The organism is Vibrio splendidus 12E03, assembly GCF_000272105.2.
GTDB lineage: Bacteria > Pseudomonadota > Gammaproteobacteria > Enterobacterales > Vibrionaceae > Vibrio > Vibrio splendidus_I.
In genome coordinates this window covers 1-53,837 of the sequence record NZ_AJZD02000278.1, presented here as the reverse complement: position 1 = coordinate 53,837, position 53,837 = coordinate 1, and the positions used below count along the sequence as shown (strand labels likewise).

At 44.1% G+C, this 53,837-nt stretch carries 49 protein-coding genes and 1 pseudogene; 32 read left to right on the top strand and 18 right to left on the bottom strand.

From position 1 onward, the window contains the following. Together A142_RS17405 and A142_RS17400 are read left to right on the top strand one after the other, a co-directional pair. Positions 1-877 (top strand): PTS ascorbate transporter subunit IIC (locus A142_RS17405; RefSeq protein WP_019824692.1); only part of this gene is annotated, 877 nt, incomplete at its 5' end. Beyond that, complete coding sequence (locus tag A142_RS17400) at positions 874-1,323, top strand: PTS sugar transporter subunit IIA (RefSeq protein ID WP_029405610.1); 450 nt, start codon at positions 874-876, stop codon at positions 1,321-1,323. The genes A142_RS17405 and A142_RS17400, both read left to right, overlap by 4 nt. 133 nt (positions 1,324-1,456) lie before the next feature. Here A142_RS17400 and A142_RS17395 read toward each other — a convergent pair whose 3' ends face one another. Beyond that, complete coding sequence (locus A142_RS17395) at positions 1,457-2,722, bottom strand: HD-GYP domain-containing protein (protein ID WP_019824690.1); 1,266 nt, start codon at positions 2,720-2,722, stop codon at positions 1,457-1,459. 227 nt (positions 2,723-2,949) lie between these two features. Between A142_RS17395 and A142_RS17390 the strand changes: the two genes are divergently transcribed. Then, positions 2,950-3,486 carry a GNAT family N-acetyltransferase gene (locus A142_RS17390; protein WP_019824689.1) on the top strand — a complete coding sequence of 179 codons (537 nt, stop codon included), beginning with the start codon at positions 2,950-2,952 and terminating at the stop codon, positions 3,484-3,486. A gap of 117 nt (positions 3,487-3,603) precedes the next feature. On the opposite strand, the gene A142_RS17385 is transcribed toward A142_RS17390, so the two are convergent. Next, entirely contained in the window at positions 3,604-4,953 is a 1,350-nt protein-coding gene (locus tag A142_RS17385) for a sensor histidine kinase (RefSeq protein WP_019824688.1), read from the bottom strand. Next, positions 4,946-5,635 (bottom strand): response regulator transcription factor, encoded by a 690-nt coding sequence (locus tag A142_RS17380; protein ID WP_029405609.1) that lies wholly within the window; start codon positions 5,633-5,635, stop codon positions 4,946-4,948. Before A142_RS17380 ends, A142_RS17385 begins: the two co-directional genes overlap by 8 nt. Before the next feature lie 692 nt (positions 5,636-6,327). On the opposite strand from A142_RS17380, the pseudogene A142_RS17375 reads away from it, so the two are divergent. The 9 genes and pseudogenes from A142_RS17375 to A142_RS17335 all read left to right on the top strand — a co-directional run bounded on the left by A142_RS17375 (position 6,328) and on the right by A142_RS17335 (position 16,353). Further along, positions 6,328-8,282 (top strand): annotated as a pseudogene (locus A142_RS17375) (putative bifunctional diguanylate cyclase/phosphodiesterase). 250 nt (positions 8,283-8,532) lie between these two features. Further along, complete coding sequence (locus tag A142_RS17370; RefSeq protein ID WP_019824686.1) at positions 8,533-9,012, top strand: type II secretion system protein; 480 nt, start codon at positions 8,533-8,535, stop codon at positions 9,010-9,012. Positions 9,013-9,847: 835 nt separating this feature from the next. After that, entirely contained in the window at positions 9,848-11,593 is a 1,746-nt protein-coding gene (locus A142_RS17365; protein WP_019824685.1) for an EAL domain-containing protein, read from the top strand. Between the two features lie 223 nt (positions 11,594-11,816). Then, positions 11,817-12,188, top strand: coding sequence for a GntR family transcriptional regulator (locus tag A142_RS17360; RefSeq protein ID WP_019824684.1), 372 nt, complete (start codon positions 11,817-11,819; stop codon positions 12,186-12,188). Then, entirely contained in the window at positions 12,185-13,039 is an 855-nt protein-coding gene (locus A142_RS17355; protein ID WP_019824683.1) for an ABC transporter ATP-binding protein, read from the top strand. Before A142_RS17360 ends, A142_RS17355 begins: the two co-directional genes overlap by 4 nt. Further along, positions 13,039-13,896: a hypothetical protein gene (locus A142_RS17350; RefSeq protein ID WP_017083226.1), complete on the top strand. Its 858-nt coding sequence runs from the start codon at positions 13,039-13,041 to the stop codon at positions 13,894-13,896. Before A142_RS17355 ends, A142_RS17350 begins: the two co-directional genes overlap by 1 nt. Before the next feature lie 975 nt (positions 13,897-14,871). Continuing rightward, entirely contained in the window at positions 14,872-15,159 is a 288-nt protein-coding gene (locus tag A142_RS17345; RefSeq protein WP_019824682.1) for a putative quinol monooxygenase, read from the top strand. Further along, positions 15,159-15,713: a nucleotidyltransferase family protein gene (locus A142_RS17340; RefSeq protein ID WP_029405608.1), complete on the top strand. Its 555-nt coding sequence runs from the start codon at positions 15,159-15,161 to the stop codon at positions 15,711-15,713. The genes A142_RS17345 and A142_RS17340 overlap by 1 nt, the downstream gene beginning before the upstream one ends. 202 nt (positions 15,714-15,915) lie before the next feature. Then, positions 15,916-16,353 (top strand): bifunctional diaminohydroxyphosphoribosylaminopyrimidine deaminase/5-amino-6-(5-phosphoribosylamino)uracil reductase RibD, encoded by a 438-nt coding sequence (locus A142_RS17335; RefSeq protein WP_019824680.1) that lies wholly within the window; start codon positions 15,916-15,918, stop codon positions 16,351-16,353. Positions 16,354-16,370: 17 nt separating this feature from the next. Here the strand turns inward: A142_RS17335 and A142_RS17330 are convergent, their stop codons facing one another. Next, positions 16,371-16,823, bottom strand: coding sequence for an NUDIX hydrolase (locus A142_RS17330; RefSeq protein WP_029405607.1), 453 nt, complete (start codon positions 16,821-16,823; stop codon positions 16,371-16,373). A 291-nt stretch (positions 16,824-17,114) separates the two neighbouring features. Here A142_RS17330 and A142_RS17325 point away from each other — a divergent pair, with 291 nt between their 5' ends. From A142_RS17325 to A142_RS17310, 4 genes are all read left to right on the top strand, one after another. Continuing rightward, a complete protein-coding gene (locus tag A142_RS17325) occupies positions 17,115-18,827 on the top strand; it encodes an RluA family pseudouridine synthase (RefSeq protein WP_019824679.1) in 1,713 nt (570 codons plus the stop codon). A 155-nt stretch (positions 18,828-18,982) separates the two neighbouring features. Next, the gene (locus tag A142_RS17320; protein WP_019824678.1) at positions 18,983-19,363 is read left to right on the top strand and encodes a hypothetical protein; all 381 of its coding nucleotides are present in this window, start codon (positions 18,983-18,985) and stop codon (positions 19,361-19,363) included. 310 nt (positions 19,364-19,673) lie between these two features. Beyond that, positions 19,674-20,834 (top strand): multidrug effflux MFS transporter, encoded by a 1,161-nt coding sequence (locus A142_RS17315; protein ID WP_019824677.1) that lies wholly within the window; start codon positions 19,674-19,676, stop codon positions 20,832-20,834. Between the two features lie 124 nt (positions 20,835-20,958). After that, positions 20,959-21,972, top strand: a complete 1,014-nt coding sequence (locus A142_RS17310) for an alpha/beta hydrolase family protein (protein WP_019824676.1) — start codon at positions 20,959-20,961, stop codon at positions 21,970-21,972. Between the two features lie 20 nt (positions 21,973-21,992). On the opposite strand, the gene A142_RS17305 is transcribed toward A142_RS17310, so the two are convergent. The 5 genes from A142_RS17305 to A142_RS17285 form a co-directional block, all read right to left on the bottom strand. After that, the gene (locus A142_RS17305; protein WP_029405606.1) at positions 21,993-23,057 is read right to left on the bottom strand and encodes a helix-turn-helix domain-containing protein; all 1,065 of its coding nucleotides are present in this window, start codon (positions 23,055-23,057) and stop codon (positions 21,993-21,995) included. A 156-nt stretch (positions 23,058-23,213) separates the two neighbouring features. Further along, on the bottom strand, positions 23,214-24,572 hold the full coding sequence (locus A142_RS17300; RefSeq protein WP_019824674.1) for a Na+/H+ antiporter NhaC family protein: 1,359 nt from the start codon (positions 24,570-24,572) through the stop codon (positions 23,214-23,216). A 222-nt stretch (positions 24,573-24,794) separates the two neighbouring features. Further along, a complete protein-coding gene (locus tag A142_RS17295; protein WP_019824673.1) occupies positions 24,795-25,559 on the bottom strand; it encodes a hydratase in 765 nt (254 codons plus the stop codon). Positions 25,560-25,766: 207 nt separating this feature from the next. After that, positions 25,767-26,072: a DUF3861 domain-containing protein gene (locus tag A142_RS17290; RefSeq protein WP_010428476.1), complete on the bottom strand. Its 306-nt coding sequence runs from the start codon at positions 26,070-26,072 to the stop codon at positions 25,767-25,769. 34 nt (positions 26,073-26,106) lie between these two features. Next, entirely contained in the window at positions 26,107-26,601 is a 495-nt protein-coding gene (locus tag A142_RS17285) for a DUF2798 domain-containing protein (RefSeq protein ID WP_019824672.1), read from the bottom strand. Between the two features lie 98 nt (positions 26,602-26,699). Here A142_RS17285 and A142_RS17280 point away from each other — a divergent pair, with 98 nt between their 5' ends. Further along, on the top strand, positions 26,700-27,125 hold the full coding sequence (locus A142_RS17280; RefSeq protein WP_016769096.1) for a MarR family winged helix-turn-helix transcriptional regulator: 426 nt from the start codon (positions 26,700-26,702) through the stop codon (positions 27,123-27,125). Positions 27,126-27,287: 162 nt separating this feature from the next. Here the strand turns inward: A142_RS17280 and A142_RS17275 are convergent, their stop codons facing one another. Both A142_RS17275 and A142_RS17270 read right to left on the bottom strand, forming a co-directional pair. Further along, positions 27,288-28,349: an MBL fold metallo-hydrolase gene (locus A142_RS17275; protein ID WP_029405605.1), complete on the bottom strand. Its 1,062-nt coding sequence runs from the start codon at positions 28,347-28,349 to the stop codon at positions 27,288-27,290. A 187-nt stretch (positions 28,350-28,536) separates the two neighbouring features. Further along, a complete protein-coding gene (locus tag A142_RS17270; protein ID WP_019824670.1) occupies positions 28,537-30,321 on the bottom strand; it encodes an SgrR family transcriptional regulator in 1,785 nt (594 codons plus the stop codon). Positions 30,322-30,923: 602 nt separating this feature from the next. Between A142_RS17270 and rimK the strand changes: the two genes are divergently transcribed. Both rimK and A142_RS17260 read left to right on the top strand, forming a co-directional pair. Next, a complete protein-coding gene (gene rimK / locus A142_RS17265; protein ID WP_019824669.1) occupies positions 30,924-31,829 on the top strand; it encodes a 30S ribosomal protein S6--L-glutamate ligase in 906 nt (301 codons plus the stop codon). A 32-nt stretch (positions 31,830-31,861) separates the two neighbouring features. Next, on the top strand, positions 31,862-32,290 hold the full coding sequence (locus A142_RS17260) for an ATP-dependent zinc protease family protein (protein ID WP_019824668.1): 429 nt from the start codon (positions 31,862-31,864) through the stop codon (positions 32,288-32,290). Positions 32,291-32,420: 130 nt separating this feature from the next. Here A142_RS17260 and A142_RS17255 read toward each other — a convergent pair whose 3' ends face one another. Beyond that, complete coding sequence (locus A142_RS17255; RefSeq protein WP_019824667.1) at positions 32,421-33,209, bottom strand: MBL fold metallo-hydrolase; 789 nt, start codon at positions 33,207-33,209, stop codon at positions 32,421-32,423. 386 nt (positions 33,210-33,595) lie between these two features. Here A142_RS17255 and A142_RS17250 point away from each other — a divergent pair, with 386 nt between their 5' ends. The 3 genes from A142_RS17250 (at position 33,596) to A142_RS17240 (ending at position 36,026) form a co-directional block, all read left to right on the top strand. Continuing rightward, positions 33,596-34,198, top strand: a complete 603-nt coding sequence (locus A142_RS17250; protein ID WP_019824666.1) for a 2OG-Fe(II) oxygenase — start codon at positions 33,596-33,598, stop codon at positions 34,196-34,198. 211 nt (positions 34,199-34,409) lie between these two features. Next, complete coding sequence (locus A142_RS17245; protein ID WP_019824665.1) at positions 34,410-35,129, top strand: glycerophosphodiester phosphodiesterase family protein; 720 nt, start codon at positions 34,410-34,412, stop codon at positions 35,127-35,129. 159 nt (positions 35,130-35,288) lie between these two features. Next, positions 35,289-36,026, top strand: a complete 738-nt coding sequence (locus A142_RS17240; RefSeq protein ID WP_019824664.1) for a sulfite exporter TauE/SafE family protein — start codon at positions 35,289-35,291, stop codon at positions 36,024-36,026. Positions 36,027-36,068: 42 nt separating this feature from the next. Here the strand turns inward: A142_RS17240 and A142_RS17235 are convergent, their stop codons facing one another. Continuing rightward, a complete protein-coding gene (locus tag A142_RS17235) occupies positions 36,069-36,842 on the bottom strand; it encodes a L,D-transpeptidase family protein (protein ID WP_019824663.1) in 774 nt (257 codons plus the stop codon). Positions 36,843-36,844: 2 nt separating this feature from the next. Beyond that, positions 36,845-37,327, bottom strand: a complete 483-nt coding sequence (locus A142_RS17230; RefSeq protein WP_017064907.1) for a GNAT family N-acetyltransferase — start codon at positions 37,325-37,327, stop codon at positions 36,845-36,847. 209 nt (positions 37,328-37,536) lie between these two features. Here A142_RS17230 and A142_RS17225 point away from each other — a divergent pair, with 209 nt between their 5' ends. The 3 genes from A142_RS17225 (at position 37,537) to grxB (ending at position 39,771) form a co-directional block, all read left to right on the top strand. After that, positions 37,537-38,517 carry a Gfo/Idh/MocA family protein gene (locus A142_RS17225; protein ID WP_019824662.1) on the top strand — a complete coding sequence of 327 codons (981 nt, stop codon included), beginning with the start codon at positions 37,537-37,539 and terminating at the stop codon, positions 38,515-38,517. Positions 38,518-38,680: 163 nt separating this feature from the next. Continuing rightward, positions 38,681-38,842 (top strand): hypothetical protein, encoded by a 162-nt coding sequence (locus A142_RS24820; RefSeq protein WP_009846296.1) that lies wholly within the window; start codon positions 38,681-38,683, stop codon positions 38,840-38,842. 296 nt (positions 38,843-39,138) lie between these two features. After that, positions 39,139-39,771 carry a glutaredoxin 2 gene (gene grxB / locus A142_RS17220; RefSeq protein WP_019824661.1) on the top strand — a complete coding sequence of 211 codons (633 nt, stop codon included), beginning with the start codon at positions 39,139-39,141 and terminating at the stop codon, positions 39,769-39,771. Between the two features lie 162 nt (positions 39,772-39,933). On the opposite strand, the gene ppsR is transcribed toward grxB, so the two are convergent. Beyond that, positions 39,934-40,767 (bottom strand): posphoenolpyruvate synthetase regulatory kinase/phosphorylase PpsR, encoded by an 834-nt coding sequence (ppsR, locus tag A142_RS17215; protein WP_019824660.1) that lies wholly within the window; start codon positions 40,765-40,767, stop codon positions 39,934-39,936. A gap of 178 nt (positions 40,768-40,945) precedes the next feature. On the opposite strand from ppsR, the gene ppsA reads away from it, so the two are divergent. After that, positions 40,946-43,318, top strand: a complete 2,373-nt coding sequence (ppsA, locus tag A142_RS17210; RefSeq protein WP_019824659.1) for a phosphoenolpyruvate synthase — start codon at positions 40,946-40,948, stop codon at positions 43,316-43,318. Between the two features lie 95 nt (positions 43,319-43,413). On the opposite strand, the gene A142_RS17205 is transcribed toward ppsA, so the two are convergent. Continuing rightward, positions 43,414-44,199 (bottom strand): hypothetical protein, encoded by a 786-nt coding sequence (locus A142_RS17205; protein ID WP_019824658.1) that lies wholly within the window; start codon positions 44,197-44,199, stop codon positions 43,414-43,416. Positions 44,200-44,265: 66 nt separating this feature from the next. Next, the gene (locus A142_RS17200) at positions 44,266-45,621 is read right to left on the bottom strand and encodes a serine hydrolase domain-containing protein (RefSeq protein ID WP_019824657.1); all 1,356 of its coding nucleotides are present in this window, start codon (positions 45,619-45,621) and stop codon (positions 44,266-44,268) included. 92 nt (positions 45,622-45,713) lie between these two features. On the opposite strand from A142_RS17200, the gene A142_RS17195 reads away from it, so the two are divergent. The 6 genes from A142_RS17195 to A142_RS17170 all read left to right on the top strand — a co-directional run bounded on the left by A142_RS17195 (position 45,714) and on the right by A142_RS17170 (position 52,702). Further along, positions 45,714-46,688: a helix-turn-helix domain-containing protein gene (locus tag A142_RS17195; protein ID WP_019824656.1), complete on the top strand. Its 975-nt coding sequence runs from the start codon at positions 45,714-45,716 to the stop codon at positions 46,686-46,688. A 261-nt stretch (positions 46,689-46,949) separates the two neighbouring features. After that, a complete protein-coding gene (locus tag A142_RS17190) occupies positions 46,950-48,284 on the top strand; it encodes an MATE family efflux transporter (RefSeq protein ID WP_019824655.1) in 1,335 nt (444 codons plus the stop codon). A 500-nt stretch (positions 48,285-48,784) separates the two neighbouring features. Beyond that, entirely contained in the window at positions 48,785-49,450 is a 666-nt protein-coding gene (locus A142_RS17185) for a helix-turn-helix transcriptional regulator (protein WP_019824654.1), read from the top strand. A 24-nt stretch (positions 49,451-49,474) separates the two neighbouring features. Then, positions 49,475-49,858, top strand: a complete 384-nt coding sequence (locus A142_RS17180) for a RidA family protein (RefSeq protein WP_019824653.1) — start codon at positions 49,475-49,477, stop codon at positions 49,856-49,858. Positions 49,859-49,895: 37 nt separating this feature from the next. After that, positions 49,896-51,302: a cation:dicarboxylate symporter family transporter gene (locus A142_RS17175; RefSeq protein ID WP_019824652.1), complete on the top strand. Its 1,407-nt coding sequence runs from the start codon at positions 49,896-49,898 to the stop codon at positions 51,300-51,302. Between the two features lie 77 nt (positions 51,303-51,379). Beyond that, entirely contained in the window at positions 51,380-52,702 is a 1,323-nt protein-coding gene (locus tag A142_RS17170; RefSeq protein ID WP_019824651.1) for a CoA-disulfide reductase, read from the top strand. Positions 52,703-52,789: 87 nt separating this feature from the next. Here A142_RS17170 and A142_RS17165 read toward each other — a convergent pair whose 3' ends face one another. Continuing rightward, the gene (locus A142_RS17165) at positions 52,790-53,644 is read right to left on the bottom strand and encodes a glycerophosphodiester phosphodiesterase family protein (RefSeq protein ID WP_029405604.1); all 855 of its coding nucleotides are present in this window, start codon (positions 53,642-53,644) and stop codon (positions 52,790-52,792) included. Between the last annotated feature and the right edge of the window lie 193 nt (positions 53,645-53,837).

Here is a 53,837-nt window from a genome sequence, read left to right as displayed (position 1 = left end):
TTTAGTTCCATTGAATTACGCAACAAAGCCCCTGTCTACAGCTAACGTCGAAGGCACTGCTCTAGTCGCAATCGGCTCGATCATTGTAGGTTCACTGATGGTTATCATGCCTGCACTTGCTCAGAAATACACAGAGAAAGTGATGGGTACCGATCAGCTGGCGATGGGTCACTTCTCAACGTTCTCATACTTAGTATCGGGTTACATTGGTAGCAAGTTTGGTGACACTTCAAAATCAACAGAAGACATCAACGTACCTAAGAGCCTAATGTTCCTGCGTGATACGCCCGTTGCTGTAGCAACAACAATGGCCATCTTCTTTATGTTTGCTTCAATTGTTGCTGGCGGTGACTTTGTTGAAACAGTATCAGGCGGTCAAAACTGGGTAGTATTCACCTTCATGCAGTCTCTTGTATTTGCCGGTGGTGTTTACATCGTACTGCAAGGTGTGAAGATGCTGATAGCTGAAATCGTTCCTGCATTCAAAGGTATCTCTGACAAACTCGTACCGGGCGCAAAACCTGCTCTAGACTGCCCTATGGTATTCCCTGTAGCACCAAACGCGGTACTTATCGGTTTCCTTTGTTCTTTCGCTGCTGGTCTACTAGCAATGGCAGTTCAAGGCGCGCTTGGCTGGACAATCATTGTAGCTGGCGTCGTTCCACACTTCTTCGTAGGTGGTGCAGCAGGCGTTTACGGTAATGCGACAGGCGGTCTACGCGGTGCAGTTCTTGGTTCATTCACGCAAGGTCTGTGTATCTCTTTCCTACCAATGCTACTGCTTCCAGTACTGGGTGGCCTTGGTCTTGAAGCGACAACGTTTGCTGACTTCGACTTCGGTGTTGTTGGTCTTATCCTAGGGTGGATTGTTTCATGAGCTTATTCGATTTAATTGGTAACCAAGGCGTTATCATCAACTCTGAAGAAAACCTAACGGTTGATGCGGCAATTGATGTGACTTGTTCAACACTGCTAGCGAACAACAAAATTGAAGCAAGCTATGTTGAAGCTATCAAGCAAAAGCATAAGGACATTGGCGCGTACTATGTTCTAGCACCAAAGATTGCGATGCCTCATGCTCGCCCTGAAGATGGTGTGAACGAAGCATCACTGCAAGTAACGGTATTCAAGAAGGGTGTTGATTTAGAGTCAGAAGACAACGGTGACGTTTACCTTTCGATTACTCTGGCAGCGATGGACTCAGATAGCCACATCCATACGATTATGGCGCTATCAGAGTTGTTCCAGAATGATGATGACATTGATGCCATAATCGCAGCGGAAACTGAGCAAGCGATCATCGAGATCTTAAAGCGATACTAATCTCGATCTAAAGATCCTGATAAGCCCCCATGAAAAAAGCGATAGCCTCGGCTATCGCTTTTCTGTTTCTGGTGCTTCGTCATTTCGACCGAGTATGAATTTAGGCATCACACCTCGAAAACATTTAATGGCGTTAAAACGCGTACATTCGTTTATCTGTTGATAATTCAAAGCAATATTGCGCGTGTTTATTAAGGCACTCAAACACTTCTCGATCCAACTTAAAGTTATCAACGTGGTCCGTCAAAATAGCGAGTGTTTCTTCTAATGTCATACCTGCACGATAAGGGCGAGACTGAGTTAGCGCTTGAAACACATCCACTACAGCAACAATTCGACTGGGTTGATCCAACTCTTCAGCCGTTTTGCCCATTGGGTAACCCGAACCATCTAACCTTTCATGGTGATTAGATGCCCACTGACAAACCTGAGGTGAACTGAACAACTCCTGCAATGCGAATCGAGTGTCCGTTGCATGGCGTTTAATACAGCAATACTCTTCTTCAGTAAGTAAATCCGGCTTATGCAGAATGTCATTAGGGGTTTGCAGTTTACCGATATCATGAACCAACCCAGCCAGATAGAGTTTACGCTGAGTGGTGTATGAATAACCCAGCTGTTTGGCGAGGTATTCTGAAAGCTGCCCAACCTTCAAAGAGTGCTTAAAGGTAAACGAACTTTTGGTATCAACGACGTTGGCAATAAATTCGGCAAAGGCCACTGTTTCATCCAACGACATCTGTTGAGAGAAGAATGGCACAGGCTCAAAATTATCCCTCATGTTCTCGATGTATGGGATCTCCATAGAAAACCAGAAATCATCTAGGTCGACCAACTCACACATGTGTTGAACAAGGTTGGTTTCGAACATCTCATCGGCTTCTTCAGTCAAACGTTCAATGATGCTCGCTTTGCCATCGGGTGTTAGGTTTCCATAACGATCAGAAGAAGTTATGCCGTATAGATAATCCACTCTATCAGCAAGCATCACGATAGCTGCTAACTCTTTTTCTAACTCGCTGATATGAATAGCCTTTAGCTCAGACCACGGAGTATGGTGATAAAGAACCGGCTTAGCGAATATAGAAAGAACTGGGCACTCTTTTAATATTTGGTAGCCCTTTTGACAATGGTGATAGCTTGAGTCAGGTACAAACCCAGACGTTAAACTGAGCTGTTCATCAATTTGCGAGACACCACAGTCGTGAATCAAGCCTAACGAAAATGCGAGCTGCGCTTGCTCTTCTTCCCACCCCACACTCAGAGCACATCGATACGCGATGTAGCCCACTCTCTGTCCATGATTTTTACTTTCGAAACCGACGTTATCAAGCGCCTTAGCAATACCGAATAGAGCCTTCCTTAGGTCTACGGTCACGTCCTGGCAATGTTGATTCATTATTTAAGCCTAGCATTTTTATAGTTTTTATATATTTAGGCCGCTAATACTAATGCATAGCTAATGATTATATACACAACTATTGTAAGGTTTAATGAGTTTCGTGATAGATCTAACGTATCACGAAAAATCCGTGCTACAAGTGGTTGCATATTAAAAATCATGCGACATTATAGCCTGCCGACTAAGATTCGCTTAAATTAAGCAACCATAAGAAAAGGAAAGACATGTTTAAAACGGTTATCGACAACGAACTCTCCATCGCATTGGTTGAAGAGAGCTTCGCTTCTCACTACGCGGAAATCTCACAAAGCCAGAGTGAGTACCTAAGCCAATGGCTCGTGTGGCCGCCACATTGTAAAACCGAGCAAGACTTTAGGATCTTCATCCAACGCTCGCTACACGATTATGCGGAAGGGAAGAGCATGACTTGTGCAATCGTGTATCAAGACAAGGTCGTCGGTAACTGCAGTTTCAATACCATTGATCATGATAAGCAAAAGGTGACCATAGGTTATTGGTTATCTGAGACATACCAAGGAAAGGGGATTGTGACGCGCGTTGTCCAGAAGCTGATTGATATTGCTTTCAATGAGTTAGATATGGAAAAGGTCGAGATATCAGCCGCAACTGGTAACCAAAGCAGCCGTAAGGTTTGTGAGCGCTTACATTTCACGTTAGAAGGTATCATCACGCGTAACGAGAACTTGAATGGTCGCATCGTTGACCACGCTATTTATGGCCTTCATCGCTCTAAATTCTAAGCTCTAAGCAGTAGTAACTAAGAAGTCACTCGCTTGTGAATCGGAATATGAAAAAGCCACGGCATAAGTCCGTGGCTTTGTTATTTGACGAGCCTGAAAAGCTCTTAAAGCTCCAGCTTATGCGATCTTAGGAATCACGATACTGAACTTGGCACCACCATGGTTGCTGTCGTCGATTTTAATATCCCAAGAAAGCTTTTTAGCCGCCGATAGAGCAATCGCGAGGCCTAACCCCAATCCACCGGTGGTCGACGTTCTGCTTGAGTCTAGTCGAGAGAACGGAAGGAATACCTCATCACGCCTATTCTCTGGTATTCCAGAACCATTGTCTTCAATCACCACCAGCCAGTTTTCTGAGTTCTCATCCAGCGTCATCCACACTTGGTCTTGTGTGTAATTACCCGCATTCTTGAGAACGTTATCGAACACCAAGCGTGCCATTGAGCAATCACACTTAATCTTGCACTCTAGCTGTACCTTAGATTCAAAGGTGGCATTGTCTAGTTTCGAGTAACGAATTCGGTCTAGGCAATACTCACGAAGATCGGAGGTCACTTTAACGAGCTCAAAGAAAGAGTTATCCATGACATTCAACTTCGACAGCATGATAATTTCGGATGTGAGGTCGTTGATATCCTCAATGTAGGTATCAATATCGTCAAAAAGCGCTTGATGGTGTTCTGGTGCTCCCCTTCTTAAAATATCGGTCGCCAACTGAATACGACTCAACGGCGTACGCACTTCATGAGGGATAGCTTGAGCGAAGATATGACTTTGTTTTACTTTGCTTTCAATCTCTTCAGCCATGAAGTTAAAGCTGCTAGCCAAATCAGAAATAGGGTGGATATCATCCATGTCAGATCGAGTACTGAGCTTTCCCTTACCAAACTGCTTCTGCTTCTCAACGAGTAACTCTATTCTTTCTTGAAAACGCCTAACAGGTAAGTAAACACTTGCTCCAATCGCCACAATCACAGCCAGCAACAGCCCTAACAAAAAGTGGCGTTCTGAATCCTCATACCATTCAATGTCTGGCGAGAAGAAATCCCCTACCTCACTGAATGCAAAGCTAAATCGAGAATTAGGCAACTGAAAGACTGCCGAATAAAGATTGTTGTCACTCAGATAAATCGGCACACCATTCAAGGTGGTGTATAGCTCACATCGTTGGCAAGGCGCTTCGCCCGACCAATTTTCCAACAGGCGTAAATTGAAGATATAAAATTGTTGGTAGCCTGTTCTATCAAGCTCTTTATAGAGTGAGTTTTCTTGGTTGTGTTGGCGAGTGTACTGCTCAGCAAAATAGATACCGTCGTTAAGGAAGGTTTCAATCTCGGTTCTTCGCATGTACCCTTCACCAAGGTTCACAAATAAAAATATCGTTGCCGACATCCCAGTCACAATCCCAAGGTATAAACGAGCAAACATCGAAACCGAGCGAAGTTTCGCAGTAATGAATTTACGCAACCAGCATGTACCCCTTGTTGCGAACCGTGCGAATCAACTGTTTGTCTTTGGCGTGAATACGTAGCTTTCGGCGCAAACCAGACACTCGCATATCAATCGAGCGGTCGTTGAACGCGTAATCTATCCCTCTAAATAACTGACAGCACTGATCTCGAGTCACGACCTGACAGATGTTATTAACGAGAAGGTTTAAGATTTCAAATTCAGCAGAAGTAAGCTTAAGGTTTTGGCCGTAGAGCGTGGCACTTTGAGCAGAGCTGTTGATTACAATATCGCACTGTTTTTCAGCCGTAGTTTCTTGCGCAGTTGTTACGGGAGTCGCTCGACGCAATAACGCTTCAATTCGCGCTAACAAGGCATGGCCACGAATCGGTTTGGCAACGTAATCGTCCGCACCAAATTTAAACAAGCTGACCTCGCTCATTTCATCGGCGGAAGCCGTTAGCACTAAAATCATTCCATTGTAAAACTCACGGGCTTGACGGCAAATTTGCGCGCCGCTCATCCCTGGAAGCATCAAGTCCAACAGCACTAAATCAGGTTCAATACTGCGGATCGCTTCAAGTGCCAAGTTCCCTTCATGAACAACGCTAACATTGTAACCTTCAGCTTCGAGGTAAAGCGTCGTTAGACGAGCTATCTCTTGGTCATCTTCAACAATGAGCACTTTGGTTTTCGACATTCCTATCACCAGTATTTATTAAAAGCGAAGGCAGTATATATACTGGTCATAGATCATCAATGTTGGAATCAGAGCCCTACATTTACCGTACGCAAAACATAGTAATCACTTTTGTACATACACGTTTACAGAATAGAGAACCAACAACCGGTGCGCCTTGGTTTATCAAGGTTTCCTCCTTCAGAGCACATTATTTGCTGTGTTTTAATCGCCTACCACCCGCTTACATTTGCTTTATTTTCTTACGCGCACTTACATTTGATGCGTTTACAAAACCCAATCAAACCAACTATCCATACACCAATGATATAACAGTTAATAATACTGAAAAATCTCAATTTACTGGATAGAAAATTCAATATGATAGACTTACAAGCAAAGGTAATCGATCACCTAATCCTACGCTCAGAGCTTTCCATTTTTCATCGTGAGGTGGACTCTGTTAAGCAATACCTTATTAAAGTAACATTCACCCCATTAATAAATAGATTCAATATTACGCAATAATTACTTCCACAGGGCCTATTTTAAGATGAATAAAACGCTTTCACTGTTATTGACCACCACCGCTTTAATTTCAATATCGTCTTCTACTGACGGTTAGAAACCAGAATCCAATTTGATGCGCGACAACCGAACACACGATTTCGGTGATCGCTGTTCGACCAAAATATCAGTTCACCGAGTTCAATATGATGACAAGTTATCAACCTTTCGAGCATCTCCAGTGTCCAATTTGGATATATGACATTGATAATAAGAGAATAACTTGGGCAAACAGCAGCGCCCTTCCTCTATGGGAGTCTGAAACTCTATTTGAGCTGACATCACGTGACTTTAGTGTCGAGATGTCAAAAGCAATCGAAGCGACATTGGAAGAGTACCAAAGGCAATTTCTACGCAACGAAAGCATCAAGACATGGTGGAACTTCACTCCCAACTACATTTCGAAGCTGCATTATGTCTGTTTTCTGGGATCCCATTGCACGATGGTCGAACGGGTATGTTGGTACAAGTCGTCGCTGAAGAAGGCAGTTTAAGGCACGACCTCGCTTGCTCTGATGGTTCAAACCTCTCCCTTCTATTTGATAAGTCGGGAAGCGTAGTAAGTGCTAACTCCGCGTTTTTTCACAACTACGGCTCACCGTTTAGCACCCTATCCGACTTCGTTTCAAGTGAAGAGACAGCAGCACAATGGCTGTTTACCGTGCGCAAAGGCCGAGAGATATTAGAAGAAGTCAGCTGCGAAATAGATGGCAAGACACACCATTTTGATGTGCAAGGAAAGTGGCTCTTTGATAAGAGTGAACTGCTGTTAAACCTAACCTGTACAACAAAGCAAAAAGAGAAACTGATAAAAGCCAGATACAACGCAGAACACGACTGTTTAACGGAGCTTTATAATCGCCGTGGGATCAGCAACCTTCTAGAAACCAGCATTGCCTATCGCTCACCGTTTGAATTGATGTTTGTCGACCTTGATGGCTTCAAATTAGTTAATGACACTTATGGGCACACTGTCGGAGACCAACTACTCAAACAGGTTGGTGAACGCCTTAAACAGTTGGTTGATGAGAAATGCATGATAGGGCGATTTGGTGGCGACGAATTCATTGTGATTGCCCACACCTACCGAAATCAAAATATCCCACTACTTTGCTCTCGCATCATTGATGCCTTAAACCGAAGTTTCCATATCAGAGGCATCGGCAGTTTATCTGTCGGTTGCAGCATAGGTACCGCGCATTTCCCTGATAACGCGGTTGACCAAGAAACATTGCTAAAGCAAGCGGGTATGGCGATGCATCTTGCAAAAGCGAATGGTCGAAACCGCTTCCAAACGTTTACCCCAGACTTAGCACAAACCCTGCATCGCAAAGTGGAGATCCGCCACCGACTGGCACGCGCCATCGAAAACGACGATCTCAACCTTCACTACCAACCGATCATGAACACCAACAGCGACAAGGTAAAAGGGTTTGAAGCCTTACTTCGATGGTCGGACAAAGAGCTAGGTAACATCGGCCCTGATGAGTTTATTAGCTTAGCGGAGGAGACAGGGCAGATTGTACCGCTCGGCAAATGGGTTCTTAACTCTGCACTCAAACAGCTATCGATATGGCAACGTGAGTTTGATAGTGAGTTGATGATGAGTATCAATATTTCGAGTATTCAGATGCACGCCACCTTTGCCGAGCAGCTATTAGCAATGTTGAACTTCTATAATATCCAACCTCAAAGCATCGCCCTTGAGATCACCGAATCTTCGATGATTTTCAAGCACGGTGAAGTCAGGCAAGCATTAAGCGATATTTCTAAATTAGGTGTTGAACTTCACCTTGATGACTTTGGCACAGGCTACTCGTCACTATCGATGTTGCATGACTTACCGATTAGCACCGTAAAACTCGATAAAAGCTTTGTCCACGGTTCACACAAAGGGAGCAAAGCGATTGTCCAAGCCACCCATGCTATCTGTGAAAAATTGGGGCTAAAAGTGGTTGCTGAAGGTGTCGAAACCGAAACGCAAAAAGCGTTCTTAATCGATTGTGGATACCAGTATCTTCAGGGATTTTTATTTAGTAAACCAATTCCCTCAAATGAAGTCGAAAGTCAGTTTTTGAGTGGTCGACAAATCTACAATTAAAGACTTATTTATCAATAAATTAAGTCGTTTGAATGCTTCCTAAACAATCGGCTGCTGTGGGTGTGCACGCTTACGTATGCTTACATAGCGTTTAACAGTAAGTAAAAACAATTAAATTATTGTTTATAAATAAAATTACTTAGAAACTCAAACAATAAAACACCAAACTATTATACCCACTAACTGTAATGACTTTGATATTTAGATTACCCTCATTCCGTCCCTTTAGCAGAGCAAATAATCGGTAACCATGAACAGACAAAACGGCTTCACTCTTTTAGAACTCATCATCTCTGTATTAATTTTATCGGTCGTTTTGGCGACAGCTATGGTCAAGTTCTTAGACGTTCAAGGAAGTGCTCGTGCGAGTAAAATACACGATGTGGCTGGTAACCTTCGCACGGGTATCGATATGATCTACGCGAAGTCAGCGATTGCTGGCGTTGAGGATGAATGCAACTATGTTGAAAAGACGGAGATTGAGACCTACTACGTCTGCCACGGCTATCCAATCGCCTATGTTGACTCACTAAGAAGACTACTCAATATCGACGCAACAGAGCTTCATGTCATCAACAAAGAAGTAGACTCTGGCAGCAATGCAGAAAGAGTAGCTGCCATCTCTTTCGACACCAAAAACTACACCTATTCGCCAGAAGGAGACTTTTGTCAGGTGCTTTACCAGCCAGAAAAAGAACCGCAAATCGTGGTGCTTGATGGTGCATGTTAAATACTCAACGATTGCACGCTTTCATAGTTAACACAAAGCCACCGCAACAGATCTTTGAATATCATGTGGTTACGCTAACATTTGCTCAAAAATAACACGAATTGATCTAACTTGTTGCTACTTACACTTTTAGGCAGTGCTCATGGTATAACACCAACCTCATTCATATCTTATTTTCATCACTAGCCGATGAATATTTACATGCACACATATTTGATACATATGTCAATGATAATCCCATTAAAATCCTTTAATCAACACCTCATGATAAACATCACCCTTTCCCTATTTTAAATATCCCATCTTAAAGTTTCATTATTTAAACTTCGTAATAGAATAAATTAAAGTCAATTATTCAACAAATATAATTAATTCTATCATTGATTACTTTAATTAAATCACAAAAACAATAAGCCGTTTAAATTATATTAATATCACATAAACTGACATAATTTAATTTTATCCTGAAAAATTCTGATAAATCTGACACATCGATAATCTGAATGAATACCATCAGAAGCTACATTAGAAACCTCTAAATCCAGTCGCTAAACCTACCGCGTAGAAGCTGTGAAATGGATAAATACCAAAACAAATGGATAAATCCCCTTTACCCCTTGTAAATCATTGGCTTTCATTTATAAATTCAACTTTTGGGTGAACATCTCCATAACCTTTCGTTAAAGCCCAAATTCTGCGATTAGTATCAACATCTTAAGAGAAAATGGTGACATTTTGGTTATATTATTTAGATCGAACTCTTGTGTTGAATGACAATCCCAGCCATCACATATCCATCACACAAATATAATAACTATCGCTTAGGAGTTGAGCTATGCACTGTTCTTTCAATATAAATAACAATAATGAGAGCTTGCAACTGATCTACAATGAAGAAAAGATATACATAAAAAGAGACAGCAATAAGATATCAGAGGAAACTCTTAATAATAAAGAGAGTTTTGTTTTCAAATACCTTATTGAACACTCGTCAATATCAAACCCTCAATCTGCACGAGATGTTGAAGAGTCTTTTAAATTACACTTTGATGAAGAGTTTAGTTTATACGCGTTAAAAAACATTATTGCTTCTATAAGAAAGAAATATCGAATCTTATGTAAAAAAGCGAAGGTAGATAATAATAGCGAACTTATCTCTAACCTTTATAAGGTAGGTTACTTTATCGATCTCGATAAAAGCTCAACCAACCGTATCGCACCTAAGTACGACATCAACCAGTTCAAGCCCAGCCAGTTCGAGATGTTGAAACTGATGTTCAACACCTATCATCGAGAGCTGATCAAGGCTCTGATAGCCGTGTTCACCATCTCTTCATTTTTCCTCTTCGTTGCCTACTTTTTCCAAATCCTTTATACGACGAAGATTGCAGATGAATACAGCGAAAACACCAAACATATTGTTGAAGAAATCATGCTCTATGGTTGCGATAACCAAGGGGCTGTGCACTCATTAAGGCATTCGCTCAACCTGGATTCTGTCATCATGACTACGTCTTATGGTTCATGTTATATCTCCAAAACACGATCGAAAATGGTAGACCTTGATCAAGTTGATGACTTTTACGATAGTGCCGATTTCGCTTATTCACGCTTCGCAGACACTAAGCATGACATTGACCTTACGGTGCGTATTTCTACACGCTCTATTGAAGCTCGATACAAAAACTCACTATTGCCTCTGTTAGTCGACTCGGTCTCGATCCAGAAGAATGGTTATTACATTCTGAACCTTGGTGAAGAAAGTAAAGCTATCTATCAAACACCACTGCCAACCGGCGCAACCATTACCTTTTACAGTGACGATATTGTCGTACTGTGGACTGCGCTTTCTCTGATTCTCGCCACACTGCTTTATCGCTCCTATATTCTGGGTTTTATGATCTACCTGTTTCGTTGGAAACACATCTCCTTTGAAGAAGAGCCCATCATCAACACCGAAGACAACAGCGTCCTGTATTACGAGTTGTTATCTCGAGTTCGTAACGTTGGCGTTTTAAGCTTCATCAACACCATGAGACGCACCAATTTACTCACCTTTCACACTATCTTGCTCATCGAGACGGTCAGAAAAGCCAAATTACACAACAGCCATGAGATCTATGGTGTCAACGTGTGTCCGAGCGCTTTGGTGGGGTCGAACTTCGCAAGGCTCAGAGAGCATTTGGCCGCGATGGAAGCGAATGAATTTGTCGTCGAGATTACTGAATATTCGAACATTGGCTATGGATGCGAGGTTATCGATAACATTAAGGATATCAAAAAGCTTGGTATCACTATCGCTCTGGATGACTTTGGTACAGGCAATAACAACATCGAAATCATCAATGTTATCTCTCCGGCCTATCTAAAACTGGATCGTTGTTTTGTTAAGGATATCGAGTCAGGAGAGCATCATCAGGGTGTATTGCTTAATATCTCTGAGATTGGACGCTTATCAAATATCACGATGATTTATGAAGGTGTCGAGACGCGCAGGCAGCAATACATCTTGTGTCAGCTAGGCTACAACTTACATCAAGGCTACCTATATAGCCGGCCCAATGACTTAGAGGAGCAATAGGCTCTGCCTAATAAAAATCTTGATGAGCAACCATTGCCTATTCAAATAATCATCGCTCATACAGCTGCTTGAAAGCCCACAAGGACGTAGGCTTCAAGTACCCTCCCCGCCAAACATGCTTTATCCAAAAATAAAGATATCCGATCCATTTTCATAAAACCCTTGCCAATTCGTATAAAAAGGTTAGTGTTATACACATGTATATCACCATGCAGTTTTAATTATGACCGAATGGAAAGACGACCAACCGATCTTTAGGCAACTTGCCACAAAGATCAGTGACCAAATTCTTCAAGGTGTTTGGTTAGAGCAACAAGCATTACCCTCTGTGCGTGCGGTTGCTGCCGATCTCAAGATCAACCACCTTACTGTCATGAAAAGCTATCAGTTACTGGTAGATGAAGACTTGGTAGAGAAAAAACGCGGCCAAGGTATGTATGTGGCCGAAGGGGCACTTCAAAAATTGAAAGAGTCTGCACACCAATCATTCATCAACACACAGATCCCAGCCATCGCTGAGACGCTAAGCATCATTGATATGAGTGTCGAAGAACTCGTGGAACAGCTAGCACAACATATAAAGGACAAGTCATGAGTACTTTACTTTCCGTGAAAAACGTAACCAAAACCTATTCAAATCAAGTGGGTGTCGAGAACATCAACTTCGAGTTAAAGCCAGGGCAAGTACTTGGGCTTCTGGGCCACAATGGCGCGGGCAAATCGACACTGATCAAATCACTGCTTGGTGGCCACAACTATCAAGGTGAGATTGAAGTAAACGGCTACCACCCTATCCACCAGCACGCAGAGCTCATGCAGCATTTATCGTATATTTCAGATGTTAACGTGTTACCAGAGTGGATGACCGTTAAACAACTGCTTCGATACACACAAGGTGTTCACCCTAGCTTCAACAAACAAAAAGCAGAGCAGACGCTAAGCAGCACCAACATTAAGCTCTCTTCTAAGATCAAGCAGCTTTCTAAAGGGATGAAAGTACAACTTCACCTTGCGATCATCATCGCGACTGACACCCAAGTGTTGATCTTAGATGAGCCTACACTTGGTCTAGATTTACTGTACCGCGATACTTTTTACCGCCATCTACTTGAGTGGTTCCACGACGGCGAACGCGCCATGATCATTGCAAGCCATGAGGTTTCAGAGATTGAACACTTATTAACGGATGTTCTGATTTTAAAACAAGGCCATTGTGTGCTGCAAAAGAGCATGGAAGACATCGAAAACGACTATTTCATTATCGAAGTCGCAAATAACCATTCAAGTGAGATACAGAAACTCAAACCACTGACCTCGCAATCAGGCCTCGGCACCACTAAGTGGTTGTTGGAAGGTCAATACAAAGCGCAGGTTGAATCACTAGGTAACATCTATAACGTTGGTCTAGCAGACCTATTCCTTGCAACACAGACGGAGAAGGCATAATGCATCCAAGTTTTTACATGCTAGAAAAAGAACTCATCGAGCACAAAGTTAACACTCGATTGCCTCTGTTTGTCGCATTATGTGGTTTCTTACTGTTCGTTGGTCTGTTCTTTAATGGCGCAGCGCAACATGAGTTTTTCTTTGAAATGCAAGTGAATGGTGACGTGAGCGACATCCACAGAGAGTTCGCACAAGATCTCAACTCAGTGATCTACTTTGGCGCGGGCCTTATTTCACTGATCCTGTCGACGCTTTATATCCCTAAAACGCTGCGTAAAGAGCGCCAAGAAGGCAGTTCGATGTTTTGGAGAAGTATGCCAGTATCTAACGCTATGACTCACGGCGTGAAACTCGGCTTCGGTTTAGTGGTGATTCCAGCAATCTGTGCGTTGCTCGTGCTGTTCGCAGATTTTCTATTCTGGATATTGAACGTCTCAAGTGAGCAACAACTCGCGCTATTGGTTGAGCAGCAATCTCTGTTTTATGTGCTGAGCAACTGGGTCGTGTTTTTTGGACGAATGATGTTAGTTGCACTGGTTTTATTACCACTGGCAACCGTCACTCTAGCGATTTCGCAGCTGGTGAACTCTCCATTGCTTGTCATTTTCATCTCAAGCTATGCGATTAAGTTCCTCTCTGTCGCCGTGTTTGGGTTCTATGGCATCAATGACTTCCTATCTCTCATCGCGTCATTACCAATGAATGTGCTCATAGCAAGCAACCCATTAAGTGCGATTGCAGAAGCGCCGATTTTATCTCTAGGTATTTACGCACTGATCGGTGTTGGTGGCTATCTTCTGAGCCTAAAGCTGAACCGAACCGATGATGTCAGTTTGAAGACGCTCTTCCAACGTTAACGCATTAGCTCCTGACGTTGGTGTTATCTCTCCCGAGCAGGTAACACATCAGATATCAAAATCTAAATCAAAGCTTCTGAGAAATCGGGAGCTTTTTTATTATCAGGACTTTAACGAATACAGGGGTGCGAAACCAAGGAACAAGAAACAAGAAACAAGAAACAAGAAACAAGAAACAAACAGTTTTAGTTTAGGGGAATAGATTTAACAAACGAAGATAAACTTAGAGGAGGTATTAATGAGCTGACATTGAATTGCATTGTTGTTGATGCCTGCCAGCTCTTTGGGGATGATTTCGTTAGTCGCCGACCAGATGAAGGTCCTTGAGAGTGCTAATGAAATCAGTTTGTTGCGTTTTACATTTGATTAAGCTTTTCAGCTTTTAAAGCTTTACGATTTAAAGCTTATTTCTTTGATGCTTCTTTAGACGTGTCTTTCCAGTATTGGATACGAACGCGATGAAGCTGTGCTCTTCTCATTTTTTTCATAAGGGATATTTCCTTTTCTTTAACTGCTCTTCATGAGCTATTTTTATTGCCAACCATTCGAATCTAACGGTGTTTGATGCCCAGATCAATGATACAAATCACAAAATATATAGAGTTTTGAGTACCATTTACATCAAAGTATGACCTAGATATCAACTATGGCTCAATTCAATCCTATGAGCCGCTGTTCAAAATTAAGGTTAATTCTCTCAGATGACAAATTCATTTCAGTATCAATACAGTTCAATGATACTAGTTTAATAGACCGGACCAACGTTGATTTAGTTCCAGTGTCTTATCATTTATTGATTACACAGCCCTCAAGGTTACGGTGTAACCAAAATGCATTCTATGTGAACAAATAATCGTCACATTAGCCTATACGTCACAACATCAAAATGGGATTATGTTTGTAAAGGATAGAGCTTTTGATAGAAAAAAGCCGTAGTGGACAAAATTAAATAGACGTAATTAAATGGACGTAATTATGAGTAAAGTAATTCTGCAAGGGCATATTCTAGTGCCAGACAACGATCTAGAAGCCGTAACACAAGCCTTGGTTGTGCACAAAGAACTGACACTGGGAGAACCTGGTTGTATTGTGTTTCGAGTCAGTCAAAGCACACTTCAACCTAATCGCTTTGAAGTGTATGAAGAATTCACTAGCCGAGAAGCATTCGAAGCCCATCAACAGCGAGTAAAAGCGTCTGAATGGGGTGAAATCTCCCAGAATGTGACACGTCATTACCAAGTCACCGATGTTCCGACATCATAATGATAAATCCGCTAGCCAACAGTATCGTCACGTTGATCAAACAAGATCCCTTACGAATGCAGGTTTTAAGCTGTGTCGCTCAGTTGGATTTACCGCAGTGTTATGTTGCTGCAGGCTTTGTGAGAAACCTCGTTTGGGATCACCTACATGGCTATGCCTCCCCGACTCCACTCAACGATATTGATGTGATCTACTTTGATCCCATTGATACCTCTTACGAATCGGATTTTAGATACGAGGCTCAGCTTAAACAATGCTTACCCGAACTGCATTGGCAAGTTCGCAATCAAGCCTGCATGCACACTAGAAATGGAGATGAACCTTACCAAGGCTCATTGGATGCGATGAGTTACTGGCCAGAGAAAGAAACCGCAGTCGCCGTAAAGCAAAATCTTAATGGAGACATCGAGTGTATTTCATCTTTTGGTTTAGAGAGTTTGTTTGATTTGAAGATCACACCGAACCCCAATCGCAGCAAAGACGTGTTTGACCAACGAGTTCAGTCTAAGAACTGGTTAACTCATTGGCCCAAATTAGCGATTGGTCACAGTTAACGATTAACCACAGCGAGTTAATGAGCGGCTACAGTCAACTAGCGGCCAGATTCAAAATGAAAACCATTGACTAAAAGCCCAATCAGATCGAACATGCCCCCACTTGCTTAGCTTATTAGCTTAGTAAGTTAGTAACTATCCAAGTCATCAACCGCGCGCGGTCACTCACTTCTGCGCTCTCTCGTCATACTGAGTAACGACCATGAACCAACAATACATGCTGCAAGCACTCGAAGCTTCGCGCCAAGCCTTACCTGATTGCCAACCAAACCCGCCAGTAGGGTGTGTTTTGGTGAAAGACGATAAGGTGGTGTCTGTTGGGTATACACAGAAGGTGGGTGGAAACCACGCCGAGGTTGAAGCACTGAATGGCCATGACAGCAAAACGGACGGAACAATGGAAGAGGTTACCGCTTACGTAACTTTAGAGCCATGTTCATTTATTGGCAGAACACCCGCTTGTGCCAATACATTGGTTAAAGCAGGTGTAAAACACGTAGTCGTGGCGATGCTAGACCCAGACCCTCGTAATAATGGCCGTGGTGTTGCGATCCTTGAATCGCACGGCGTGAAGGTGGATGTGGGGTTATGCCAAGCGCAAGTAAGCGCGTTTTTAACCCCTTACCTTGGTAAGTCCTAGATCTTAAACAGCCAGTGCTAGTTCAATTTCACGCGGTAAAGCGGATTGACTGGCTTATCGACAAAGTATGACCAAATATGATCGTAGACGGCATGTTGGTTGGGGAACGGCGCAAGTGCTTTCGCTTCCTCTAAATCGCACCAGCGGTACTCCGTATGCTCGTCATTCAGTTCAATCGCTTGGTTGGGTGGGCATAGCACCGCAAACACAGGGATGAGCTGAATCACATTAACGTGCGCTTCGTAAAACTGCTCCAGAAACTGCGCGTTATACAAGGCTTCCACTTTAATTTGGGTCTCTTCTTCAAACTCGCGCACGATAGCCTGCCAGCCTGTTTCACCGGCTTCAATCGAGCCTGCGACATGGCACCAAAACTCGCCCTTCACACGCTTCATTAGTAGCATTTTCATTTGTCCGTCGATCTCTGAAATAGCGACACCAGATACAATCGAAGTATTGAGTGGAATCATAACGTTACCTTAGGTTGAACAAGAGGGCGGCAAGGCTACCACCCTTCGTTTGTGAAGTTACCTTCTATGATTAAAAATGAGAAGTTACTCATCAATTAATGAAGTTCAAGCCATAGCTCATGGGTTCCGTGTTAACCGTCTCGCTTAGCTATCCAGTAATAGAACCATTTCTTATTTGAGGCGCTTTTCGATAAAGAGTAGAATCGCCGCCTCGTACTGTGTTTAAAGTCTCTAAACATACACAGTAGACTCACAACCATTTATCACCACGATATAAGTATTAAGACGACTATGCACTCATCAAAATCAACGCACGACTCAGATAACAGCCACACACCTGAGCATTGCTTCACCCGCTTTCAACAGCCGATCGAGTCATATTCGTTGCCAGAGCGTTTCACCTTCCCGTTCTACTACGAACCACACCCATTGTGTGAAATCGCTTCTCATCAGCTTCAACAATATCTAGAAACTCAAACCGATTGGCAACATGACTTCGGGCTAGATTCTGACGCTGGTCGCGGCAAAATGTTTGGTGTGTTGTTAGTAAGAAGCCCAGAAGGTGAATTGGGTTACTTCTCTGCTTTTTCAGGGAAAATCGCCGACCAGAACCTATTGCCTCACTTTGTACCGCCAGTCTTCGACATGCTGAGCAGCGACAGTTTTTTCCATCAAGACACAGCCGACATGATGGCTGTAAACGCTGAGTTTAAAGCGCTACAAGCAAATACTAAATACCTTGAATTGTGCGAGCAACTGGCACAGCAAAAAGCGCAAGCTGAGCAAGAGATTGAAGCTCAACGACTATTGATTATTGAAGGCCGAAAAACGCGTAAAGAAAAACGTGAACAAGGTAAAGAAAACCTTGATGAGCAAGCTTTCGAACAGCTAAATAACGAGCTAAACAAAGCCAGTGTTGCCGACAAGAACCAGCAGAAGCACCTAAAGCTCAACTGGGAACAGACTCTGCAAGTGTTGCAGGCTAAAGTGGATGTTTTCACCACTCAACTGGCTGAGCTAAAAGAGCAAAGAGCACACATTTCTCATCAGCTTCAACACAAGTTGTTTTCACAATACGCTTTCCAAAATGCGGAAGGAAACGTTGAAGACCTTAACCAGATCTTTGAAAACACGCCAAACAAGATACCACCAGCTGGCTCTGGTGAATGCGCTGCGCCTAAATTGCTGCAATACGCGTACTTAAATGGTTACACGCCACTGGCATTGGCTGAATTTTGGTGGGGTCGCTCTCCAAAGTCGGAAATCCGTAAGCACAAGAAATACTACGCTTCTTGTCAGAGTAAATGTGTGCCGATTTTAGGTCATATGATGAAAGGCCTTGAAGTCGATCCAAACCCATTGCTAGAGAACCCTGCTGAAGGCAAAGAACTGGATATTCTGTTCCAAGATGAGCACATCGTGGTAGTACACAAGCCAGCAGGTTTTCTATCCGTGCCGGGTAAGACCATTAAAGATTCCGCCTACACACGCGTTCAAGAAATGCATCCCGACGTTGAAGGCCCATTTGTTATCCACCGTTTGGATATGGCGACCTCTGGCATTCTGATATTTGCTTTAACACGACGTGCGAACAAAAGCTTACAGAAGCAGTTCATTACTCGTGAAGTTGAGAAGCGATATGTCGCAATGATTGAAGGTGTGCTAGACCAAGGTGAAGGCTATATTCGACTACCATTGCGTGGTGACTTGTATGACCGCCCTCGTCAGATTGTTTGCTTCGAACACGGCAAGCCTGCAGAAACCAAATGGGAAGTGATTGAGCGAAACGAGCAGACCACTAAGGTTTACCTGCACCCTAAAACAGGCCGTACACACCAGTTACGTGTTCACTGTTCACACCAAGAAGGCCTTAACATGCCTATCGTGGGTGATGGCCTATATGGCAATAAAGCCGACCGACTGCACCTACACGCAGAAAGACTTGCACTGCACCACCCAGTGACTAAAGAGTGGATGGAGTTTCAGTTCGACGCTGAATTCTAAAATCTCTCATTAGTACCGAGCTTTAAAAAAGGAGTCACACCGCTTGTGGCTCCTACCTCTTTTGGGTATATCTCCACGCTTATTGCACTACATCAAGATTCACTTTGTTGTGAAGAGTAGCATGCCCACCTTCTTCTCTCCTTGAGGCCTTTGATATGTCATCAGCTGCTTTGAATTTGCCCCACAACACACGAACTTCTTCTCTGATAACTGCGCAAGCACCAAGCTTGAAACCACTAGCAACCAAAAAGCCTAATCTAAATTTGGCAATGCTAAGCTTAATTGAAGAAGTTAAAAACGAACTCCCACTTTACGAATCGGAGACGTTTATCTGTGGGCCAAAAGGAAACTGCTCGGGTTGCTCTAAGAAACTACTTGAGATGGTCGACAGTGAGTTAATGTATTGGGAGCACAGTATTTCCATTGGCCGAGGCCCTAACTTCGAAGAACTGCGCCGCTTTGGTAAGCTTTGCAGCAGCGTTCGACGTGGTTTAGAGCGTAACGGTTTAGTCGAAAAACGCCCAAAGAAAAGATAACAAGCCAAATCGATAATCATTACAATGTGTCGTTGGCGATCACAAGCCACCCTGCTACTAACTGATTGAACTCGTTAGCTATAAAAGCAATAATGTTTTGTAATACAATTCAGTGCACAGACCGACTTCATAGATTCGAACTCATAGAGATAAGTTCATCGATACTTTCACCATATTCTTGAACGACTCTATCCTTCTTGTCTGACGTGCCTTAGTCTTCTGTATATCAATATCACATCAATTGGAAACCTATCTTGGACAACGGAGAGCCACCTTGAAGAGACCACAACCAGTACTGGGAAAGACCGGTATGCTATTTTTTCTCGTCATAATAAGTGCTTTCCCTCCATTGACCATCGACCTTTACTTACCTGCGCTTCCGCAGATGGTCGAGGTGTTTAATACTGACCGATCCATGGTCAACCTAACCCTGAGCAGCTACTTCGTTACTTACGCCATCGGTCTTTTGTTCTGGGGGCCGCTCAGCGAAAAATTTGGTCGTAAGCCGATCCTATTGATTGGATTAGCGGGCTATATGGTCGCGAGCATATTGTGCGCGATGACCAATAGCATCGAACAGTTGATTGGTGCTCGTGTATTCCAAGCCTTTGCGGGCAGTGCCATCACCGTTATCGCGACTGCCATTGTCAAAGATCTTTATGACGGCCGAGAACGTGAAAAGATCATGGCGACTATCATGTCACTGGTGATCATCGCACCAATGGTTGCGCCTGTGTTTGGAGCCTTTTTACTGAAAATTGCTTCTTGGCGAATGATGTTTGTCACGCTCGCCATTTTTGGTGCATTTGCGTCAGTATTAGCTTGCTGCTACCAAGAAACACTCGAAAACAAATACCAAGGTTCCATATTCCGCTCATGGGGAAGAATGGGCGTGGTCATGAAAAACCGCTCGTTCGTCAAGCTGCTGGTCATTTTCTCTATCATACCGATGGCGTTGATGGGCTTTCTTGCGGCGGGTTCTTATATCTACATCGATCACTTTGGATTGACCGAACAACAGTTTAGTTACGCGTTCGCATTCAATGCATTGTGCGCCTCATTTGGTCCAACAATTTACATGAAGTTGTCCTACCGAATGCCGGTTCAAAAGGTCATCTCAGGATGTTTTGCTTTATTAGCGCTTGCGGGAATCTTCACTCTAACCATTGGCGACCTGTCCCCTTGGTTCTTCATGTTCATCGCTGCACCAGCGACATTAATGGCGATCATCATGCGAGTACCAGGTACCAACTTGATGTTGAATCAACAAGATCATGACACGGGCTCTGCCGTCGCACTGATACAGTTCTTCAGCATGATTTGTGGTTCGCTTGGCATGGTGTTGGTTTCAATCCGCCCAGATTCACTGATTGAAAACCTAGGCTTTATTCAATTATCCGTCGGTACGTTAGGCGGCCTGATGTGGCTAATGATCAGAAACAAAGAGTTCGTGACTAATAAGCTGAATTAGGCGCATCCAAAATAACTAAGTTTGCACTCAAACACGATTTAGGGCGTCCTCGATCGTGTTTGAGGTCTCGCGCTCACTGGCTTTAGCGCATATTGGCTCCAATCACCTCAATTGGAGTTAAACCATGAAATGGATACATTTACTGTTCACATCCCTACTTTTCCTCTGCGCTTCATCCATCGCTTCCGATGTCGGATTCACTCAAGTCACCTTAACTGACGACCCTAATCGCCCGCTAAACACTGCCATTTGGTATCCCACACAAGATGTCTTAGACACAACCTTGATTGGCGATAACCCAGCCTTCATCGGCACGAAAGTCATCAAAGATGGAGAGATTCAATCAGGCATTTTTCCAGTTGTACTGCTATCACACGGCTACCGAGGAAACTGGCGAAACCAAAATTGGTTGGCGACCGAACTTGCGAGTCGTGGCTACATCGTAGCGGCCACTGACCATCCGGGAACCACCTCTTTCGACCAATCTCCAGAGCAAGCGGCCAAGTGGTGGGAGAGGCCGCGAGATATCACTCGAACCATCGATTACCTGTTAAGCGAAGTTCAATGGAAGCAGGCTGTTAACGCCAACAATATCACTGCAATCGGACACTCGCTAGGAGGCTGGACAGTGATGCAATTGGCAGGAGCGAAAATAGATAGAGCGACCTTTGAAGCCGAGTGTCTTATATACCCTAACCCGCGTACCTGTGGGCTGTCTGATGAATTAGGGCTATCACAAGCCCAACCAGCTGAACCAAATGAAAAAGACCTATCAGACCCTAGAATTCAGCGCGTTGTCAGCCTTGATTTGGGGCTTGCTCGTAGCTTCTCAGTCGGCAGCTTAAATGACGTTACAGTGCCAACCTTAATATTGGCGGCTGGGATTGATATTGGGGATCTACCTCAGGCATTAGAATCTGGCTACATTGCTGAGCACATGCCTCTTAATTTAAGACGCTATAAGGTCTACGAAAGCGCTACCCATTTCAGCTTCATTCAAAGTTGCAAAGCTGGGGCGGTACCGATGCTTGAAGAAGAAGTGCCAGGCGATGGCATTATTTGTAAAGATGGCGTTGGTACATCACGCGACCAGCTACATCAATTGATCTTAAACGACATCGTTAGCTTTCTTAATTGATAAACAGAAAGCAAACACACTCAATCTAACACTTGCGACGAACTCCGAAACTCACTCGGAGTTTGCCCAGTTATCCTTGAAAACTCGCGATTGAAATTGGACTTGGTCTGAAATCCGGAACTAAGGAAGATATCCGTTATCGCTTCATCACTTTGCATCAGGAGAGTCTTAGCGTGCTCAATTCGATAGGCGTTAATCACCTTGGAAATGTTCTGGTGGTGAGTTTGATTAACCGCAGACGATATTTTTCGAGCTGGGATACCTAGCTTTCTCGCCACTCGATTCAGGGACAAGTCAGGATCTTTGAACACCTGATGATCCTTCATTAACGCATCAAACTTAGCGACGATCTGCGTGACTTCTTTGTCTTCGTCTAAGCTCAACGTTGGTATCAATGCCTCAACTTCGTCTTGTATGCTATTTAGCGTTGAAAGTTCGCTCTGTTGTTGATTTTTTTTCGGAGTCGGAGACGTACTGGTACTGACAACGACCACAGCCCCAACAATTGCGGGAATAAGAACTAGGTAACCAATAGACAGAATTAAGTCGGTGTGTTGTGCGTTAAGCAGCAAAATATCATACGAGATAATGCTATCCACTAGAGCCGAAAACAGTAAGGCTATACCTGCCGTACGCTCAGCATACAAAACATTCGATACATCACTCAGCCTGACGTGCTCTGGGAAGTTAAACGATGATTTCAACAACAAGCAGCCATAGCTGAGATATAGCGAGATCAACAATAGATCAATCGTTCCATCCCAAATATACGAATAAGAAAAGGAGCCAACCAGAACAACGACTGGGCCTAAGCAATGCAAAAGAGACAAAGGTTTACTTCGATGAGCTCCCGCAAAGCAGAGCCATGCCACCACAGGTACACTTGCCCCTGGAACCGGTTGTAAGAAACGGAACAACGCAATATCAAACGTCCAACGTAGCCCAACAACAGTAATCATCAACGCACACAACATAATAAACCAAAACGGTTTTTGGCTTGTTTGTGGGTAACGATATCTAAGCAAAACAGCCGTGACGCATAACAGCAGAGCTGCAATAAATGGTAGGGGAATGGCGAGCATCAAAATTCCATTTAAATAACTGAGTACATAGCCTCGATAATTCAATAGATATCGATGACAACTTGAATTCATGGTAATCCATTCATCAGATGTAATAAAGGCTCCTATTAAGGAGCCTTCTTATCAAAGCTAGTTACGACTGAGTTTGGTCAATTACTACTAAGCTTTAGCTACTTGGCGTGCTGGATGTTTGATAAACACAGCGACCACAGCAACGACTGCAAGCGCAAAACAGTAGTAAGAGTTAGCCACGATATCCAAAGGCGATAGGTTAAATACCGAACCTAATAGCAATACCTGTGCACCGTAAGGCAGTACCCCTTGAATCACACAAGAGAAGATATCCAATAAGCTGGCAGAGCGACGTGGAGACACGTTATTTTCTTCAGCTAATTGGCGAGCCACGCTGCCAGATACAATAATCGCTACCGTATTGTTTGCCGTACATAGGTTCACCATTGATACCAAGCCAGCAATACCGAGCTCACTCGCACGGCCATTGGCTTGCTTAGAGTGTGAAGAACCAAACGCACGAATCAAACCGCTCACTAAGTTAGTCAGAAACGCCAGTCCACCTTGGCGACGCATTAGCTCACTCAAACCACCAATCAACATCGACAGTAAGAAGATCTCCTGCATGTTGCCAAAGCCAGCATAGATATCTTGAGCGTAATCGGTCAAACCGTAGTTCTCAACAGAACCTAGACTTACACCACCCGCCAGCAAGATACCAATTGTCAGCACAACGAACACATTCATGCCCGATACAGCAAGAATCAAAATAGTGATGTACGGCAGTACTTTCAGCCACTCGATTGGGCCTGTTTCAGGAACCTGAGTTGCAGTGCTGTTGAAAGCAAAGATAACAATCGCGATAAGAGCAGCTGGAAGTGCAATGCGGATGTTTTCTTTAAACTTATCTCTCATCTCACAGCCTTGCGAACGTGTCGCGGCAATGGTGGTATCAGAGATGATAGACAGGTTGTCACCAAACATCGCGCCACTCAAAACAACACCTGCTGTCAGTGGAATGCTCATGCCTGCTGAATCTGCAATGCCTAACGCCACAGGTGCAACCGCAGCGATGGTACCCATAGAAGTGCCCATTGCTGTTGCGATGAAAGCAGAAATAAGGAAGATACCCGGCAGAATCATGCTAGTTGGAATAGCAGATAGGCCAAGGTTTACAGTCGCGTCAACGCCACCAGAGGCTTTAGCCACAGCCGCAAAAGCACCCGCCAATAGGTAGATCATACACATTGCAATAATGTCTTTGTGACCGACTCCACTCAGGAATTGCTCGATAGCACGGTTCAATTTATCTTTGCTTAGTAACAGCGCCAACATCACCGCAGGCAAAGCCGCAATCGGAGCTGGAAGCTGATAGAACGCAAAGTCGACGCCTTGCAACGACAAGTACGTACCTACGCCAATAAACAGCGAAAGGAAAACAATCAGAGGGATAAGTGCAACTGCAGAAGGTGCAATTACAGCATTAGAATTTTTCGAATTAGACATGGAACGACAACGCAATAGAACAGGGAGAAGAGAGACTAATGTCACACTTAGAACTTGTCAACGTCTAGACGTCTAAACGCCCAATTAAATTCAAAGTAATAAGAACCCTATTGAACATCACTTAATAAAAAAGGCTATTTACTAATCAGTAAATAGCCTTTCGATAACAGATAGTGCGCCAATAGAAGCTAGCGTTTTTGTAAACTTAGCAGATAAACGTAATTAGCGTTTCTGCTTAAACGTTACTTGGTATTCGCCAATATCTTGGTAATGGAATGTCGTTAGCTTATCGAATTCCATTTCTACGATACCGCAGTAAGAACCCGTGATGATTGCTTCACCCGCTTGGAAATCGACACCACGACGCGTCATGTAGTTAATCAGCCAGTAGATTGGACTTGGTGGCAGTGTATTCGGGTGCTTACCGTCAAATGCTTGAACTTGCTCGCCTTGAGTTACTTCAATACTGATCTCAGCAGAGGTGAACGCTTTTTCGCGATCAATCTCAGGGCCGATGAACAAGCCTTGGTTTACTAGGCCGTCAGCAAGTCTTTCATAGAACTCGGCACCGCTGTCATCAGCAAAGCGAGATTGCATTAACTCAAGAGCCATATGGCAAGAACCAATCGCTTCATTGATTTGCTCTTCACTGTAGCCTTCTTGGCTTGCAGGCAGACTCTTAGTAAGTGTAAATGCAATTTCAGGCTCAACACGTACTACGTCGTTGTCTGCAAACAGTTCGCAAACCTCGCCTTGTTGAACACTACCCGAGAAAATAGGCGCAACAATGAACTTGTCTTCAGCTAAAGGAAGCAAACACTTCCACCCACCTACTTTATCGCTCTGAAGGTCAATCATTGATGCTTGAATTTTCAACGCATCTTCCAAGTCATTCGGACGATACTGTTCGTCCAATCTTGGTGCTTTAGTTCCCGCGACGCGGCGACTCAGCAGTTCTTCAGCTGCTTGCTCAAATACATTTGTCACATAATACCACCTTTAGTTTTATGACCCGTATAATATCGGATTTCTTGAAGCTTGAATAGACAATTAAACAACGAAGCAACACCGAAAATTCAGCCATCAATTTTCGCATATTCTAGACGCAAACAACTGAAATCATTTTGATTTAAATACCATAAAAGCCAGTAAGTTGGTTACTGGCTTTCTAGATGTACGATTGATGATTAGGCTTTACTGCCCTTTCAACGTCTTCTTTAGATTCTGCATGAAGTTTCTGAAATGAGGCATGAAATCAACAAACAGAGGGTGCTTTCTGTCTTGCATCATCATTGGGCCGAGTAATCGAATGCTCACCCCTAGTCGCGTTGCTGATTGCTCGTCTAAGCCGCTGTCTTGTTTGATCTTCTCAACAATCGCGAACATGTTTTCTCTGTCTTCAATTTCAAACTGCATGGTTTGCAGTTCACGATCTTCTTTGATGTTCACTTCTTCGATAGTGATACGGTAGTTATTGTGTTTGCCTGTGAATGCTGTCATGTGGATCTCCTACAATGCTTAAAAAGTGTTTTGGCTAGCTCTTCATGAATCGTTCGAGCTTAGGTTTAACCGTCATCGACATCACGACCATGATCGTAAGGCCAATAGGAAGCGCAGCAATAAATCCATTAAACCATCCACTGGTGGTAAACGCCGATGTATCCGAAAATCCAATATTATTTGCCGCTGTTACAAATGCCATGATGGACTCCATGATAAAAGCCATAATCAATCCCACGATTAGGTTGCGAGCTTTCTCGCCGTAATTGGGCAACGCCTTAGCAGTGACTTTAGTCACCAAAGTCATCATCACCATGCCGATTGGCATCATAATCACGACAGCAAGCGCTAACGATGATAGCCAATTGCTGATGAATTCCTCACCAAACCCGACATTCATGTAAGTCATAACCGCTGTTAAACTGCCGCCAATCGTCAGCATTAAACTCATCATTACCAAAGCTTTGTGCAATACAGGCGTGGCTTTTTGCTCAGGAAGAGTTGGCGTTAATGTTGCTTGAATCGTCATATCTATATTCCTGTCTTGAATTTACGAACAATTAAGTTGATAATGTCAACTATAAACAAAGTGGTTGATATTGTCAACTAGATTTCTAAGGATCGTTTATGTCTGATAACACATCGCTAGAATCCATCTTTCGTTTGGTACACTCTTTGAAACGTCAAATGAGTGAACAGATTGAGAGTTTGGACTCTGACATCGCGCCAATGAATATTCGTGTAATGAAGATCATTACCAAGAAGTCTCCATGTACTTCTATTGATATTGCACACTTCCTAAACCGCGATAAGGCGCAAGTCACTAGGCTCGTTAACGCGTTGATCAGTCAGGAACTTGTGAAGAAATCGCCTAATCCCGAAGACAAGCGCAGCCAGTTATTGGTTCTGACCGATAAGGGTCAAGAGATCATGAATAAGGTCGCGAATATTGATCGTGAAATGCTGAAGAGAATGACCAAAGGCATGGCCGACGATGAGTTAGAACAGTTTCGAAAAATCGCGAGCAAGATGGCTCACAATCTAGAAAACTGATCTAGAGAATGAGTGATTAGAAATAGATCGGCTCTTTGAAACAAAGCCGATCTTTAGAAAGATGAAAAAAACGCCACCGAATCGTACGATCGGTGGCGTTTTTTGTATGAGCTGATTTGATATAGATTAGCGGTATGGCTACCTCTAACTTAGATGACCGTTTTAATTAGATGCTAGTTTCCACCATGCTTGAACAGGTACTGGCTCTGCGATCACTAGGCGTTCACCCATCACAGGGCTCACCATTTGCACGTCTCGCTCTTTGCTTATCGTCAGTGCTTGCTCCATTGGGTCTTGCCAATCGTGCATAGAAAGGTCAAACGTGCTGTTGTGGATTGGCATCATCACCTTACCCTGAAGGTCAATGTGCGCTTGAACGCTTTGCTCTGGGAACATATGAATATCCGCCCAAAGTGAGTTATACGCGCCCGTTTCAACCATGGTTAAATCAAACGGTCCGAAACGCTCACCAATCTCTTTAAAGCCGTTGAAGTAACCAGAGTCACCGCTAAAGAAGACTTTCTTATCTGAAGCGTTAATGACCCAACTCCCCCACAGTGTTTGGTCACGATCAAGTATGCCACGCCCAGAAAAATGTTGTGTCGGCGTCAAAGTGAACTCGATATCAGCAACGGTTGCCGACCCCCACCAGTTCAACTCAATGATCTTTGCTTTATCCACGCCCCACTTTTCTAGTAGAGCACCGACTCTGAGTGGCACCAAAAATGTCCCTACTTTGTCTGCTAATACCTTTACGGCACCTTTGTCTAAATGGTCGTAGTGATCGTGGCTGATCACTACCACATCAATATCAGGCAGTTCTTGTAATGAGATTGGTGTTGGATGGAAGCGCTTTGGCCCCATCCATTGTACTGGCGATGCGCGATCACTGAACACAGGATCAGTCATCACTAGCTTGCCATCCAGCTTCATCATCACGCTTGAGTGACCCAAGCGATAAGCGACATCGTCTTGTTCTTCGATCAGCTGCTCGGCTGTCATCGGTATCAGAGGCAATGCAGAACGCGGTACCGGCTCATTCCTTTCCACAGTCACGTAAGCTTTCAAGATTGAAAAAATATCAGACATACCCGATTTGTATTCCAACTCACTGTTAACAAACTTCTTCGGAAGCTTATCTAGATTGTCGTTTGATTGTGAACCTGGGCTTACGATAGCGACCACGGCAAGTACTCCTAAAATCGGTAATAGATATTTTTTCATTGGCATCTCTTCATCGGTTGGGATAGACCCAACACATAAACTACACCGACTAGTTTACATGCCAAAACCAAAAAGTAAACCACAGAGTGTAACTTTAAATTTATCTAGACGTGAGCGTGCCAAAGTCGATTTTGGAAAAACCAACTTTGGCAACGAGTTAACTTAGTTATTTAGCTAGTAAGAAAGGTTAATCAGCAGACCATACATTCTTGAAATCTGGCCATCCCCAGTTGGTGATGGCAACGTTTTTCAGAATCCCTTGGAAACGAACGGTCTGTAAGTGATGGAACATGGGTACTAACCAATAATCTGAGATCAGAGTAGACGCGATGGGTTCTAGCTCTGCCAAGTAATTAGGCAGTTCAACCGATGCTTTATGACTATCCAAGCGCTGCTTGAGCCAGTCGCTGTTCATCTCACCTAAAGCAGAGTGCAAAACAGGATCGTTCATCATCCACGAGAACAGCGAAGACGGGGCATTGTCATCGAGGTTCAAGTTACACAACACCAAGTCCTCCTTTAACTCGCTACTTTGAGAGAGCTGCGCCAACTCTCGAAAACTGTAGGTGTTCACCTCAACTTCCACGCCATATCGTTTGAGTATGTCGGATACGCAAATCGCACATCGATACAACGCATAATAGTCGTAAACCGCAATGCTCATCTTTTTCGGCAGTTGTGCTTCTTTCGAAGGCGTTCGATACAATTTCTGCCAACTTGGCAGTATATTTTGAGCTAAAGAGACACTAAACAAACCCTTATTGTGTTCCAGCTGAGACAAAATCGCTTGTGGGTTGGTCAGTTCTGAAAGGTATTTGCGCTGCTCATTATTTAGTGGGCTAGCCGCTGAGTTCTGATTGAATAGGATAAACAGACACCCATCCTCGACTCGGCTACGAAGGCCGTCGGTGTCTGCTGAAACAAGTTCCGCATCGCTTTTCCCTAACTGATGGAAGCAAGAAGAATCTTCATAAGGCGATACGTGCATTTGGCTATCATCGAAACGAGCAGTGCCCGTCATTGATTCCTCAAACTGCCAGATGGTCACCTCATCGGTTAACGAGCGGCAACCATAATAGTGTTCAAATGCGGCGAGTTTGATTCGTTCATTGTTGGTCTCAACCACTTTAAATGGACCGGTACCAATAACAGCATGGGACACAGAACTTAATGGAGACGGTTCACGGGTGACTTGCGCTGCGGGTTGAATCGCATATTTAACGCCAGCAAGTAAACCAGCAAAGCCGGTATCTGCTTTGGTGAGTTGAAAGCTGATCCTCAATGGCTGCTCACTGTAAACTGAAGCGACATGGGCGAGCTCTGTCTGATAGAAAGGTAAGGTTTGCAACGCAGAAAACATCGAAACTAATTGCTTAGCATCCACAGGCTGTCCGTCATGGAAAGTAAGCCCCGGGCGCAGATAGAAAGTCCAAACGAGCTTTTCAGCATCATATTGCCAGTGATGCGCCAGTTCAGGCTTCAACTCGCCTTTGCCATTACAAGTCACTAAACAACTGAACACTTGCCTGATCAAAAATCGCTCACTACTACGATGAATATGATGCGGGAACAGATCTTCGAACTTACGTTTATAGGTTAATTGAACGTGCAGCAGCCCTTCACGCATCGTCGCGCCAGAGGTTTCTTGGAGGAGAGAGCCAAATACAGCGCGGTCATTGTCTAGAATTGAGAGTGCTTTTTCGTATTTGCCCTGCTCTATCAGTTTACTAGCAACATGTTGAGTCAATTCTTGATTGCTATAGCGCAATGTCAGGTTAGAACGTTGATTCCTGCCGACTTTTGGCTCCCACACCACCCATTCAGCCTGATGCATCTTGCCTAACAAAGTTCGTGCATGGCGCAAGCTGGTGAACAGCTTATCTGCGACCTCAGTTAAGGTAACCGAATGTGAGAGGTTAGGCTCGAACGAATCCAGCCGAGTGTAGTAACGCATCATGTTTAGATCAGACAAATAATGAACCTTTTAGAAACAACCCTTCCTCATAAAGCCGATTATAAAACACATTTGTCTTTAAGTGACGATAAAAGACAAAAACAGGAACAACTTACAAAAAAACCGCCTGTTTATTACTTCCTGTTAAATGGACATAATTAATGGGTCAGCAAGGAACTTTGAGTTCCCACCAAAGCCTAATACAAGAGAAGTAATCATCATGAGAAAATACTATCTTAATAAGCTAAAAAGCACCTGTAGCAAGCTCGAAAGAGAAGCACTACGAACACTTATAGAGCTATGTAACTGGCGTTATTAGTACACTTTTAAGCACCGAGTTAACGCGAGTTGAGCACAACCTAATAGGCTCCTACCCCCAATATGAGTTAGGTCTCAACTCGCTTTTCCATTCCAAATCCCCTCCCAACCCAGTTGTACCAATCGCTCACGCATTCGATAAATTTCTGTTGTCGACTCGACAAATTTAATTCGTTTTCTTAGTTAAACGAAAAGCCTTAAGGTTCGCCCCGAAGCAAGCAAGGAGCCTCAGAAAAACTGAAAGCTCAGCTAACAACTAATTTATTTGCAGTTACCAATCAGGTATTAACTAAGGAAACGCCATGCGTATCGCAATTCTTTCTCGCAACGAAAATCTATACTCTACTTCTCGCTTAAAAGCGGCTGGAGAAGCACGTGGTCACCAGGTCGATGTTATCGACACGCTGCACTGTGATATAGATATCGCGAGTAACAATCCGAAGATTCGCTACATGGGTGAAGAGCTACCTCAATACGATGCTGTTATTCCACGTATTGGCGCTTCCATTACCTTTTACGGAACTGCGGTTGTTCGCCAATTCGAAATGATGGGCACTTTTTGTATCAATGAGTCAGTTGCAATCAGTCGTTCTCGCGACAAACTGCGCTCACTACAACTGTTGTCTCGCAAAGGCATTGGCTTACCAAAAACAGGTTTCGCTAGCCGCCCAGATAAGATTCAAGACTTGATCAAAAACGTAGGTGGCGCGCCACTGGTTATCAAGCTTCTTGAAGGTACTCAAGGTATCGGCGTGGTTCTAGCTGAAACAAACAAAGCAGCAGAAAGCGTTATCGAAGCATTCATGGGCCTAAAAGCGAACATCTTGGTTCAAGAGTTCATTGAAGAAGCAAATGGCGCAGACATCCGTTGTTTTGTTGTTGGCAACAAAGTAATTGCAGCGATGAAGCGTCAAGCTGGTGAGGGTGAATTCCGCTCTAACCTGCACCGTGGCGGTACAGCTCAACTGGTTAAACTAACCAAAGAAGAGCGCGCTACAGCAATCAATGCTGCGAAAATCATGGGTTTAAACCTATGTGGTGTTGATATTCTACAATCTAAGAATGGCCCTGTTGTAATGGAAGTTAACTCTTCTCCTGGCCTAGAAGGTATTGAGAAAGCGACAGGTAAAGATGTAGCAGACATGATTTTCGAATTCATCGAAAAAAATGCAAAACCAAACGCTAACCGTACTCGTGGCAAAGGCTGATTTAACGCCGTTAACTCATGATTGGAAATGACATGAACAATAAAATGATCATAGGGAATACAGAAGCACTTTGCTTACCAGAGTTAGGGATAACTGGACTACATACACGTGTTGATACAGGGGCTAAAACCTCTTCTCTACACGTAGACAATCTACTATGTGTAAAAACAGACGGTGAGAACTTCGTTGAATTCGATCTTCACCCAGACGTTTACCACCTAGAAGAGACAGTGCGCTGCAAAGCAAAGCTGAAAACAAGTAAAAGAATCAAATCATCGAACGGCGAAGTTGAACACCGTTGTGTGATTGAAACCATGCTAAAAATCGGCGGTCAGGAATGGCCTATCGATATTACGCTAAGCAACCGTCAAGATATGACTTATATGATGCTGCTTGGTCGTCAAGGCATGAGTGACAAAGTGATTGTTGATCCAGCGGGTGAATTCCTGCTGACTCACTAGTCCGAGTCATCGTAACCGCTCCACAGGTTATAACTAAATAAGGCCAGTCTCATGACTGGCCTTATTGCTATCTATTTTTCTATTTCTACTTTCAGCTCTGAATACACGACTTTGCATTCAGACTTCTGATCTATTTCTTCGATTTACTATGAGATTGAAAACCAAATCGCCAAATCGATAACAGTAATTTCTTGGTTTTGATTTTCGTCACTCGCCAATGAGTAACAGGCCTTCTTGGTGCACTCATCAACAGATGTTCAAAAGCCTTCTGACTGAAATCGACTTGCCCACCATGCGCCACCAGCAAGGTATCGAGCTGCATGTCATAAATACGTGATACTGACGCTCGATACTTATTGGGATGAAAAATTGGGAAAGGCGGAATCAGCTTCTTTTTGACCTCGACCATCAAGTCGGCCACATAAGCAACGCTGTGTGATGGGCAATAGACAGAGAGATCACGGTCGGTATGGCCCGGCGTTTCTAGAACCAACCAATCATCAAACCCCGGAATGCTATCCCCATCTGAAAGCTTGTAGTCCGGCTTCAACTTTCTTGAATACCACAGGTTTGCTTTGGGCTTGCCCAATCGATTCGCCATCCACCGAGCCAATGCCAGATCGGTCAAATGCATCAATATGCCATCGAGGCCGTGGTACCAATCCTTATCTCGGTTTGCTGCCACCAAATGACAATTAGTGAGCTTTCTGAGCGTATGCGCTGCCCCTGCATGATCGGGGTGCATGTGTGTAACAACCACAGTGTGTAGGTCGCCGAATTCACGGCCAAGCTCATCTTCAATGAAATCCCTAAGATGGGGTATATCCGCACGGCACGCACCATCAAGTAGCAGCAACCTATCGGGATACTCTACGAGATACATGTCTTGGATATAGCCTTTGATGGTATGCAGCTGCAAAACCGCTCCTTGTGATAAAACAACTGGTCAGACCTACACAATAGCAAACTCACCTTCAATTGTGATCATTTTGTTAAAAACAACAATCTAAAACCAGATAGAAAGCTCGAATCTAGATTTCCATTTGTATCCACTAAATTACTCAAATCCAATATTACTCAAATCCAATTAAACTCAGAACAATGAAGACACATTACAAAAATGAGGATCAATTTCATCCGATATTTTCAGCATTATCGAATGCCCGCATTGCCGTAAACCTTGCTCTATAGGCCTTGTGATTCAAGCCTCCAGCACCATTTATCGTAACGACAAAACATGTGATTTGTTGACCTGAGTTATTAGGACTATACATGCGCCTCTAATTTATTGTCTGAGTGCTATACATGAACCAATTAATCGATGCTCTTTCTACCCAAGGTTATTTCGTTTGGGATGACTTCTTAACTCAAGAAGAAGTGGTGGCATTGAGGGATTGCATTCCAGAGAACTGGAAAAAGGCTAGGATTGGCCGTAACGATGAAGTAACCCGAGAGTCGACCATCCGTAGCGACAAGATTCAATGGGTGCGCCGCGATATGGGTCAGCCAGCATCTCTGTTTCTAGACAAAATGGAACAAATTCGTTTAGCGGCAAACCAAGCGTTCTTTTTGGGTCTGTTCGAGTACGAAGCGCATTTTGCTAAATACGAAAAAGGCGACTTCTACCAGAAGCACTTAGACTGCTTCAAGGGCAATGAGAACCGCCGCCTGACTACCGTGTTCTACATGAATGACGAGTGGACAGAAGAAGACGCTGGTGAGCTTGTGGTTTACGATCTACAAGATAATCACATCGCAACCATTCCGCCAAAGTCTGGCCGTTTGTTTGTGTTCTTATCAGAGCAGTTCCCACACGAAGTTCTGCCAACCAACACAGAACGATTCAGTATCGCAGGTTGGTTCCGTATCAACGGTGTGAAGGACAACCAACTCGATATCGCTCACTAAAGCGAGGTTCGGGTCAAAGCCTCATCTCATCCAAAGCCTCTCCGCTCGAGAGGCTTTTCCACTTAGAACTGCTAGGAAAGTACTAAGAGGAAAATATCACTTTTATGAGCCGAATCCTGTGTAGAGACTCTTGCCCAGCAATTACTCTGGCGTATTCGGGAAAACTGATATTTAATAAATATTTACGATGCGCATTCAAGAAGGATTAATTATGTCATCTATCATCGTAGGTCACCGTGGTGTAGCGGGTACTCACCCAGAAAACACCAAAGCAAGTATTGAACAAGCCGCTAAACTTGGCTTGAAATGGATTGAAGTCGATATTCAGCAAACTCAGGATGATGAGCTTGTCGTTTGCCACGACCACACTCTCGAGCGCTGTAGTGATGGCAAGGGCCGTGTTGATGAACACACATTGGCAGAGCTGCGTCAGCTTGATTTTGGTAGCTGGAAGTCAGAACAATTCGAAGGAGAAAGAATACTCACACTTAGCGAGTTACTTGAACTTGTTGAAGAACATAACCTCAGCGTTAACCTAGAGATAAAAGTCGATAGCCGACACCAAGCTCCTCATGTCGTTGATCTTCTACACAGCGAGCTGATCCGCTCAAACATAGACACCGATAGAGTGCTGCTTTCAAGTTTCAGCCATGAAGTTGTTGCAGAAATGGCTCGCCACTTACCAAGATTCCGCGTTGGTGCGATCACAGAGCAGCTCTCTCAAGACGATCTTTTGCTTATTGATCAGGTGAAAGCGTTCAGTTGTCATATGAATTACGAAAACGTCAATCAGGATGATCTTGATACGCTTGCCGAAGCAAAGATTCAAACATGGTGCTACACCGTCAATGATCCGTCTAAGTTCAAATTCCTATCCACCGTCGATGCGATATTCACTGATTTTCCAGATAGATTTAGCGCGAAAAATTGACCAAACAAATACCAAAGTAGTAAACGTTTAAGACGGGAGAATTTACCTCGATAAACCTTAAAATTAAGTAGCAAACACAAGTGAGTAGGAGTACATTCCGCTGCTCACTTGGTTTCATTAGCTCGCACTATTTAGGCAGCTTTATTGGTTACTTAATTTATGGATCTCATTTTTAGTCCAACTTTCCCAATTTTGGGTGCAATCTTCATTTTTGCCGCTATCGTTCGTGGCTTCTCAGGTTTCGGTTTCACTTTAGTGGCATTGCCGTTGAGTGCGTTATTCGTACCCGTTATCGAACTGGTTCCTGTTTTCATGCTTATCGACCTATTGGGCAATATCCAATTGCTACCGAAGGTTCGAAAACACGTAAACTGGCGCTGGGTTTCAAAGGTGTTTATCCCTTGTCTAGCCTTCACTCCGGTCGGCTTACTTCTGCTCAAGTCTGTTAGCCAAGATACAATAATTTTGATCATTAGTGCCTTCATTTTTGCGTCTGCACTTATGATCTACAAAGGGTTCCAGTACAAAAGTGAACCTAGATTTGCTCCCTATATTCTGGGCAGCCTTGCGGGTGTAATGAACGGCGCGGCTTCAATGTCAGGGCCTCCGATTGGCACGCATGCATTGGCAAGCCCAGTCGCACCCCACATTGCCAGAGCAGGCCTGATTGCGTTCTTTGTGTTGGCAGATTCCAGTGCGTTTGTATCGGCATCTATCGCGGGGTTAGTCGACCGTGATGTGGTTTGGCTTACTCTAGCACTCCTACCAAGTAGCATGTTTGGCGGCTATGTCGGTTCTAAACTGTTCGAGAGATTTGGCGGAGCGAAGTTCAAACCAGTCACCATTGCCCTGCTCATCGTGATTGCGATATTCAGTGCAGGTCGAGTCTTGCTGTAACTGGCTCTAGCGGTGCTGTTCAGGAAAATTGGGTACCGATACCTACCATTCGATATGGATAGGGGTACCCATTTTTACAAGTTGGAGAAACTCATCCATATCTTGATTGGTTAATGCGATACACCCATCCGTCCAATCAAAGCTTTGAATAAAGCTCGGTGAACGGTGCTCTCCGTTTTTGATGCCATGGATTTTGATGTTCCCTCCAGGATCCAGATCATTTTGCTCTGCCCATTGCATATCCGAAGGTTGCGGGTAATTAATATGTACTGAGCGATAAAAGTCCGACTCTTCCATCACATAATCGAGCTGGTATTTCCCTTCAGGCGTTCGGTTGTCCCCTTCAAAGCGTTTATGCCCTTTCGGTTGTTTGCCTAGCGCAATGCGAAACTCCTGAATTACCTCCTCACCTTTAAGCAGATACATCCTACGTTTCGATTTATCGACTTTAACTAAGGTGACCACTTGCGACAGCAAATCTATCTCAGAAGCGCTATCTGGTACGTTGTAAAACTGTCGAGAGGAACTTTGAGGCGGACGTTTCGATGACCCTTGAGAAAGCTGAGCAACCTTTTCATCAGAGCGACTGTTAAGAACATCATCGACAATAATCACATGCTTGGAGTTTGAGCTGGTGGAAGAGGTTGAGTTAGATGAAGACGTTGAGACACGTTGAGAATGAGCCGGTGCAGACTCGAATACGATGGTTTCGATAGCGGTCGCGTCAGAAACTATTTTCTCGACCACAACCTGCTCAGCATTCACCTTCGAAGCCATAAACAGTAAACACAGTGATAAAGGCAAAAACAGACGCACCTTTAGATCTCCTCAAAACGCATAGACATGGTTCGTGATTGAGTTTCCATTCCTAAAGACTCATAGAAACCCTGAGCTTGTTGGTTAAACTCCATTACCTCTAACCTAAGTTCTATCGCACCTCTCGCTTGAGCCCATTGATTAAACGACTTCATTAACGCTCGACCAGCACCTTTACTCTGAACCTGGTCGTTCACCACAATCGTATTCACCCTTGCCACCTTGTGCGGCTGAATAAAACTGACGCCTTTGTTCTGCGTTACCTTACCCGCTAAAAAGCCGACGACTTGCTTGTCATCGACTGCAACCAAGAAAGCGCCAAGTGGGTCAAGCATCAAGCCTAACCAATACTCTTCACTGTCGGCCAAACCTTGTGACGCTGGCGCAAATACCATAGGTGCACCAAGATGATGTTGACGGTTTATCTGCTCAGAGAGCGCTAAGATCGCGTTAATATCAGTTACCTTGGCTGTCCGGATTTGCATATCATCACCTTGTTTGAATTCAATAACACCTTAGCAAAAATGGCTTAGTTGTGCACCGTTACACTGGTCGACTCAGATGCTCTGTGAAGGCAGGTTATTAATATTAGGCACTAAGTTTGGGGTAATTGTTCCGCAAATCTCAGGCACATTGCCAGCCGTTGAGTGCTACTATCTCTGCAGAATCAATACACTAACGACTGGATACCTCTATGATTAAGTTCGCTGTAATTGGAACCAATTGGATTACACAAAAATTCGTTCAAGCTGCACATGAATCACAATCGATGCAGTTGGCTGCGGTTTATTCACGAAACCTAGAGAGCGCTGCACAATTCGCACAAGAATTTGGTGTTGAAAACACCTACGATTCACTCGATGCCTTAGCCAATGACAGCACGGTCGAAGCTGTGTACATCGCTTCACCAAACTCACTGCACTGCGAACAGTCCATCTTCATGATGGAGCATGGTAAACACGTTATCTGTGAAAAGCCGGTTGCATCAAACATTGATGAAGCAACACGCATGTTCGAAGTGGCTGAGAAAAACGGTGTGGTGTTGTTTGAGGCGTATAAATCTCAATTCCTACCAAACTTTAAGCAAGTTCAACTCGGCCTAGAAAAGATCGGCAAGGTACACAAAGCGCACATCAACTACTGTCAGTATTCATCGCGTTACCAGAAATACCTGAACGGCGAGAACCCGAACACTTTCAATCCAGCTTTCTCGAACGGCTCATTAGTTGATATTGGCTTCTACTGTGTAGCTGCAACGGTTGCTCTGTTCGGTAAGCCTGAAAATGCTCAAGCTTCTGCAAAGTTGCTTGATTCAGGAGTGGATGCGCATGGCTGCGCGATCTTCCAGTACCCTGAGTTTGACGTAACCCTAGCGCACTCTAAAGTCAGCGACTCTTATGCGCCAAGCGAGATCCAAGGTGAACAGGGAGCGATCATTATCGATCACATCGCAGAGTGCACCGACGTTAAGATCCGCTACCGTGATGGCAGCATTGAAAGTCTCACTCAAGCACAAAGCGAAAACTCAATGAGCTACGAAGCACAAGCCTTTGCAGGTTGCATTGAGGGTGATAAAGAAACTCAAGCTCAAGCCAAACTTCGCGCTTTAACCGTTGCCAAGTTAATTACAGAGATGCGCCAGCAAGTTGGTGTCGTTTATCCAGCCGATAAATAACATCACCATTAGGTTAACCAGCTGATTTTTAACAAATACCGATTTATACATAACTAAATTTAATCTTTACGACAAACAACCGGATTAGTCGATTAGGGTACCATCTGTTTAAATCCGCGTTCGATATCTATCGTATTAATTTAATTTATTGAAGGTGTGTAAAGTGTTTTCAGTTGATGATCGCGTTGTAGCAACAAAAGGTGTTGAGCTAGGTGAAATGGTTGTAATTGGCCTAAGTGCTGGTGGCGGCTACGTTCACGTTACAACAGTAGAAGGCGCAATAATGACGCTTACTTACCCTGCAAAAGACCTTAAAAAAGCATAGTTTAACCACTCCGCTCTTTTAGTAGTCACTCTGCTAAAGGTAACAAAATTGAGGCCTTGGCTGATTTCACTCTTCTGCATTAGAGTGAACAGCCAGGGCCTTTTTTATGCCTGCAATTCCTTAACAGCCTTCCCGTTACTTTACTCGTTGCAGTAAAACCGAATCCAACAGACAATAGAATCAATCAAAAAGTATGTACACCAAGTACTTATTGTCTGTTGATGCTTAGTATTCGCAAGATCTTCCGGTACATTAGCATTATCTTATATTTATAATGACCTGAACTGAGGGAAGCTATGAAGCTTTATATTTACGACCACTGCCCTTTCTGTGCAAGAGTAGCCTACATTGCTCAATCTCTAGGCTTGGACATCGAGCTTGTCTCTGTCGATTATGATGACGCCCAAACGCTTATCGATCTGATCGGTAAAAAGATGGTGCCTGTATTACAAAAAGACGACGGTTCTATCATGGCTGAGAGCCTAGATATCATCGCGTACTTCATGGACTTAAAATCAAGTGACGAGCAACGTGTACCATCAGAGCAAGTCACTGTTTTCCAAACTCGCGCATTCCCGCTAAGCCAGCGTATCGGTTTGCCACGTTGGTGGAAACTGGATCTTGCTGAATACCAATCACCAGCAAGCAAAGAAGCGTGGCGCGCAGCCAAAGAAACCGAAGAACTAAACTTCGATAAGCTGATTGAGCAAACGCCGCAGTTTGTTGAACAGATTAACCCGCTTCTGAAAGATGCAGAGCTACTTCTGAACCTAGAAAATGGTGAGTCGTCACTGCCTCTTATCGACCAAGCGGTGTACTTCTCTATGTTGCGCGGTTTCTGCGTAGAGCCAAGCCTCACATGGCCACCAGCGCTAGAACGTTGGTTAGAAAAGCAAAGCGAAACGCTTAAGCTCTCTTTACTTCGCTAAAAACTGTCTTTGATTCGCTAGCGCGATTACAACGAGCACAAACAAAAAATCGAAGCTCTCAGGTACTGCCCTGCTAGCTTCGATGTTCTTTTAGCTGCCCATTATTTCGATCTGACTAAGCCTTTTTTTACGCCAAGCTCTTGTTACACCAAGATCTTGTTACTACAACAGGCGCCTTCTCAAACCAGTTCGCTCTAAGATTCGTGTCGAGATCTCTTCAACCGATAATGAAGACGTGTTGATGTAAGGTATCGCTTCACGACGGAACATCGCCTCTACTGTTTGTAGCTCATACAAACATTGCGAATCACTCGCGTATTCACTGCCCGCTAAACGGTTCTCACGAATCTCCGTCAGCCTTTCTGCGTCAATGGTTAAGCCAAACAACTTATGTCGGTAAATCTCAAACTCAGGCAGCAGCTTCAAGCGTGCTAAATCGTCATGGATGAATGGATAGTTCGCTACACGCAAACCAAACTGCATCGCCATATACAAGCTTGTTGGTGTCTTACCGCTTCGAGATACACCTAACAAGATGATGTCGGCTTCTTCCAGCCCTTTAAGCGTGATGCCATCATCGTGTGCGAGTGTGTATTCAATCGCAGCAATACGGTCGAAATACTTAACCGAGTCTTTGTTCACACTGCGTGAACGTTGCAGTTTAGGCACAGGAGCCATCTGAATATCATCCTGAACCTTCTGAACGATACTTTCCAACACGTCATAACAGTGTGCTGGCACTTCAAGCAGCTTAGCCTTGATATCTGGAATCACGATTGAAAAGAACACCAATGGTTCGACTCCATTATCGCGATACGAAATTTCGATCTCTTTTAATAAATCAGAAAGTTTGTCCTCACTTTCCACAAACGGAAAGGTTTTTTCATTGGCTTTGAAAGGGAATTGACCTAGAACAACATGTCCTAAAGTCTCACATGTTATGGCCGTTCCATCAGAAACATAGAATACATCACGACTTTGAATATCAATTTGCATTTTTTATTTAATGTTTAAAATTATTTTGAGTAGGATGGGAACCATAATATATATAACAAAACCCTGCTGACTATTACGTCCCCCACAGCTTTAAAAAATAATTTACATTTTTTTAAACTGATACGTAATCGTTTGCCTTTAAATCCCTACAATGCTTGCTATGTTTCTGGAGAAATAAATGCAAAATAATACCCTATGGTTCAATGGCCTATCCATGGAAGATGTCGACAAAGTCGGCGGTAAGAACGCCTCACTGGGCGAGATGGTTTCTAACCTATCCAATGCTGGTGTTTCTGTACCTAATGGTTTTGCTACCACTTCGTATGCGTTTAACGACTTTCTTGACTACAAAGGTCTTGATGAGCGCATCCACCAACTACTTGATGAACTTGATGTTGAAGACGTTGACGCACTGCGTAAGACAGGTGCAACGATTCGACAATGGGTTCTAGACGCCCCCTTCCCAGAATCACTAGAGCAAGACATCCGTGATAACTACCGCGAGCTAATCGAAGACAACGAAGAATTGTCTGTAGCTGTGCGTTCATCTGCAACCGCAGAAGACCTTCCAGATGCTTCTTTCGCAGGCCAGCAAGAGACCTTCCTTAACGTGAAAGGCATCGACGCTGTACTAGAAGCAACCAAGCACGTTTACGCGTCTCTGTTTAACGACCGCGCTATCTCTTACCGTGTACACCAAGGCTTTGACCACCGTGGCATTTCATTGTCTGCAGGTATTCAACGCATGGTTCGTTCAGACAAAGCCTCTTCAGGTGTGATGTTCACCCTTGATACAGAGTCTGGCTTCGACCAAGTGGTATTCATTACCTCTTCTTGGGGTCTAGGTGAAATGGTTGTTCAAGGTGCTGTGAACCCAGATGAGTTCTACGTGCACAAGCCAATGTTAGAAGCAGGCCACCAGCCTATCGTGAAGAAGACCTTTGGTTCTAAGTTGATCAAGATGATCTACTCAACCAACCAAGAGATCGGTAAGCAAGTCGACATCATTGATACGGATGAGCAAGAGCGTAATCAGTTCTCACTGAACGACGAAGAGATCAAAGAGCTGGCAAAACAAGCGATGATCATCGAAAAGCACTACCAACGTCCGATGGACATTGAGTGGGCGAAAGATGGCATCGATGGCAAGCTTTACATTGTTCAAGCTCGCCCAGAGACGGTATGTTCTCAAAGCGACCAAAACGTTATCGAGCGTTACGAGCTAAACAATAAGGCGGATGTCTTGGTTGAAGGTCGTGCTATCGGTCAACGTATCGGCTCTGGTCCTGTTCGCTTGGTTGATTCACTAGACCAAATGTCACTGGTTCAAGAAGGCGACGTACTGGTAACAGACATGACAGACCCTGACTGGGAACCTGTGATGAAGAAAGCGTCTGCGATTGTCACTAACCGTGGCGGCCGTACTTGTCACGCTGCAATCATCGCTCGTGAGCTTGGTATCCCAGCGATTGTTGGTTGTGGTACAGCAACAAGCAGCCTAAACGATGGCGATACCGTGACAGTGTCATGTTCTGAAGGTGAAACTGGCTACGTTTACCAAGGCGAACTCGACTTCGAGATCAAACGTTCTGAAGTTGATGAGCTACCAATGCTGCCAACCAAAGTAATGATGAACGTGGGTAACCCAGATCGCGCATTCGACTTTGCACAGATTCCAAACGAAGGTGTTGGCCTTGCTCGTCTTGAATTCATCATCAACAAGATGATCGGTATTCACCCGAAAGCCCTATTGAACTTCGATGCACAAACTGACGAGCTAAAAGCAGAAATCAGCGAACGTATTCGCGGCTACAAAGATCCTATCGACTTCTACGTAAGCAAGCTAACAGAAGGCATCGCGACTATCGCGTCTGCATTCTGGCCTAAGCGTGTGATCGTACGTATGTCTGACTTTAAGTCGAATGAGTATAGCAACCTTGTAGGCGGCAAAACGTTTGAACCGCATGAAGAGAACCCAATGCTAGGCTTCCGTGGTGCATCTCGTTACATCTCACCAGTATTCGAAGACTGTTTCGAGCTAGAAACTCATGCGATCAAACGCGTTCGCAACGAAATGGGCCTTAAGAACGTTGAAATCATGATCCCATTCGTTCGTACTCCAAGCGAAGCGGCATCGGTTATCGACATTCTGGCTAAATTCGACCTTCGCCGTGGCGACCAAGGTCTGAAAGTGATCATGATGTGTGAGCTACCATCTAACGCAATCTTGGCTGATGAGTTCTTGAAGTACTTCGATGGCTTCTCTATCGGCTCAAACGACATGACGCAACTGACACTTGGCCTCGACCGAGATTCAGGCGATGTGGCACACCTCTTCGATGAGCGTAACCCAGCCGTGAAAGCAATGCTGAAAATGGCGATCGATGCAGCAACCAAAGCGGGTAAATACGTGGGTATTTGTGGCCAAGGCCCATCAGACCATGACGACCTAGCAGAGTGGTTAATGGAGCAAGGCATCAGCTCTGTTTCACTAAACCCGGATACGGTTATCGATACGTGGTTGAAGCTAGGTAACGTTGCCAATAAATAAGTAAATAAGTAACGCTTCACGCGGTACCTAAACGACCAAAGCCAGTCACGTTGACTGGCTTTTTTAGGTTCTTTGCAAATTAGCTGGCTAAAGCGCTAGAAGTAGTATCTCACACCAACCCAAGCCTCGGTTTGCCAACCATTCGGCATTGACACACCTTTCACATCAACATCCGCTTTGGTAATGTCATAGCGCGTATTCAACCACCAAGTTCTTGTAGTGTTCATCGGCACATTTAACGATGTTTTAAATGAGAAGTTTTGCATGTCGATATCATCACCAGAAAGATCCTGCCACTCAGGGACTAAAGACACATAAGCGCCAGAGTCACCGAGATGCTTCGCGGTAATCAAACCAAGCGAGTATCCCGTTAAATCATCTTTAGATGAAGTGACGCCAGGGATCTCCATGCTACCTGTCATCAGCCCTGCTCTTGGAAACACAAGGAATCCACCGGTGTAAGCAGGATTAATCGCAACAACACCGCCAACCGACAATAAGTCATTTTTAATACTGTTGCGCGTATTAATATAATCTAAAGAAAGACCCACTTTAGGCGTAGCTTTCGTCCCCGTTTCAAAGACATGGAAGTACTGGATTCTAGAGTTACTATACTCTGTACCGAATTTGTCTGGATCGCGAAGCGCTGTGTTGCTTTTATCGACAAACGTCCCTTCAGCCAGTAGGGCAAACTGTTGACCGTTTTCTAAACCGCCAGAAACTTGCCCTTGAAATTGGATATCTGAACTACCGTTCAACATCAATGCAGCTTGAGTATAAACTTTGGTGACATCAGCAGGGTCGATAACACGTTCTGAATCTGCATGTGCAGGAAGGGCTAGACCTAAACTCAACGGGATTAATAGAGCAAGCTTTTTCATTATATATCTCGAAAGTCGTTTGCTTCCTCCTTGAAGCCTGAAACATCCTGTTGGGTAATAAATAGATTATTTGTCAGCAAGTAGTTTTGCTGCTGAACGCATTAGTGCAGGGCCTTTATTCTCACCAAAACCTGAGTGGTAAGGGTTGGTTGAGAACATCACACCTACAAAGTCACGTTCCGGATCGATGTAAATGAACTGGCCAAGGTTGCCACTTTTTGACATCGCACCGTCATTGAACACATAGTCGAATTGGTATGCGTTGTAGTCCGCTTTTTCGTTGTATGCGTGCAGTGAACTGCTCTCTTTGCTAGTACCTACGAATGCTTTTGGATCACCGCCGTTGCGGATACGATCAATCACAGCTTGTGACACCACTGGCTCATCAGCCACCGCTTTCCAGCTAGGTGTAAATAGTGTTCCCCAGCGCGCCATGTCTTCTACAGTTGATGAAACCAAGCCAACCGCGATCGCCATGCCATCCGGTGTTAAGTTGAATTGCATTGGTTGACGTGCGTGCACTTTTGACCAAACACGATCTTCGAACACTTGAGTCCAGGTTTTGTTTTCAACGTTTTCAACTAACTTAGTCAGCACCATGGTGTTGATAGATGCGTAACGGAAGTGGTCACCTGCTTGTTCACCTTCCAGTTTCTGTGCACCTTGAGCCACTTCCATCCAAGTTTCCATTTCACCCGTTTTTGCACGAGGTGAGTTGAACGATGCAGCAAAGAAACGCACCACATCAGAGTCTGGGTTCAAGATAGACTCTAATGTCTCTTCATTGTCTAGAGCGGTCGACATGTTCAGAACTTGGTGTACTGTGATGCCATCCCAGCTCGTTCCTTTCAATTCAGAAACATACTCAGCGATCTCTTTTTCAGGGTCGACTTTACCCTCTTCCACTAACATCGCGATCACAGTGCCAACCGTGGTTTTTGCTGTGGATGCCCAAACGTGCGTATCTGTCGGCTTCATACCTGGGTAAGCTTCGTAAACGATCTCCCCTTTGTGAATCAACATAAAGCCTTGGGTACGGAACTGTTCATCCGCCAAGTACTCATCCATTGTCAACTGACCTTTGCTTTCAGTATTAACTTTGAGTGCAGCGAGTCGTGGGTCGATATTTTTGACTAAAGGCTTGTACTCTTCGTTTGGAGCCGCCAGTGCCGTTGGTAGAAACTCACTCATGTGCATGTTGTAGTAAACGCTGTGGTCGCCGCCCATTTGCCAATGAAAGTTATTGAATAGCTCACGAGCAGAGTCAGTAAAACTTGGGGTAAATGCTGTGCTCGCCTCTTTCACGGTCAAGGTAACTTGAGCACCTTCAACTTTCAGAGCTTCTTCAACTGGGTTTGCTGCAAGAGCAAATGATGATGCGGTTGCTAACGATACTAGAACGGCAATGTGTTTAAGTTTCATAATTGTTCTCCTGTTTGGGTTAGGAGAAGTATAGGGAGATGCGCTACACTTAATTAGGTCACTTGGTGACATTTAATGGTAGGCACAAAACAATGAAAGCATCATCGAACACCACCAGCATATTGCTCACTTCGACCAGTAACATTGCTCCATATATTCAGTATTGTGACAAACATAGACTGGATTGGCGCACCGTCGCCGATGCGTGCGGTCTACCCATTGAGCTAACACAATCCAATCAATGGCTTCCTACACAAGACGTGATTCGCTTCATTCACGGCCTTGAGCGGAAGTTTGGTTATTCGATAGGGATTGAGGTTGGACGTAGGGCCTCTCTAGAGCAATTATCACCTGAGCTAGACCGAAAAATTGATCAATGCACTTCACTAGAGCAAGCTGTACGCTGCTTGATTACTGAAATATCGACCTTAAGTAATCACGTCACCATATGGACGGAAAAAAGCGATGGATTGTGGTGGCTGTGTCATCGAAGTTGCTATCACCCATCAACCTCAGGTTTTGAACAAGCCGAATGGTTTCGCGCCCTGACGGTGATTAGCCTATGCCGTAAGTTCATTGACAGTCGCTGGCAACCATCACACGCCAAGTTGGTCTCTAAGCACAACAGCGCACGTAAATTACCTAAGCATTTCTTTGATTCTGATATTCAGTTTGAAGAGCAATACGGTGCGTTCTCGATTCCGCTGCCCGATGATTATCGTGCCATTTCAGAACGAAATAGTACCCAAGATTGGCATCACGCTGTCGAGATATTAATAGACACCTATGCGACTCTACCTTGGTTCAATATTGAGTGGTTTGCGACCATGCTCGGCATGACAAAACGAACGCTGCAGAGAAACCTGAAGAGCAAAAACATTCTCTTTAAAGAAGCCAAAGAACAAGTTCGGGAGGCTAAGGCAAAACAGCTACTTGAAAAGACCGACCTTTCTGTTCAAGACATCAGTTGGCAAGTAGGTTACAGCGACTTAAGTAATTTCAATCGCGCATTCAAAGGTTGGGTTGGAGTCACACCACCAAGTTATCGGGATAAAGCGAAACATTAGAAATAGTCGAATGGAAAACCTTTAGACCCAATCCGCAATATAAAACTCAGAAACAAGATACGACACCTTAAATTTCAATAAGCGAGCGCATAAAGTTGCATTGCACAATGCCCACATACCGATGAAACTGTGCAAAGGTAATATCGATAGATTTAATGACATTTATTGGTATCGAGCTAACGTTACGTTATCCTTTACGCAATTCTTCATTGAGTGGATTGTCACTACGACAAACCTACCTTCAAGACTGATAAGAGTGTTATGAATTCTACGACCGCAACTCCCTCGCCTTCTCTTGGCCGACAACTCTATACAATGACATGGCCAATGCTGTTTGGGGTGCTCTCCCTGATGAGCTTCCAACTTGTAGATAGTGCTTTTATTGGCCAGTTAGGCGTACTGCCGCTCGCGGTTCAAGGCTTCACGCTACCAATTCAGATGATCATTATCGGGATTCAAGTCGGACTAGGCATCGCGACAACGGCTGTGATCGCGAGAGCTATTGGGGCTAACGAGATACGCTATGCCAAACAGCTCGGCGGATTAGTCGTTGCGATGGGCAGTGTGAGTGTCGCGCTGTTCTCGGTCATCATCTATCTGTTGCGTGGTCCTATTTTACAACTCCTCGATGCACCACCGACGGTACTGCCGATCATTGATTCTTACTGGCTCTATTGGCTGGTAAGCTCTTGGACAGGCGCACTGCTCTACTTCTTCTACAGTGTTTGTCGTGCCAATGGTAATACCATGCTGCCCGGATCAATGATGATCGCGACCAGTATCATCAACTTGATATTGGACCCGATTTTCATCTTCACTTTCGACATGGGCATCAATGGAGCAGCCATTGCGACCATTTTGGCATTCGGTGCGGGTATCTTTATCGTTGCTCCTAAGGTGACGAAGAAGCATTGGATGACATTCGACTGGCACGATCTTGACATCGGCAAAAGTGTTCGTTCAATCGGTAACATCATGGGCCCTGCCATGATCAGTCAATTGCTACCACCCATTTCATCAATGTTCGCAACCAAGCTACTTGCTGGCTACGGGACTGCAGCCGTTGCAGCTTGGGCGTTGGGTTCTCGTTTTGAGTTTTTCTCCATTGTTGCCGTGTTAGCACTGACTATGTCGATGCCTCCAATGATTGGCCGAATGTTGGGAGAGAAGAACCTAGGGAACATACGTAGTCTTGTGAAGATTGCCGTGATGTTTGTATTAGGGTTCCAATTAGTGATCGCACTAGTCACTTGGGTGTTCTCTGGCGGGTTGGCAAATCTCATGACCAGCGAAGACGAAGTCTCGACCATTTTGAACTACCACTTACTTATCGTTCCTATCAGTTTAGGGCCTTTGGGTATCTGTATGTTGATGGTTTCTGTCTCTAACGCATTGGGCAAGTCTTACACCGCATTAACGATTTCAGCGCTGCGCCTGTTCGCCTTCTTCTTACCTTGCCTATGGGTTGGCTCTCAGCTTGCTGGCATTGAAGGCTTATTCTGGGGTGCCATGGTAGGTAATGTACTTGCCGGCACTTGTGCATGGTTTATGTACCAACGCGCTCTTGGGCAAGTAGAAGCCAAGCTAGCCAAATAGGTAATTGAACAGCTAGAGCGTTACGAACGAAAAAGCAGCCACTTAGGCTGCTTTTTTAATACCTAAGTTCTAATTTACATCCCTCCGATGAACCTCTTTCACGAATATAGCCTCTCTAACCCAACCTTGCTTTCAATTGAACAAAATTCCAATCAACCATCATCTCATTCTCAGAGCGAATGCTTAATCCACACTCATCTAAAACATCAATCAATCCAATTCTAAGCGCCCTTTAGAACTTGTCCTAGATCATCAAAACATTCAATAACGCAACCTTTGGTTTTAAATATGTAAACCTTGATGAAGTTTAAGAAATTAAACCTGATTTACCTATTTCGAGTGATCAAGTTCAAATTTCGTTCGTGATTTAGCTCTAAAACTTACGATTTGTTGATGTTTTAGACGTTTACGTCAGGTTTACAGAAGTTTACTGCGTATTGTGGAAATACCACCAAAGGAGTAGATTTCAGTCATTGAGTTCAAAAATGTAAACCGAAATCATGAATGTAAAACAAGTTCGATTCACCGATGAAGACAGAGAATGCTTAAGCAATTACTTCCGTTTAGCAGACACAATTGCCGATTTGATTGGTCCCTACTGTGAAGTAGTCATCCATTCCTTTGAGAGCTTAGAAAACTCAGTCGTGAAGATCGTCAATGGTCATCATACGGGGCGTGAAATTGGTTCACCGATCACCGATTTAGGTTTACGCATGTGGAGTGCATTCGAGAAGACTGGCGAAGTTTCTCCAAAGAGTTATTTCACCAATGCAGCAGACGGATCCCTACTGAAATCGACTACCTGCGTATTGGCTGGTCCACAACAAAAGCCGATTGGCATGCTGTGTATCAACATGAACTTATCTTTCCCATTCCCAGAAATCGTCAAAACACTGATGCCGCAGTGCAATGTGCCGCAAGCCATTGTCAGCGAAACATTCAGCAACAATGCAAACGACGTGATTCAACAAGCATTGAGTTCAGCAGTTAACGAGGTTGACCAAGACGAGTCGGTTTCTTCCAAAGGTCGCAATAAAGCCATCATTCGTTGTTTATTTGATAACGGCGTATTTGAGCTAAAAGAGACGACTACACAAGTATCAGAGCAACTTGGGATCAGCCGACAGGCGGTTTACAAGTTTATCCGTGAATTTAAATCAGAATAAAACCAATAATTTAGGAGTTACATCGTGAAACAGATCATTGCCACTGAACAAGCACCTGCAGCTATCGGCCCTTACTCACAAGGTACGTCTTACGGCGACATAGTTTATACATCAGGTCAATTACCTCTCGTTCCAGAAACCATGCAGTTTGTTGAGGGCGGCATCAAAGAGCAGGCTCGTCAGTCGCTAGAAAACTTAAAAGCTGTACTAGAAGCGAGTAATGCGGGACTGGACACAGTGCTTAAGACAACCTGCTTCCTATCTGACATGGAGAACTTCGTTGCCTTTAACGAAGTGTACACAGAAGTGTTTGGTACAGAAAACGCACCAGCTCGCTCTTGTGTTGAAGCAGCACGACTACCAAAAGACGCACTGGTTGAAGTTGAAGCCATCGCATACAAAAAATAACCGACTTAGGTATTAATGGGTATCATAGGAGATTCTCATGAGCGTTTCATTTATCGCATTAAGCGTACTGTTCTTTGGGTTCTACGCACTGCTGTCGAACTTCAAAAAGCAAAAGAAAAGTTTTAACTTCCGCGTACTGAGTGCGCTTGCTGCTGGCTTGTTGTTCGGTGGCGCAATTCAACTTGTTTTCGGTGTCGGCAACGTTGCGACCTCTAGCTTTGCTGAACTGATTTCAGTGTTCGGTAAAGGCTACATCAAACTTCTACAAATGATTGTTATCCCACTTGTGTTTGTGGCGATGATCTCTTCGATCATGAACGTGGAAGGCGGCGGCGCGCTATCTCGTATCGCACCAAAGATCATCGGTATTCTACTTTTCACTTGTGCAATCTCAGCAGCCGTTGGTATCGCAAGTATTTACCTATTTGGTATCGATGCGAACGCACTAGTAAGCACAATTGGCACAAACAGTGCGATTGAAGCTCGCGGTGATTCACTGGTAGCAACACAAGACGCAATGGCGAGCAGTGGTCTGTCAGGTATGGCTCTGTCTATCATTCCAACCAACATCTTTGACATGCTAACGGGTTCTCAACGTACTTCTACGCTATCAACTGTACTGTTCGGTATGTTCCTTGGTTACTGTATCCTTCAAGTGAAAAACCGTAAGCCTGAAAAAGTGCAAAACTTCGTTGATTTTATCAACTCTGCAAAAGAAGTGGTGCTTTCAATGGTTCGTGAAATTCTGAAGCTAACGCCTTACGGTGTGTTCGCTCTGATGACCACGTTCATGATGACAAACGACCTGTTCGCACTTGCAGAGATGGGCCGCTTCCTTCTAGCAAGCTACGTTGCAATTGGCGTTATGTTCGGCATCCACTTCGTGATGGTGTCAATGTTCGGTCTTTCTCCTGCTAAGTTCATGAAGAAAATCTGGCCAGTATTGGTGTTCGGCTTCGGTTCTCGTTCAAGCATGGCAGCTATCCCGCTAAACGTTGAAACACAAACTCAACGCCTAGGTGTAGACGAAGAAACAGCAAACATGTCAGCAACATTTGGTACCAGTATCGGTCAAAACGGTTGTGCAGGTATCTACCCAGCTATGCTAGCAATCATGGCGGCACAAGTAATGGGCATGCCTGTAGACTTGAGCTTCATCCTACAACTGATCGCTGTTATCGCAATTGCTTCATTCGGTATCGCAGGGGTCGGTGGTGGTGCAACGTTCGCAGCAGTAGCGGTACTGACCATCATGGGTCTAGACATCACAGTAGTCGCGATTCTAGTGTCTATCGAAGCGTTAATTGACATGGCTCGTACAGCGCTAAACATCTCAGGCTCTATGTTGTCAGGCGTTCTTACAGCGAAGAAGAATGGCTCATTGGATACTGAACAATACGACGCTGACGTTACAGCGACAGTATCAAAAGAAGCAGCAGTATAATTCTCAAACTTAATTAAGAGCACTCCACGTGAGTGCTCTTCTGTTTTTCCTGAGTTCAGGTTATTTAGGTAGTAAATATGAAAGTTGTTGTTATAGGCGGTAGCGCCGCGGGTATGAGTTTCGCAGCAAAGTACAAACGTAATCAGCCATCAGACGAAGTCATCGTTCTAGATAAGCGTAGCTACATCTCTTTCGGAGCCTGTGGCTTACCTTACTTTGCAGGCGGCATGTTTGATGACACCGAACGAATGATTTCTCGTACACCAGAGCAAGCCATCAAATCTGGTTTAGATGTACGTGTAGAAACGGAAATGGTGTCGTTCGACCGCACTGAAAAACAGATTACGGTGCGTCACCAAAACGTAGAGAGCACTATCGATTACGATATGTTGGTGATTGCGACAGGCGCACGTCCAATTGTGCCTTCATTCGGTGAATTCAATCCAGAACACGTATACACACTAACAAGTATGGAAGATGGCTTGGCGGTTAAGGAAGCGCTAAAGGATAGTAACAAGCAGCGTGTGTGTGTTATTGGGGCTGGCTTTATAGGGCTGGAAGTCTTTGATGCAGCACATGGCTTGGATAAGCACGTGACGATTATCGAACGTGAGCAACACATCATGAGCCGTCAGTTCAGCCCTGAGATCATTGAAGTGGTTGAAGGTGCAATTCGTGAATCCGGTGCAGAGCTAAAAACCGGTTGCAGCGTGTCTGCGATTCGCGATGCCGAGCAAGGTGGTTACATCGTAGAAACAGATAACGGCAATGTAGAAGCTGATATCGTTATCCTGTCACTCGGTTTCAAACCAAATACTGAAGCATTCGAACTACCAAAAGCTGCAAACGGCGCTCTGTTGGTGAATGAATATGGTGCCACTGAAGATGCTTACATCCATGCTGTCGGCGACTGTGCCGTTGTCCATCATATGGCACTAGGCAAACCCGTTTATGTTCCTCTAGCAACTACTGCCAACAAGCAAGCACGCATGATGGCAGACAAGCTAGCAGGTAAAGATACTTATATGTCGGGCTTCTTGGGTTCATCTTGTTTGAAAGTGCTCGATTACGAACTGGCATGTACTGGCGTGAATGAACTTCTGGCGAAAGAACACAGCTTGGATGTGAAAGTATCAACGATTTCAGATAAGAACCAAACCGATTACTACCCAGGCCAAGAAGACATTAAGGTGAAGTTGGTTTATCACCCGGAGACCAAGGTTCTTCTAGGTGGTGAGATCGTAGGTAAGAAAGGAGCGGTTGGTCGTATTAACGCACTAGCGGTAGCTATAACCGCTAAAATGACCACACAAGAATTAGGCTACATGGATTTCTGTTACGCCCCCCCATTTTCACGTACATGGGATGCTCTGAACGTGGCAGGTAACGTCGCTAAGTAAGCGAGCTAGTTGTACTAGTCCCAAAGAATATTCATTTCAACATCAAAGCAGAGCGATTAAGCTCTGCTTTTTAGATAACCTACGATCTTATAGTTCATCTGATGGAAGAACAAAGTCGACATATAACGCAAAATTTCCGATTCCAGAAGCTTTAATACCATCCAAGTCTAAATCATTTGTCGAATAGATCATGGAAGAAACCCCCATGTTGCTTAGTTCTATCGCCTTCTTATACTCACTCCCAAGCGAGCCAAGGTTATCACCCCGATACGTCACAGCCCTAATTTTATTTAAATCAATCCACTCAAGAATAAATGGTGTATTTAGATCTATATTTAATGCGACGTTATTAAAACCTAACTCTATTGCTTCATTATATTTATCTATACTGAACACTTCGATAATAGATTTATCTTTATCTATTATATTTTTTGAAAGCAAGGCAAGATTTTTTATTTTATCCGTAACTAATACAACCTCATTCTCACTTAAAATTTCAATCGCCTCTGAAATATTTAAAGTGTGATAATTATCGTTAATTGTTTTTAACTCAAACTCTTCTGAAGCAATAGGACCATTTTTATTAGAATTTGTCATCATATGGAAAGAGTTCCAGTCATGAACAGCGACGATCTTTCCATCCGACGATACAAGAAGATCTAGCTCTATCATCTTAAAACCACTTTCTATCGACTTCTCTACAGCCTCTAAGGAGTTTGTATATTTAAAACCATCGATTCCCCCGCCGGCATGTGCAATCAAACTGCCTGAATTAACGATAATATTGGAGATATTATTGTGCGTATTTGGATATGCCTTTACGTTGCCTCTCCATACATCAATGACTACACTCATCGAAGGGCCGATAAAAAAAGCTACCCAAGAACATATGAGAACTAGACAAAATATTGATATTAAGACTCTGATTCCTTTAAGTATCATGACATTTTACCTGTTGAGAACTGGGGCTGATGATAATGTATGGTTTACCCTGTCAATATTGAGTTTAAACATGTTATTTATAGCAACTATAATAGCATTTGTCGGTAATAGATTTGTATTTCTTCTTCTCACGGTAATAATGACTTTCGACTTCTACTTAAGGTTAAACTCTCTCAGCTTAGATTTAGGTGTC

Coding starts and splice junctions, on each gene's coding strand:
- A142_RS17400 (WP_029405610.1), top strand. CDS start 874: ATGAGCTTATTCGATTTAATTGGTAACCAAGGCGTTATCATCAACTCT.
- A142_RS17395 (WP_019824690.1), bottom strand. CDS start 2,722: ATGAATCAACATTGCCAGGACGTGACCGTAGACCTAAGGAAGGCTCTA.
- A142_RS17390 (WP_019824689.1), top strand. CDS start 2,950: ATGTTTAAAACGGTTATCGACAACGAACTCTCCATCGCATTGGTTGAA.
- A142_RS17380 (WP_029405609.1), bottom strand. CDS start 5,635: ATGTCGAAAACCAAAGTGCTCATTGTTGAAGATGACCAAGAGATAGCT.
- A142_RS17370 (WP_019824686.1), top strand. CDS start 8,533: ATGAACAGACAAAACGGCTTCACTCTTTTAGAACTCATCATCTCTGTA.
- A142_RS17365 (WP_019824685.1), top strand. CDS start 9,848: ATGCACTGTTCTTTCAATATAAATAACAATAATGAGAGCTTGCAACTG.
- A142_RS17360 (WP_019824684.1), top strand. CDS start 11,817: ATGACCGAATGGAAAGACGACCAACCGATCTTTAGGCAACTTGCCACA.
- A142_RS17355 (WP_019824683.1), top strand. CDS start 12,185: ATGAGTACTTTACTTTCCGTGAAAAACGTAACCAAAACCTATTCAAAT.
- A142_RS17350 (WP_017083226.1), top strand. CDS start 13,039: ATGCATCCAAGTTTTTACATGCTAGAAAAAGAACTCATCGAGCACAAA.
- A142_RS17345 (WP_019824682.1), top strand. CDS start 14,872: ATGAGTAAAGTAATTCTGCAAGGGCATATTCTAGTGCCAGACAACGAT.
- A142_RS17340 (WP_029405608.1), top strand. CDS start 15,159: ATGATAAATCCGCTAGCCAACAGTATCGTCACGTTGATCAAACAAGAT.
- A142_RS17335 (WP_019824680.1), top strand. CDS start 15,916: ATGAACCAACAATACATGCTGCAAGCACTCGAAGCTTCGCGCCAAGCC.
- A142_RS17330 (WP_029405607.1), bottom strand. CDS start 16,823: ATGATTCCACTCAATACTTCGATTGTATCTGGTGTCGCTATTTCAGAG.
- A142_RS17325 (WP_019824679.1), top strand. CDS start 17,115: ATGCACTCATCAAAATCAACGCACGACTCAGATAACAGCCACACACCT.
- A142_RS17320 (WP_019824678.1), top strand. CDS start 18,983: ATGTCATCAGCTGCTTTGAATTTGCCCCACAACACACGAACTTCTTCT.
- A142_RS17315 (WP_019824677.1), top strand. CDS start 19,674: ATGCTATTTTTTCTCGTCATAATAAGTGCTTTCCCTCCATTGACCATC.
- A142_RS17310 (WP_019824676.1), top strand. CDS start 20,959: ATGAAATGGATACATTTACTGTTCACATCCCTACTTTTCCTCTGCGCT.
- A142_RS17300 (WP_019824674.1), bottom strand. CDS start 24,572: ATGTCTAATTCGAAAAATTCTAATGCTGTAATTGCACCTTCTGCAGTT.
- A142_RS17290 (WP_010428476.1), bottom strand. CDS start 26,072: ATGACAGCATTCACAGGCAAACACAATAACTACCGTATCACTATCGAA.
- A142_RS17285 (WP_019824672.1), bottom strand. CDS start 26,601: ATGACGATTCAAGCAACATTAACGCCAACTCTTCCTGAGCAAAAAGCC.
- A142_RS17280 (WP_016769096.1), top strand. CDS start 26,700: ATGTCTGATAACACATCGCTAGAATCCATCTTTCGTTTGGTACACTCT.
- A142_RS17275 (WP_029405605.1), bottom strand. CDS start 28,349: ATGAAAAAATATCTATTACCGATTTTAGGAGTACTTGCCGTGGTCGCT.
- rimK (WP_019824669.1), top strand. CDS start 30,924: ATGCGTATCGCAATTCTTTCTCGCAACGAAAATCTATACTCTACTTCT.
- A142_RS17260 (WP_019824668.1), top strand. CDS start 31,862: ATGAACAATAAAATGATCATAGGGAATACAGAAGCACTTTGCTTACCA.
- A142_RS17250 (WP_019824666.1), top strand. CDS start 33,596: ATGAACCAATTAATCGATGCTCTTTCTACCCAAGGTTATTTCGTTTGG.
- A142_RS17245 (WP_019824665.1), top strand. CDS start 34,410: ATGTCATCTATCATCGTAGGTCACCGTGGTGTAGCGGGTACTCACCCA.
- A142_RS17240 (WP_019824664.1), top strand. CDS start 35,289: ATGGATCTCATTTTTAGTCCAACTTTCCCAATTTTGGGTGCAATCTTC.
- A142_RS17230 (WP_017064907.1), bottom strand. CDS start 37,327: ATGCAAATCCGGACAGCCAAGGTAACTGATATTAACGCGATCTTAGCG.
- A142_RS17225 (WP_019824662.1), top strand. CDS start 37,537: ATGATTAAGTTCGCTGTAATTGGAACCAATTGGATTACACAAAAATTC.
- grxB (WP_019824661.1), top strand. CDS start 39,139: ATGAAGCTTTATATTTACGACCACTGCCCTTTCTGTGCAAGAGTAGCC.
- ppsR (WP_019824660.1), bottom strand. CDS start 40,767: ATGCAAATTGATATTCAAAGTCGTGATGTATTCTATGTTTCTGATGGA.
- ppsA (WP_019824659.1), top strand. CDS start 40,946: ATGCAAAATAATACCCTATGGTTCAATGGCCTATCCATGGAAGATGTC.
- A142_RS17205 (WP_019824658.1), bottom strand. CDS start 44,199: ATGAAAAAGCTTGCTCTATTAATCCCGTTGAGTTTAGGTCTAGCCCTT.
- A142_RS17200 (WP_019824657.1), bottom strand. CDS start 45,621: ATGAAACTTAAACACATTGCCGTTCTAGTATCGTTAGCAACCGCATCA.
- A142_RS17195 (WP_019824656.1), top strand. CDS start 45,714: ATGAAAGCATCATCGAACACCACCAGCATATTGCTCACTTCGACCAGT.
- A142_RS17190 (WP_019824655.1), top strand. CDS start 46,950: ATGAATTCTACGACCGCAACTCCCTCGCCTTCTCTTGGCCGACAACTC.
- A142_RS17185 (WP_019824654.1), top strand. CDS start 48,785: ATGAATGTAAAACAAGTTCGATTCACCGATGAAGACAGAGAATGCTTA.
- A142_RS17175 (WP_019824652.1), top strand. CDS start 49,896: ATGAGCGTTTCATTTATCGCATTAAGCGTACTGTTCTTTGGGTTCTAC.
- A142_RS17170 (WP_019824651.1), top strand. CDS start 51,380: ATGAAAGTTGTTGTTATAGGCGGTAGCGCCGCGGGTATGAGTTTCGCA.
- A142_RS17165 (WP_029405604.1), bottom strand. CDS start 53,644: ATGATACTTAAAGGAATCAGAGTCTTAATATCAATATTTTGTCTAGTT.